Source organism: Sinobaca qinghaiensis (genome assembly GCF_003610495.1).
GTDB classification, from domain to species: Bacteria; Bacillota; Bacilli; order Bacillales; family Marinococcaceae; genus Sinobaca; species Sinobaca qinghaiensis.
The window spans coordinates 1-55,586 of sequence record NZ_RAPK01000014.1; the positions used below are offsets into that span (position 1 = coordinate 1).

The window sequence follows — 55,586 nt, forward strand, 5'->3', positions numbered from 1 at the left end:
GTGCGCCGATGATAATTGGGGGGCGACCCCCTGTGAAAGTAGGACGTTGCCGGGCTACTGCAAGCACTTTTCCCTTAAAGGGAAGGGTGCTTTTTTTATATGTTTTTTTATATTATACTTTCTTCTAAGCCGTGCTTTCATGGTTTTGTTTATGCAAAACGAAGAACGGAGGGGTGAGGATGGAATCTATGTTTGAACATGATCTGGCTGTTATATTTATACGTCTTTTAGCAGCTGCCTTTTTAGCAGGTGCTATTGGAATAGAACGGGAAGTTAAGCGGCATCCTGCTGGTTTTCGTACCCATATGCTTGTTGGGACTGGGGCCTGTCTGGTTATGATTATGGCGTTATTTGGATTTCAGGATTATTTGCTTTCAAATAATGACATTGTTGCATACGATCCATCCAGGCTGGCTTCTTACGTTATCAGCGGGGTTGGTTTTCTTGGAGCCGGAACTATTATTGTTCAGGGAGCATCTATTAAGGGACTCACTACCGCTGCCTCTATTTGGGTAGTGGCTGCTATCGGGCTGGCTGCAGGAGCGGGTATGTATATTCCAGCGGCTTTTACTACTTTTATTGTACTGCTCAGCCTGATGCTGTTAAATAAGGTGGATCGTTTGTTTCGTCCGTTTTCAGCGCCTACTTCCATTACTGTAACTATGCATAAATATGCAGGTACTTTAAGCGGTATTATTCAGGCCCTGGAAAATCATAAAGTTCTGGTGTCTAAAATAAAAGAACAAAAAACGGAAGAGGGAAAAGATACAAGGATATTTACCCTTCAGGTTGAGGTGCCTCAATCCGTGGAACAGGCTGACTTGTATGACGCTCTATATTCTCAGAGCGGGACCATAGAAGTTGAGGTTACAATGACTATAACTTGAAATAGATTTGCATTTGTATTATATTAAAGTCAAAGATAGTCAAGGTCAATACCTTGTTATTGTTACGCGTTAGACCCTATAACGGCAGCGGACAGGAGGGTAAACCAATGAAGAATATATCAGATATTATTGAGCACTACCTTAAACAAACGTTAACACAAAGCGAAAAAGATTTAATTGAAATAAAAAGAAGTGAGCTGGCTAAACAGTTTGAATGCGTACCTTCACAAATTAATTATGTTATTAGTACCCGATTTACAATTGAAAAAGGTTATGTGGTGGAGAGTAAACGAGGCGGCGGCGGGTATATACGTATTATCCGTATTAAAGTAGACGATCATGTAGAATTGGTGGACCAGATTGTTGAATTGATTGGAAATAAGGTAGACCAGGTGTCTGCTGAAAGTATTTTAATGAGGCTGTTCGAAGAAGAAGCTGTTTCTAAGAGAGAGGCTAATATTATGCTTTCCGCTATAGATCGTACGGTACTGGCTTTAAAAGATCCGGAAGAAAGAGATTTTCTCAGGGCTCGTTTATTAAAAGCTATGCTTCAAAGTCTTCGATACCGATAAGCTAATTATAGAAAGGAGGGCTCAGCCATGCTTTGTCAAGAATGCCAGCAGAGGCAAGCTAGCCTTCATTTTACTAAAATAGTAAATGGTCAAAAAACGGAAGTTCATTTATGTGAAGAGTGTGCAAGGGAAAAAGGGGAGACTATTCAAGGTACGAATAGTTACTCCATTCACGATTTGCTTTCCGGTATATTAAAATTTGATAAGCCATTAAAAGACGAAGCCTCCACTTCGTACACTAAAGCACCAAAACCATTGGTATGTGATAACTGCGGTCTGTCCTATGAACGGTTTGTAAAAACCGGGCGTTTTGGATGTACACACTGCTATGAGGCTTTTGAAACAAAATTAGATCCCATTTTCAAAAAAGTACACAGCGGCAACCTTCGTCACTATGGGAAAATACCCAAGCGGTCCGGAGCGCAGATGCAGGTACAGCGTGAGATTGATGAAGAGCGTCTAAAACTTAAAGAATCAGTGGCAAAAGAAGAGTTTGAAAAAGCTGCGTCTATTAGGGACTATATTAAAGAGCTTGAGCAGCAAATGAAACCGAAAGGAGAGGAAGGCTGATGTCTCTGGAACGGTTTATATCAAATGCTCTAAGCCCGTGGATGAAAGAAGAAAGCGGAGCAGAAAAAGATATCGTATTAAGCACAAGAATCCGTTTTGCCAGAAATCTTAATGATTACCCATTTCCTATCATTTCTTCAGAACACTCTGCAGAAACGCTGAGAAGTTTTGTTTCTAAAGAATTAACAGAAAGCAGCGAAAGTTTCGCAGGCAGCCTGGAGCTGCTGAATATGGAAGACCTTTCTAAAAATGAAAAAACGATGCTGGTCGAAAAGCATTTAATCAGTCCTCATCTTGCAGAGCGCAGTACAGCCGGGGCGGTACTTTTAAACGAAAAAGAATCTGTCAGCCTAATGGTCAATGAAGAAGACCATTTAAGAATTCAGTGTTTATTTCCTGGATTTCAGCCGGAAGAGGGTCTTCGTTTTGCCAATGAGCTGGACGATTGGGTGGAAAGCAAAGTAACATATGCTTTTGATGAAAAACGAGGTTTTTTGACGAGCTGTCCGACCAATGTCGGCACAGGCATGAGAGCCTCTGTCATGATGCATCTGCCTGCACTTGTTATGACAAAGGCTTTAAACCGGTTTCTGCCGGCGATTAACCAGCTCGGTTTTGTCGTACGTGGTATTTACGGCGAAGGAAGTGAAGCGCTCGGCAATCTTTTTCAAATTTCCAACCAGACCACTCTCGGAAAATCGGAAGAAGATATCGTCGAAGATCTGCAGGGAATCGTGCTTCAGATTATTGAACAGGAACATGAAGCCAGACGCTCGGTGCTTAAAACTTCCCGCATTCAAATAGAAGATCGTATTTTCCGGTCGTATGGAATACTATCAAACAGCCGAATTATTGAAACAAAAGAAGCGGCAAAACGCTTATCAGATGTTAAATTGGGAATTGACCTTGATTTAATAAACGATATAAAGGGTAATATTCTAAATGAGCTGATGATTCTTATGCAGCCGGGTTTTTTACAGCAGTACGCAGATCAACCGCTGGAGGCAAAAGAACGCGATGTGAGGCGGGCTGCTTTGATTCGGGAACGAATGAAAATAGAACCTCGCTGACCATATTCGGTTATTCTTCTACGCTTTTCATTTAAAATAGAGGAATTATTTATATATATTAGGTACAATCAACTAAAGGACTTAACTAACCTACGGAGGTGCATGGATATATGATGTTCGGACGATTTACAGAAAGGGCACAGAAAGTATTAGCCCTCGCGCAAGAAGAAGCCATTCGCCTTGGCCATAATAATATTGGTACAGAGCATATTTTACTTGGTTTGATTCGGGAAGGCGAAGGTATCGCTGCGAAAGCTCTTCAGGCTCTTAATCTGGGAACAGATCAAATACAAAAAGAAGTAGAAGCTTTAATTGGTGCCAGCCAGGAAGGCTCCAAAACGATTCATTATACACCGCGTGCAAAGAAAGTAATTGAGCTTTCTATGGATGAGGCAAGAAAACTTGGTCATTCCTATGTGGGAACAGAGCATATTCTGCTTGGATTAATCCGGGAAGGCGAAGGTGTAGCGGCGAGAGTCTTAAATAATCTCGGTGTAAGCCTTAATAAAGCACGCCAGCAGGTTCTTCAGCTTCTTGGAAGCAACGACGGCTCAGGCAGCCATCAGCAGCAGCCATCCGGCACAGGTGCATCCAATGCAAGCACGCCGACGCTTGACAGCCTGGCTCGTGACCTTACAGCTGTAGCAAAAGAAGAAGGGCTCGATCCGGTAATAGGAAGAGCTAAAGAGATAGAGCGTGTTATTCAGGTGCTGAGCCGGCGCACGAAAAACAATCCAGTACTTATCGGGGAACCGGGTGTTGGTAAAACGGCTATTGCAGAAGGTCTCGCTCAGTCTATTATAGCCAACGAAGTGCCGGAAATTCTCCGCAATAAGCGCGTAATGACTCTAGATATGGGGACAGTAGTAGCTGGAACCAAATATAGAGGGGAATTTGAAGACAGGCTTAAAAAAGTAATGGAAGAAATCCGCCAATCACAGAACGTCATTTTGTTTATTGACGAACTGCACACTTTAATCGGTGCCGGCGGAGCTGAAGGCGCTATTGACGCATCCAATATTTTAAAGCCGTCCCTTGCCCGCGGCGAACTGCAGTGTATTGGTGCAACAACGCTGGACGAATATAGAAAGTATATTGAAAAAGATGCGGCACTTGAGCGTCGCTTCCAGCCTATTCAAGTAAATGAGCCGACAACGGATGAATCCGTTCAGATTCTGGCTGGACTTCGTGACCGCTATGAAGCACATCACCGCGTAAAAATTACGGATGATGCTATTGCAGAAGCAGTAAAGCTGTCAGACCGTTATATTCCAGACCGCTTCCTTCCGGACAAAGCTATTGACCTGATTGATGAAGCGGCTTCCAGAGTTAGGCTGCGTTCGTATACAGCTCCTCCAAACCTAAAAGAGCTGGAGCAGAATTTGGAAGAAACAAGAAAAGAAAAAGATGCAGCTGTTCAAAGCCAGGAATTCGAAAAGGCAGCTTCTCTGCGCGACAGCGAACAGCGCCTGCGTGAAGAAGTAGAAGAGATGAAAAACAAATGGAAAGAAAAACAAGGTCAGGAAAACACGGAAGTAACGACGGAGGATATTGCAGAAATTGTTGCAAGCTGGACCGGTATTCCTGTTTCTAAAGTAGCTGAAGAGGAAACAGACCGCCTCTTAAGAATGGAAGAGATTCTTCACGGCCGTGTCATTGGACAGGATGAAGCAGTAAAGGCTGTTTCTAAAGCTGTCAGAAGAGCAAGAGCAGGACTGAAAGATCCAAAGCGTCCAATTGGTTCCTTTATTTTCCTTGGTCCAACTGGTGTTGGTAAAACAGAGCTGGCACGTGCTGTGTCCGAGACGTTGTTCGGAGATGAAGAGTCCGTTATCCGGATAGACATGTCCGAGTATATGGAACGTCATTCCACTTCACGTTTAGTTGGTTCTCCTCCAGGATATGTAGGGTATGAAGATGGCGGACAGCTTACCGAAAAAGTACGCCGCAATCCGTATTCTGTTATCCTTTTGGATGAAATTGAAAAAGCTCACCCTGAAGTATTTAATATCCTGCTTCAGGTGCTAGAAGATGGTTTCCTAACGGATTCCAAAGGTCGCAGGGTCGACTTTAGAAATACGGCTATCATCATGACATCCAACGTTGGTGCGAGCATGCTGAAGAAAAATAAATATGTTGGTTTTGCTACGCATACCGATGAAAATAAAGATTATAACAATATGAGAGATAAGGTAATGGGAGAATTGAAAAATACATTCCGCCCGGAATTCTTAAACCGTATTGATGAAATTATTGTGTTCCACAGCCTGGAAAAAGAGCACATTGAAAAAATCATTGTTCTTATGGCTGAAGAATTGAAAAAACGTGTTGCCGAGCAGGGTATTATTTTCGACCTTACCCAAAGCGCCCAGCAGAAAATCGCCGACGAAGGCTACGATCCGGAATACGGAGCAAGACCGCTTCGCCGCTCACTTCAAAAGAACGTAGAAGATCGGCTTTCAGAGGAGCTTCTGCGTGGAACGATTGAAAAAGGAAGCACCGTTGTGATTGACGTAAAAGACGGAGAATTTATCGTGGATACAAAATCAGGAGCGAAAGCATAAAACGGTTTTCCTGGAAAAGCTGTCCGGAAGTGCGTGTTCGCACTACGGACAGTTTTTTTCATCATAAAGCATGCTTATGGTTATAAACTGAGGTATCGAAGAGAACGGGAGAGTATATATGGCCAAAACAAAAACAAAATTCGTCTGTCAGGAATGTGGATATGAAACAACTAAATGGATGGGACGCTGCCCTTCCTGCAACCAATGGAATACGCTGGTGGAAGAAATGGAGACTCCGGCTGCCGGGAAAGGCGAACGCCGCTCTTTTAATGAAAACAATAACCAGCAGCCCCAATCCATCACAAAAATAGCAGGAGATCAGGAACCCAGAATTAAAACGTCCATGGAAGAGCTGAACCGGGTGCTTGGAGGCGGCATTGTGCCGGGCTCTCTTGTTCTGGTCGGTGGTGATCCGGGTATTGGTAAATCGACCCTGCTGCTGCAGGTTTCTGCTATTTTGGCAGCCAGGCAGAAAAAAGTATTATATATTTCAGGAGAAGAGTCGATTAAGCAGACGAAACTAAGAGCCGACAGGCTTCACGTCACGTCGGATACGCTGTATGTATATGCGGAAACGGACATGGATTTTATCGAAAAAGCAATTGATAATATCAAACCGGATCTGGTTATTATTGATTCCATTCAAACCGTACACCAGCCGGCCGTTACTTCTGCTCCTGGAAGCGTTGCACAGGTTAGAGAATCGACCTCTGCCTTTATGAGAATTGCCAAAAGCCGTAATATTGCTATATTCATAGTAGGCCATGTCACAAAACAGGGTTCGATTGCCGGGCCGAAACTGCTCGAACACATGGTGGACTCTGTTCTATATTTTGAAGGAGAAAGGCACCATACTTTCCGTATTCTCCGTGCTGTTAAAAATAGATTTGGCTCGACAAATGAAATTGGTATTTTCGAAATGAAAGAAGCCGGCTTGGAGGAAGTGAAAAATCCGTCGGAGATTTTCCTGGAGGAACGTACGAACGGGATGGCTGGCTCCGTGGTTGTTGCTTCATTGGAAGGAACCCGTCCTATTCTAGTAGAGATGCAGGCATTAATCGCCCCTTCGAGCTTTGCTTATCCAAGACGGACGGCCACAGGTGTAGATCAGAACCGGATCGCTCTTTTGATGGCAGTGCTTGAAAAAAGGCTTGGCATGCTGCTTCAAAACCAGGATGCCTACATCAATGTCGCAGGCGGTGTGAAGCTGGATGAGCCGGCCGTAGACCTCGGAATTGCGGTCAGCATTGCATCAAGTTTTCGCAATCATGCCACTTATCCGGGAGATATCGTTATCGGCGAAATCGGCCTTACAGGTGAAATCCGTCGGGTATCAAGAATTGAAGAAAGAGTGCGGGAAGCCGCCAAACTGGGCTTTACGAGAGCTATTATTCCTAAAAAAAATATGGACGGCTGGACGCCTCCTGCTAAAATAAAGGTCATAGGTGTAACAACACTGGAAGAAGCACTGGATACAGCCATATCCCGCTAATATCTGCAGAAAAAGAAGAAATAGATCATGGAGGTCATAGAAATGGAAGAAAGCCGTCATACGTTTATGAGAGAGGTGCTGCGCTATATTGCTCCGGGAACGGAGCTGAGGCGCGGTATAGACAATGTGCTGAGGGCCAACACGGGAGGGCTTATTGTTTTAGGATATACGGATCAGCTGAAAGAAATGGTAGACGGCGGCTTTTATATCAATTGCGCGTTTTCTCCGGCCTATTTATACGAGCTGTCTAAAATGGACGGAGCGATTATTTTAACAGCGGACGGATCCAAAATCCTATATGCCAACACTCAGCTGGTTCCAAACAATGATATTCCTTCAAGTGAAACAGGTATACGCCACCGCACTGCCCAGCGGGTGGCAAAGCAGACCGGAAGCCTGGTCGTTTCTGTATCGCAGAGACGAAGAGTCATCACGCTCTATAAAGGAGAACACCGTTACTCCCTGCGTGAAATGGAAATGATTTTAACAAAAGCCAACCAGGGGATTCAGACTCTTGATAAATACAAGTCGGCTTTAGATCAAAGCATTATTAACCTGGGAGCTTTAGAGTTTGAAGAAACAGTTTCTTTTCAGGACATTGCCCAGGTGCTGCACCGTACAGAACTCGTGCTTCGTATTAAGGAAGAAATTCTTAATTATGTGCTTGAGCTTGGTACGGAAGGACGGCTGATCACCATGCAGCTTGATGAACTGCTGGCCGGCATGGAACAGGAAACAAATGACCTCATCAAAGATTACGTAAAAGACCCTAACACCAGCGCTGAGGCGGTGCTGAAGGGGCTTTCTAAATTGAACCGAAACGAACTGCTTAATGATAACGTAATAATGAGAGTGCTTGGTCATCCTGAAGCCGCTACTATACAGGACCAGTCTATTTCGCCGCGCGGATACCGGATTTTAAATAAGATTAAGCGGCTGCCGCCATATATTATTGAAAACGTCGTGCAGGGATACGGTGGTCTTTCGCTTATTACGGAAGCGACTATTGAAGAACTGGACGAAATTGAAGGAATTGGAAGCGCGAGGGCGAAGAAGATTAAAGAAGGTCTTCAGCAGATTCAGGAACAATTGTTTTTGGAAAGACATGTGTAAACCAGCAGTAAAATAATGAAATTAGGGTATTGATTTAATAAGGAGGTGGATGGCACGGTGTTACGATTTATTGTACAGCTGTTTTTGATTTTGGCTGGAGCTACGCTGGGATTCATTTTTATTCCTGACATTATATTTTTATTTAATCTTACATCGATTCCTGCATGGCTGGCCAGTCCATATATTGGTGGGATAGTAGGGGCAGTTATCTTCTTCGGCGCTACTTTTTGGCTCGCAGATTACATTGTGAAATGGATGAAGCGTTTAGAAGATGCTATTTTAAGAGCGCCTATTACAGATGTTTTATTTGGAACGCTGGGCCTGGTCTTCGGTCTGTTTATTGCGTTTCTTGTTACGATCCAGCTGAATACCCTGCAGATTCCTGTTGTTAATTCGGTACTGCCCGGGTTCATAAGCTTCTTTCTCGGTTATTTCGGCTTTCAGCTCGGATTCAAAAAGAAAGAAGAGCTGATGGGGCTTTTTACGTCCACCCGTAATGCCGAAAGGGACAAAGAGAAACAGGAAGCTCCTCCCGTCTGGAGCAGTAAAGATAAAATTCTTGATACAAGCGTTATTATTGATGGACGCATTGCTGATATCTGCCAGACTGGATTTATTGAAGGCAAAATGGTTATCCCGGAATTTGTACTGGAAGAGCTTCAGCATATTGCGGATTCTTCGGACGTGTTAAAGCGTAATCGGGGAAGGCGCGGTCTTGATATTTTAAACCGCATTCAAAAAGAGCTGGATAATGAAGTGGAGATTTTCGAAGGAGATTTTGAAGACATACAGGAAGTGGACAGCAAGCTCGTTAAGCTGGCTAAAGTAAGAGAAGGCATCGTAGTAACTAATGATTTTAACTTAAACAAAGTCTGCGACCTGCAGGGCGTACCGGTGCTGAATATTAATGATTTAGCCAACGCCGTGAAGCCGGTGCTTCTGCCGGGCGAGGAATTAGCTGTACAGGTGATAAAAGATGGAAAAGAACATAATCAAGGCGTGGCTTATTTAGATGACGGAACAATGATTGTCGTTGAAGGCGGGCGCGATCATATTGGTAAGACGCTGCAGGTACTGGTCACCAGCGTTCTTCAGACGAGTGCGGGCCGTATGATTTTTGCAAAACCTAAATTAATAGAAAAAGCGTTATAATGCCCTTTCCTGCCCGGAAGCCTTTGCGGCTGCGAGGCAGGATTTTTTGCGCAGGCAGGTAAACATCATTCGGGACAGGGCGGCAGAAGAAGATATACCATTGCTTTCCTGCCGCTAACAAGTGTATTATAATATGGGACTTTACGTAATGATAAAAGCATGTAATTGGAGAGGTTTTATGAAGTATGCGGTAGTAATTCCGGCAGCGGGACAGGGAAAAAGAATGGGGGCAGGTCACAATAAGCAGTTTTTGATGCTGGAGGACCGTCCGCTTATCATTCACACGGTTTCTGTTTTTGAAAAAGATCCGAACTGTGCCAAAATCATTGTAGTAGCCAATCCATCAGAAATCACCGATATGCGGGTGTTATTTGAAAAATGGAATATAAAAAAAGTTACCAATGTGCTGGCAGGGGGAAAAGAAAGACAGGACAGCGTGTATGAAGGGTTAAAGGTTTTAACTGAAGACGAAATTGTACTGGTCCATGATGGAGCCCGACCGTTTATTGAAGCCTCCCGTCTAAAAGACCTTGTCCAAAAAGCTTCCGAGACAGGTGCTGCCGTACTGGGTGTGCGTATGAAAGATACCGTAAAGCGCGCAGCAGGTGGTTTAGTTATTGAAACAATTGACCGGAGCAGTCTCTGGGCCGTCCAGACTCCCCAGGCTTTCCGTCTTCCCATCGTATTGGAAGCATACCGGAGGGCAGAAGAGCAGAAGATTGTCGGAACCGACGACACCAGCCTTGTGGAAAAGATGGGGCACCCGGTTCATATTGTGGAGGGGGGCTATGATAATATCAAGCTCACGACACCAGAAGACATGATCACGGCGATCGGCATTTTACAAAAAAGACGAGGGGAATAATACATGAGAATTGGACACGGATTTGATGTACACCAGCTCGATGCGTCCCGTCCGCTGATTATAGGGGGCATTACCGTTCCGCACAGTAAAGGTCTGATTGGACACTCTGATGCGGATGTGCTCCTTCATGCGGTTACAGACGCCATATTAGGTGCAATCGGCGAAGGGGATATAGGAAAGCATTTTCCCGACACCGATCAGGCATTTAAAGATGCTGATTCAGCTGTACTGCTGGAAAAAGTAATGGAAACCGTTGCAGAGCGCGGGTACCAAATTGGAAATATAGATGGCACCATTCTGGCGGAAAAGCCTAAAATGGCACCTCATATCCAGAGTATGAGAGAGCGGATTGCCGAGATTACAAAAGCAGACGTATCTCAGGTGAATGTAAAAGCAACGACAACGGAAAAACTTGGGTTTACAGGCCGTGAAGAAGGCATTGCAGCCCATGCAGTAGTGTTGTTAATAGAAAAATCGTAATAAGAAAGGGGAGTACAGTATGAGCAGGGAAGTAAGAGTAAGATTTGCACCAAGTCCTACAGGACATCTTCATATTGGCGGAGCACGCTCTGCTTTATTTAATTATCTTTATGCGAAAAGCCAGGGCGGGAAATTTGTTATCCGGATTGAGGATACGGACCAGGCACGAAATGTAGAAGATGCTACAGAAAAGTTAATGGAGAGCATGAAGTGGCTTGGCATTGAATGGGATGAGAGCATGGATATCGGAGGGCCGCATGAGCCTTACCGTTCCATGGAACGTCTGGATACGTATGAAAAGCATCTGCAGCAGCTGCTTGATGAAGGAAAAGCTTACTACGACTATATGACAGAAGCCGACCTGGAAAAAGAAAGAGAAGCTCAGCTGGCAAAAGGAGAAGCTCCTAAATACAGCGGGCGTGACCGGGATTTAACGCCGGAGCAGCAGAAAGCCTATGAAGACGAGGGATTAAAGCCCGTTGTCCGTTTCAAAGTGCCGCAGGGCCGACATGTTGTCGTGGAAGATGCTGTACGGGGCAACGTTACATTTGAAACCGACGGCATCGGAGATTTTGTTATTGCAAGAAGAGACAGAATCCCTACCTATAACTTCGCCGTCGTGATTGATGACTATTTGATGGAAATCAGCCACGTGATCCGGGGGGAAGAGCATTTGTCCAATGCTCCGCGCCAGGCGTTATTATTTGAAGCCTTTGGATGGGAAAAACCGACTTTTGCCCACGCGTCCCTGATTTTAAATCCGGACCGTCAGAAAATGAGCAAACGCGATGAGTCAATCATTCAGTTCGTTGAACAGTACAAAGATTTGGGCTATCTTCCCGAAGCGTTAGTGAACTTCCTTGCTCTTCTCGGCTGGTCCCCAGTGGGAGAAGAAGAATTATTTGACCTGAAGGAACTGGAAAAGCAGTTTACGCTCGACCGCGTTTCAAAGGCACCTGCCGTTTTTGATAAGGATAAGCTGGCGTGGATGAACAACCAGTACGTGAAAAAAGCCGACGTAGACCGTCTGACCGTTCTGGCACTGCCTCATCTGCAGAAAGCAGGCAGAGTAGCAGAGAATCCTTCAAAAGAAGAATACGAGTGGATTACGCAGCTCGTCGCTCTGTATCAGGAACAAATGCATTACGCAGCGGAGCTTGTTGAGCTGACGGACTTGTTTTTTAAAGAGGAAATTTCGTATAATGAAGAAGCACAGGCGGTACTTAGCGGAGAAACAGTGCCGGAAGTGCTGAAACAGTTCTCTAAAGAACTGGATGAACTGGATACGTTTGAGCCGCAGGAAATCAAGTCTGCTATCAAAGCAACGCAGAAAGCTACAGGACAGAAAGGCAAAAATTTATTTATGCCAATACGTATAGCTGTTACAGGTCAGGCCCATGGTCCGGACCTGCCGAATACTATTGCCCTGCTCGGTAAAGAAACCGTGCAGAAACGTTTGGAGCAGGCTGTCCACGTATCATAATTTTATAAGTAGAGCATAGATGGGAAAAAGTATGAAACGCTTTTCTATACAGAGAAAACCGCACAGGCTGAGAGTGGTTTTGAAAAAGGTTTCTGAACATGCCTCCCGGAGCCTTCTGTTGAATGAAGTAGGCAGAAGCGGCAGTGATGCCGTTATGACATCATGAAGAAGAGCCGGAAATAGTGCTCTTAAAACAGAGTGGAACCACGCGGAAGCGTCTCTGTGCCCCAGGGCACAGAGACGCTTTTTTTCATTAATGGCGCAGCTCAAGAGGAAGGAAGGGAGACAAATGAGTATGTGGAGAACGTTTAAAAATGATATTGATGTTGTATTCGATCAGGACCCGGCCGCAAGAGGAAGAGTCGAAGTGGTCATGACTTATTCAGGCGTCCACGCTATTTGGTTTCACCGGATTGCCCACTGGATGTGGAAGCGTAAGCTGTATTTTCTTGCCCGGCTGCTTTCCCAGTTCAGCCGTTTTATTACTGGAATAGAAATCCACCCGGGAGCCGTTATCGGACAGCGTCTGTTTATCGACCATGGAATGGGTGTAGTAATAGGAGAAACATGCGAAATCGGGGATAATGTGACGATTTACCAGGGAGTTACGCTGGGAGGAACAGGAAAAGAAAAAGGCAAACGGCATCCTACCATCGAAGATCATGTGCTCATTGCCACCGGTGCGAAAATTCTCGGCTCTATGACGATCGGCCAGCATTCCCGTATCGGCGCCGGATCCGTTGTTTTAAAAGAAGTACCGGCTAATTCTACTGTAGTAGGAATACCGGGACGTGTCGTAGTACAAAACGGTATTAAAGTAGAGCAGGATGGACTCGATCATCATAATCTTCCGGATCCGGTAGCCGATCGATTTAAAGAACTGGAACAGGAGCTAACTCAGCTGAAAAAAGAACTGGAAGCATATACACAAACGGAAACGGTCCGTTCATCGCAAGGGAGAGAAAGGTAATGGCGATCCATTTATACAATACGCTGTCACGAAAGAAAGAAAAATTTATTCCGCTTGAGGGCAATACAGTCAAAATGTACGTGTGCGGACCTACGGTATACAACTATATTCATATAGGTAACGCCCGCCCGGCTATTGTGTTTGATATGATCCGGCAGTATTTAACGTATTCCGGATACGACGTTCAATATATGTCTAATTTTACAGACGTAGATGACAAAATTATCCGGGCGGCTAAAGAACTGGGAGAAGAAGTTCCTGCGCTTGCGGAGAAATTCATTTCAGCCTATCACGAAGATACAGCGGCATTAGGAGTAAAAAAAGCGGATCTTCATCCGAGGGTAATGGATACGATGCCGGAAATCATTACATTTATCGAACTGTTGATTGAAAAAGGTTATGCCTATGAATCACAGGGGGATGTCTATTTTCACACCCGCTCTTTCGAGAACTACGGCCAGCTCTCGACCCAGTCGATTGAGGATCTGCAGGCAGGTGCCCGTATTGAAACAGGTGATAAAAAAAGGGATCCGCTTGATTTTGCACTCTGGAAAGCGGCGAAACCCGATGAAATTTCCTGGGAGAGTCCATGGGGAGATGGCCGTCCAGGCTGGCATATTGAATGTTCCGCTATGGTGAAAAAATACCTGGGGGATACGATTGATATCCATGCAGGTGGACAGGACCTTTCTTTTCCCCATCATGAGAACGAATTAGCTCAGTCGGAAGCGCTGAATGAGACGAAGATGGCTAATTACTGGATGCATAATGGCTATATTCAGATTGATAACGAAAAAATGTCCAAATCCCTTGGTAATTTTATTCTCGTTCATGACTTAATTAAGCACCACAAACCGGAAGTAATCCGCTTTTTTATTCTTCAGTCCCACTACCGAAGCCCGCTTAATTTTAGTGAATCCCTGCTGGAAAGTGCAAAAAGCGGACTGGATCGTATTCAGACGACAGTACGCAACTTAAAGCACCGGATGAAAGAGAGCGCAGATCTGGGAGAAGCAAAACCGTGGATTGCGCTCGCTGCCGAAAAAAAGCAGGCCTTTCTAAATGAAATGGACGATGATTTTAACACCGCTAACGCAGTAAGTGTGTTGTTTGATTTAACGAAAGCTGCCAACCAGTATCTGCAGGAATCCCATTCATCCAAGCTTGCCCTGGAGACGTTTATTTCCACTATTGTCGAATTAGGAGATATTTTAAGCGTGCCGATGGAACCGGAGGAGCGGCTGCTGGATGAAGATATTGAACAGTTGATAGAAGAAAGAACAGCGGCCCGGAAATCTAAAGACTTTGCCAGAGCGGATGAGATAAGGGACCAGCTTAAAGACATGGGGATTATTCTGGAAGATACACCCCAGGGCATCCGCTGGAAAAGGGAGTAGACAGATGCTGGAAACGCTGAGGAAACAAATAGACGCAAAGCAGCTTAACGCCCTGGCGCTCGCTTATATGGGTGATGCTGTACTGGATTTATATATCCGCCAGTATTTAATTGCAGAAGGAAAAGTACGGCCGCACCGCCTTCATTCCCAGGCGGTCTCCTACGTGTCGGCCAATGCCCAGGCAAAAGTTATACAGGAACTCTGGGACAGCGGCCAGCTGAGCGAAGAAGAAGACCGTATTTCCAAAAGAGGGAGAAATGCAAAGTCCGGAAGTGTGCCTAAAAATGTGGACGTATCTATATACAAAAAGAGTACGGCCTTTGAGGCGCTTCTCGGCTATTTATATTTTCAGAATCAAATAGAACGTATGGAAGAAATAATTGCATTTGCTATTGAGATGTCAACGGCAGATGGAGAGGCGGATAAATAATGGAAGAATGGATTTCCGGAAAAAATGCAGTGCTGGAAGCCCTGAAGGCCGGCCGGGATATTAATAAAATATGGCTGGCGGAAGGAACGGGAAAAGCCCAGACTCTTGCGGTACAGGAAGCAGCTAAAGAAAAAGGAGTACTGGTGCAGAGTGCGCCAAGAAAAAAACTGGATGATCTAAGCGGAAATCAAAAACACCAGGGAATAGTAGCTTCCGTAGCTGCCTACAGCTATGCGGAAATGGAGGATTTGTTTGCGAAAGCAGAACGTGCGGGAGAAGATCCGTTTTTTCTTATTCTCGATGAGATAGAAGATCCGCATAACTTAGGCTCTATTTTGAGAACGGCCGATGCAGCTGGTGTTCATGGAGTGATTATTCCAAAAAGACGATCAGTCAGCCTGACGCAGACAGTAGCAAAAACGTCGACCGGAGCAATTGAGCACATTCCCGTAGCCCGGGTGACCAATTTAGTTAGAACCATGAAGGAATTAAAAGACAGAGGGGTATGGATAGCAGGGACTGATGCGTCAGCAAAAGAGGATTACCGGCAGATGCAGGCAGATATGCCTCTTGCGCTGGTTATCGGCAGCGAAGGAAAAGGCATCAGCAGGCTCGTAAAAGAAACGTGTGATTTCTTAGTGGAAATCCCGATGAAAGGGCATGTTACTTCGCTGAATGCCTCCGTAGCAGCAAGCCTCCTGATCTATGAAGTATACAGGAGCCGCCATCCTAAAGGCAGTTCTGCCCGATGAAAGACATTTTGCTGGTAGACGGCTATAACGTTATCGGAGACTGGCCGGAACTCAAAGAGCTGAAAGAGTATGACCTGGCCGGGGCCAGAGACAAACTGATTCAGGATATGGCCGAATATCAAGCGTTTAAAGGCTGGACGGTTAAAGTGATATTTGACGCGCATATGGTACCGGGACTGGGAAAAAAATATCATGACTTTCTTCTTGATGTTATTTATACCAAAGAAAAGGAAACGGCTGACGAACGCATTGAACGTCTTGTCAGCGAATTAAAAAATGTAGAAACAAGAGTTCATGTAGCAACCTCTGATTACGCGGAGCAGTCCCATATATTTGGAAGCGGGGCCCTCCGTAAATCATCCCGGGAACTGCGTCTGGAAATGCAGGTCGTTAAAGACGGAATAGCCAGGCGGGTAAGGGAGCAGAGGGAAGAAAACAAACGGTCGGAACTGCCCTTGTCAGATGAGTTAACAAAAATTTTCGATAAATGGCGTCGGGGAGACAGATGAAGTATTGACGCTTTTGTGAACAGTACTATATACTTGACCTATATTAAATTTTTGATAAGTGCAATTATTTAGAGAATTCCAGTTGTCTTTTATGCTGTAAGTTACAAGCTTGAAAAAAGGTAATTTTTCCTTTTTTTAAGCTCCTTTTGTATCACTTCGCTAAACACCAAGTATTAGAAACAAAGGCTTTGCTCTGCAGGGCCGGCTTTTTCTACACATATTTGATTTATGAAGGGCGGAGGGATTGTATTGGGTGCAGACCTCAAGGAACTAAAACATCGGTATTTTGAGACAAATGCAGACGAAACGCTGGTAGCTAAAGCAAAAATTGGTGACGTTGTATCCCAGGAATTACTTATTAATAAATACAAAGGTTTTGTACGGGCCAAGTCAAAATCCTATTTTCTTATCGGTGGAGATCATGATGATATCGTTCAGGAGGGGATGATTGGCTTATACAAAGCAATCCGGGATTTCAACAGCGAAAAGCTGTCTTCATTCAGGGCGTTTGCAGAGCTTTGTGTGACAAGGCAGATCATTACCGCTATTAAGACAGCCACCAGGCAGAAACACGGCCCTCTGAACTCGTATATTTCACTTGATAAACCATTATACGATGAAGAATCCGAGCGGACGTTGTTAGACGTCGTTTGCGTGTCCAAATTCAGTAACCCGGAAGAACTTCTCATTAATCAGGAAGCCTTCTCTGATATTGAAGAAAAAATCAACGAAATCTTAAGCGATTTTGAGCAGCGTGTACTTGCACTTTACCTGGATGGAAAATCCTATCAGGAAATATCCATGGAACTTAACCGCCATATCAAGTCAATTGATAATGCGCTGCAGCGGGTAAAGCGGAAAATGGAAAAGTATGTTGAAATGAAAAGCCTCATTTGTTGAAAATGGGCTGTTATTATTATTTCCATTGACAGCGCTTTCCTGCGTTGTTATGATATACCTACAAGTTAAACAGCGGATGGAGTCTATGATAACCGTACATTTCCTACTTTAGAGGAGTGTGCGGTTTTTTACTCTATCTGATTTCCAAATTATAGAAACAAAAGGCGGAAATGGATGTACCACAAAAGAGGAGGCTAATTATGTTTGAATTCGTAGCCGAAGCATTTGGCACGATGATTTTAATTATTTTTGGAGGTGGTGTAGTAGCCAACGTAAACTTAAACAAATCTAAAGCAAAAGACGGTGGCTGGATAGTAGTAGCTATCGGCTGGGGACTTGGGGTTATGCTGGGTGTTTACGCTATAGGCCAGTTTACAGGGGCCCACTTAAACCCGGCTGTGACGTTAAGTTTTGCCCTTATTGGTGAATTTCCATGGGGAATGGCAGCTACTTATATTGCCGGTCAGCTTTTAGGAGCCTTTTTAGGAGCTGTTATCGTTTATTTTCATTTTCTGCAGCATTTCAAAGCAACAGATGATCCCGATGTAAAACTGGGTGTTTTCTCCACGGATCCGGCTATTCCGCACCCGTTCTCCAACGTACTTAGTGAATTTATTGGAACCGCTGTCTTAATCGCTGGACTGCTGACGATTGGTGCTAATGAATTCAGCGAAGGTTTAAACCCTTTAATTGTCGGTCTTCTGATCGTAGCTATTGGTATTTCACTTGGAGGTCCGACGGGGTATGCGATTAATCCAGCGCGTGACCTTGGGCCGAGAATTGCCCACTTTGTTCTTCCTATAGAGGGCAAACGTGATTCCAACTGGCAGTATGCGTGGATCCCGATTGTAGGGCCAATAACAGGAGGCATGTTTGGAGCCTGCCTGTATCAGGTAATATTTACAGAGGCCGGTACGGCTTTGTTTATAGGTTATTCTATTTTCACCATCATCTTTCTTGCAGCTGTATACTTTATCGGGGCACGTGCTCAGCGTTCCCAGCATAGCAATACGAAAACACAAAACTAAATTGAGGGGGACATAGAAATGGCAGACAAGTATATTATGGCAATTGACCAGGGCACTACAAGTTCGAGAGCTATTTTATTTAATAAGAAGGGGTTAATTGTAGGAACATCCCAGCGTGAATTTAAGCAGTATTTCCCAAAATCCGGGTGGGTGGAGCATAACGCCCAGGAAATCTGGAGTTCGGTTCTTGCCTGCGTTGCACAGGTTCTTTCTGAAAATGATATTTCCGCGGAGCAGGTAGCCGGTATCGGTATTACCAACCAGCGGGAAACAACAGTTGTCTGGGATAAACATACCGGCAAGCCTGTTTACCACGCTATCGTATGGCAGTCCAGGCAGACCATGGATATATGCAATGAACTTAAGGAACAGGGTCATAACGATACTTTCCGTAACAAAACCGGCCTGTTAATTGATGCTTATTTCTCCGGCACAAAAATTAAATGGATTTTAGATAACGTAGAAGGAGCAAGAGAAAAAGCGGAAAATGGCGACCTTCTCTTCGGTACGATGGATACATGGCTCATTTGGAAGCTGACAGGCGGAAAAGAGCATGTAACAGACTATACCAACGCTTCAAGAACCTTAATCTATAACATTTATGACCTGCAGTGGGACGATGAACTGTTGGAAATTCTGGATATTCCTAAGAAAATGCTGCCGGAAGTAAAACCATCCTCCGAAGTATACGGCAAAACAATTGATTATCATTTCTTCGGACAGGAAATTCCGATCGCCGGGGTAGCCGGCGACCAGCAGGCTGCATTATTCGGCCAGGCCTGCTTCGAGGAAGGCATGGCGAAAAATACGTACGGCACCGGGTGCTTTATGCTCATGAACACCGGAGAAAAAGCCGTATCCTCCGATCACGGCCTGCTGACTACAATTGCCTGGGGTATTGATGGCAAAGTCGAGTATGCTTTGGAAGGCAGTATTTTCGTCGCCGGCTCAGCTATTCAGTGGCTCCGTGACGGACTTCGTATGTTTAGTGACGCTGCCGCCAGTGAGCGCTATGCAGAGCGGGTGGATTCGACAGAAGGCGTCTACGTTGTACCTGCTTTTGTCGGTCTTGGTACTCCATATTGGGACAGCGAAATGCGCGGGGCAGTCTTTGGTTTAACGAGAGGAACGGAAAAAGAACACTTCGTACGTGCTACGCTTGAATCACTTGCCTATCAGACGAAGGATGTTCTTGCTGCTATGGAGGCAGATTCCGGTATTGAAGTAAAAACACTCCGCGTGGATGGAGGAGCCGTAGCAAATGAATTTTTGATGCAGTTCCAAAGTGATATCCTCAATGTGCCGGTAGAGCGTCCGGGCGTAAATGAAACAACCGCGCTTGGAGCAGCCTACCTGGCCGGACTTGCTATTGGGTTCTGGAAGGATAAAAGCGAAATTGCAGAACAGTGGAATCAGGATAAACTCTTTAAACCTGCAATGACCACAGAAAATAGAGACAGCCTTTATAAAGGCTGGAAGAAAGCGGTAGAAGCCGCCCAGGTATTCAAACCTTAATTTCCGTATTATCAAAATAAACAGAACCGGTGCAGAATTATCTGTGCCGGTTCTGTTTATTTTCTGCTTGTAATATGAGCAGAGGCTGCATTGACAATGCCTCTCCTATATGGTAAATTAACTGAGCGTATGCAAACCACGTGAAGAGATTCAAGGAGGCACTTAATGCGGGAGAAGGTAGGCTTAGCGTGTACGACTTGTTTATCTAGAAACCACATAACAGAAAAGAACAAACAAACGCAGACACACCGCATTGAGATGAAGAAGTTTTGCAAACACTGCAATGCGCATACCCTTCATCGAGAGACGAAATAAGCGGTTGTTTTTTTATTGGCAAAAAACAGACAAAAACGTAAATGTTATGGAAATTATCATATACAAGCAGGATACTTTATATGCTGGTTGAATATATAGGGAGGTGCCACTATGGCAGAAAGTACAAAGAACCCAGTGAAATTTCTAAAAGAAGTCGGCGGTGAGATGAAGCGGGTGACATGGCCGACGCGCAAAGAGCTGACAAAGTATACCATCGTCGTAATTATTACGATTATTTTCTTTGTTATCTTTTTTGCAATCGTAGATCTCGGACTGTCTGAATTGGTGCGTATTTTCCTATAATCGTCTGTTGCAAAAGGTAGAATGAATTGTTAGAAAAGGAGGTCGTCCGCGACCACATGGAAAAAAGCTGGTTTGTTGTTCATACTTATTCCGGATACGAGAATAAAGTAAAAACCAACCTGGAAAAGCGCGTAGAATCAATGGAGATGACAGATAAAATCTTTAGGGTTCTCGTGCCGGTTGAAGAAGAAACAGAAATAAAAGATGGTAAAAGCAAATCCGTTACAAGAAAAGTATTTCCTGGATATGTTATCGTGGAAATGATTATGACCGATGATTCCTGGTATGTTGTACGAAACACGCCGGGCGTGACCGGATTTGTTGGATCTTCCGGAGCGGGCTCCAAGCCGACGCCGCTTCTGCCGGATGAAGTAGACCGTATCCTAAAGCAGATGGGTGTAGCCGAGCCGAAGTCCGAAATCGACCTTGTACTCAAAGAAACGGTAAAAGTAAAAGAAGGTCCGTTTGCCGACTTTACTGGAAGCATCGAAGACATCAACATGGAAAAACGCAAAGTAAAAGTATTTGTAAACATGTTTGGAAGAGAGACTCCTGTAGAGCTTGAGTTTAACCAGGTGGAAAAGATTTAAAATCATCCCTTGCAGTTATGGACTACAGGTGGTAAGATTTTAATGTTTGGTAAGTATTTAAATTAAAATCAGCTGTAAAACAGTTGTTTTTTAAATGAGTGGGAGGACTTAAATGTCCGATGAACCACATCACGGACTAAGGAGGTGTGTCGCGTGGCTAAAAGAGTCGACAGAGTAGTTAAATTGCAAATTCCAGCTGGTAAAGCAAACCCAGCTCCGCCGGTAGGTCCAGCATTGGGTCAAGCAGGTGTGAATATTATGGGATTCTGTAAAGAGTTCAATGCTCGTACTCAGGATGAAGCTGGAATGATTATTCCGGTAGAAATCACTGTATATGAGGATCGTTCCTTTACATTTATTACGAAAACGCCGCCGGCTGCTATTTTGCTTAAAAAAGCAGCAGGAATCGAAAGTGGTTCTGGTGAACCGAATCGCAATAAAGTAGCAACGGTTAAACGTGATCAAGTACGTGAAATCGCAGAAACGAAAATGCCCGATCTTAATGCTTCTGACGTAGATTCAGCGATGCTCATGATTGAGGGTACAGCTCGCAGCATGGGTATTACTGTAGAAGACTAAGAACTGACGATAGGCCTTGCGAAGGTTGCGACACTGTTGCCAGTATGGGACGGATAATGTTGCAACCTTTCATAGTGGGAGGTATAACCGCTAAAACCACAATCGAGGAGGAAAAATAAATTGGCTAAAAAAGGTAAAAAGTATCAAGACGCCATCAAGCTCGTTGACCGCGATCAGCAGTACAGCGCGGAGGAAGCAATCGAGCTTGTGAAAAAGACGTCTATTGCAAAATTCGATGAGACAGTAGAATTAGCTACTCGTCTTGGTGTAGACCCTCGTAAAAACGATCAGCAGATCCGCGGAGCAGTAGTCCTTCCACACGGAACGGGCAAGACGCAGCGCGTGCTTGTTTTTGCAAAAGGCGAAAAAGCTCAGGAAGCTGAAGCAGCTGGAGCAGATTTCGTTGGAGAAGAAGATCTTGTTAACAAGATCCAGCAGGGATGGTTTGAATTCGACGTAGTTGTTGCTACTCCTGACATGATGGCTCAGGTTGGTAAACTAGGACGTACGCTTGGACCAAAAGGTCTTATGCCAAACCCTAAAACCGGCACTGTGACAATGGATGTAACAAAAGCTATTGAAGAAATCAAAGCTGGTAAAGTAGAATACCGCGTAGATAAATCCGGTAACATTCACGCACCAATCGGCAAAGTATCATTTGGTACAGAGCAGTTGGTCGAGAACCTTACGACGATTATCGACACGTTGGTAAAAGCAAAGCCGGCAGCATCTAAAGGTACGTACGTAAAGAACGTAGCTGTTGCTTCGACAATGGGACCTGGCGTGAAAATCAGCAGGAGCACATTGAAGAATATCAGATAATGATTGACTTTCGTCGTTATTGCCGCTATGCTAAGTAGCGTTATAAATATAATTGTATATGCCGCAGACAGCAGGAGCGATTTTATCGCTTAATACTTCCTGCCGAGGTGTTTTCTTCAATTTCAGCTGAAATTGAAATATAGAGAACAAAGCCCTCCAGTCTGTGTTATGACGAAGGGGCTTTTTCTTATGGGTCTCCCATAGGAAGTCTGTCTGTCATACATGTACGAAGATGAAAAAGCAGGAGGTGTAGCAGATGAGTAAAGTGATTGAAAGAAAAGAAACGGTCGTTAATGAAATTGCTGAAAAGCTTGAAAGCAGTGTTTCTACTATCGTAGTTGATTATCGTGGGCTGAACGTTACGGAGGTTACTGAACTTCGTCAAAAGCTTCGTGAAGCAGGAGTAGATTTCAAAGTCTACAAAAACACGATGACTCGCCGTGCGACTGAAAAAACGAACCTTACTGACCTTGATGAGCATTTGGTGGGACCTACAGCCATTGCAACAAGTAAAGAAGACGTAATTGCGCCGGCTAAAGTCTTAAACAACTTCGCTAAAGATCATAATGCACTCGAAATCAAAACAGGAATTATTGAAGGCCGTGTTGTTTCTCTCGAAGAAATTACGCAATTGGCTTCTCTTCCTTCCTACGATGGAATGGTATCTATGCTTCTTAGCGTACTTCAGGCTCCAATCCGGAACCTTGCTCTTGCAACGAAAGCAGTGGCAGAGCAGAAGGAAGAAAATGCATCATAATCACCGAAAGGTGTCGTAACAAAAATACAAATTATATTGAAGGAGGATTAACAATGAGTAAAGAAACAATCATTGAAGAAGTAAAGGAAATGTCCGTTCTAGAACTAAACGACCTTGTAAAAGCAATTGAAGAAGAGTTTGGTGTAACAGCAGCAGCGCCAGTAGCAGCAGGTGCTGGAGCAGCTGAAGTAGAAGAAGAGCAGACTGAATTCGATGTTATTCTTGAATCTGCAGGCGCTTCTAAGATTAACGTAATCAAAGTTGTTCGCGGAATCACTGGCCTTGGCTTGAAAGAAGCTAAAGCACTAGTTGATGGCGCTCCAGAAACAATCAAAGAAGGCGTAAGCAAAGAAGACGCTGACGAAGTTAAATCTCAGCTTGAAGAAGCTGGCGCATCTGTAGAAGTTAAGTAATACCCAGAGACAAAAACAAAAGGAGTTTTCTCTGCTTAGCGCAGGGGAGGCTCCTTTTTTTAGCTTTCTGCTGAAACGGGCAATTGTTTGCCCAAACTCATATAATTGATTATGATAAAATATACGATCTATCATAAAAGATAGAACAAACGACAAAAATGGGGTGCAGCAGTGAGTGATCATTACTTTAATAATCAGCCGCAGGTGAAAAGCGAAGAAATTACTATTACGAGTTACCTTCGAGGAGAAGAAAAGAAGTGGATCAGCGATCGCGGCGTTTTTTCCCGAAAAGAAGTGGATTTTGGCACAAAAACAATGCTTGATGTTTTTGAATGGCCTTCCATAGAAGGAAACCTGCTTGATATTGGCTGTGGTTACGGCGTTGTAGGGATAACCCTGGCCGGAGAAACGGATCAGGAAGTGTACCTGACCGACGTAAACGAACGAGCGCTTCAGCTTGCCCAAAAAAATGCGGATAAGCATAGAGTAAACAATGTTCATGTTATTCAAAGTGATTTGTATCAAGGCCTCGGCACGCAGACGTTTGCTGCTATCCTGAGTAATCCTCCTGTCCGTGCAGGAAAGAAGGTAGTGCATGCTATTATAGAAGATGCTTACAGTCGTTTGAAAACGGGCGGGGAACTTTGGGTTGTGCTTCAGAAAAAGCAAGGGGCGCCTTCGGCGAAAGAGAAAATGGAAGCTGTGTACGATGAAGTGGAACTAGTGAAGAAAAATAAAGGCTACTACATTCTCAAAGGAAAAAAACATTGACCTCTGTTGCCATTTGTGATATTATCATTTAATGCGTACATCTATATACTATGCTATAATGATCTAACGTAGATCAACTTCAATTTACTTCCACACCAGCCCTAAAAGAATAAAAACGTCAAGCATTCTTCGTTTCCTAATTAATATAGTGGTTTTTCCAAAAGAAACCATTATTTTTTGATGCGTGGAAATAGACATGGGCGCTTTCCATCCATCAAATACTACCAAATATTACTTAAACGAGTGATACCATATAAGACCTCTTGCCTTGGAATAGGGAACGGGTCTTCTATGTTTCTATAATATTTATCGCTAACCGACATGGGTCCATCATCTGGGCAACCAGATGAACATTATGTGAGATTTGAGGGGTGAAGCAGTTGGCAGGTCAATTAATTCAATTTGGACGTCACCGCCAGAGAAGAAGCTACGCAAGAATCAATGAGGTATTGGAGCTTCCAAACCTTATCGAGATTCAGACTTCTTCCTATCAGTGGTTCCTTGATGTAGGAATCAGAGAGATGTTTCAGGATATCTCTCCAATTGAGGATTTCACTGGAAATCTGATTCTGGAATTCATCGATTACAGCTTAGGAGAACCTAAATATTCAATAGACGAGTCGAAAGAACGCGATGTAACTTACAACGCGCCGCTTCGTGTAAAGGTTCGCTTAATGAATAAAGAAACAGGCGAAGTGAAAGAACAAGAAGTATTTATGGGTGATTTCCCACTCATGACAGATACAGGCACGTTTATTATAAATGGTGCAGAGCGCGTTATTGTATCGCAGCTCGTTCGTTCGCCAAGCGTATATTATAACGAAAAAGTAGATAAAAACGGAAAACGCGGCTATACTGCTACGGTTATTCCTAACCGTGGAGCATGGCTCGAATTGGAAACAGACGCTAAGGATATTGTCTATGTCCGCATCGACCGGACAAGAAAAATTCCGGTTACGGTTCTTCTTCGTGCGATTGGTTTTGGCTCTGACCAGGAGATTATAGATCTCCTGGGAGAAGATGAATACCTGCGCAACACGCTTGAAAAAGATAATACAGACGGCATCGATAAAGCCCTTCTGGAAATTTATGAGCGCCTCCGTCCCGGAGAGCCGCCTACTGTCGACAGTGCAAAAAGCCTTCTTAACACTCGTTTCTTCGATCCGAAGCGTTATGATCTGGCAAATGTAGGCCGCTATAAAATGAATAAGAAGCTTCACATTCAAAATAGATTATTTAACCAGAAGCTGGCAGAAACGCTGGCAGATCCAGAAACCGGCGAAATCATCGCTGAAGAAGGCGTAGTAATGGACCGCCGTACACTTGACCGTATTCTTCCTTACCTTGAGAACGGCCTTGGCTTCAAGAAATTTTCTGTTGCCGGAGGAGTGATCGAGGAATCGGAATTAGACGTTCAGTCTATTAAAATTTATTCTCCAAGCGACCAGGATCAGGAGCAGGTAATTAACGTTATCAGCAATGGTAATATCGATACTGGTATCAAGAATATTACTCCTGAGGATATTGTTGCTTCCATTAACCACTTCTTCAATCTGCTTCATAGAGTAGGAAGAACAGACGATATTGACCATCTGGGCAACAGACGCCTTCGTTCTGTAGGGGAGCTTCTTCAAAACCAATTTAGAATTGGTCTTTCCCGTATGGAAAGAGTGGTACGGGAGCGTATGTCAATCCAGGACCCAAGTGCGATTACGCCGCAGGCGCTTATTAATATCCGCCCTGTTATCGCATCTATTAAAGAGTTCTTTGGAAGCTCTCAGCTTTCCCAGTTTATGGACCAGACCAACCCTCTGGCAGAACTAACGCATAAGCGTCGTTTGTCTGCATTGGGACCCGGTGGTTTAACACGGGAACGTGCCGGTTTTGAAGTTCGTGACGTACACTATTCCCACTATGGAAGAATGTGTCCGATTGAAACCCCGGAAGGGCCGAACATTGGATTAATCAACTCCTTGTCCAGCTATGCCCGTGTAAACGAATTTGGGTTTATCGAAACGGCTTACCGCCGCGTCGACCCGGAAACGGGTATTGTGACAGAGCAGTGTGATTATCTGACGGCAGATGAAGAGGATAATTATGTTGTAGCACAGGCAAACGCAAAGCTTGCCGACGACGGCCAGTTTGCCGATGATAATATCATTGCCCGTTTCCGTGGAGAAAACACCATTGTTCCTAAAGCGAAAATCGACTACATGGACGTTTCACCAAAGCAGGTAGTATCTGCTGCAACGGCATGTATTCCTTTCCTGGAAAATGATGACTCCAACCGTGCTCTTATGGGAGCAAACATGCAGAGACAGGCAGTGCCGCTTCTTGAACCGGAAGCACCTATCGTCGGAACGGGTATGGAATATGTTTCCGCCCGTGACTCCGGAGCTGCAATCGTTGCCCGTACCAATGGTGTAGTTGAAAGAGTAACTGCCCGTGAAGTACAGCTCCGCAGAGTGGAGACGGTAGATGGAAAAGAAGTAAAAACGGACGTTGACCGTTATAAATTATCCAAATATATTCGTTCCAACCAAGGAACAAGCTATAACCAGCGCCCAATCGTCAGCGAAGGCGATCAGATTGAAAAAGGCGAAGTGCTTGCTGACGGCCCATCCATGGATAAAGGCGAAATGGCCCTTGGCCGTAACGTATTAGTAGGCTTTATGACATGGGACGGTTACAACTACGAGGATGCGATCATTTTAAGTGAGCGTCTCGTAAAAGATGACGTTTATACTTCTGTCCACATTGAGGAGTATGAATCAGAAGCACGGGATACGAAGCTTGGACCTGAAGAAATCACAAGAGATATTCCAAACGTAAGTGAAGATGCTCTTAAGAATCTTGACGACCGTGGTATTATCCGCGTTGGTGCAGAAGTGAAAGATGGAGATATTCTTGTAGGGAAAGTTACACCTAAAGGGGTAACAGAGCTTACGGCAGAAGAAAGACTTCTTCATGCAATCTTCGGCGAAAAAGCCCGCGAAGTTAGAGATACTTCTCTTCGGGTGCCTCACGGTGCAGACGGTATCGTACTTGATGTGAAAATATTTAACCGTGAAGACGGAGACGAACTGCCACCCGGCGTGAATCAGCTTGTACGTGCTTATATCGTACAGAAGCGGAAGATTCATGAAGGGGATAAAATGGCCGGACGTCACGGAAATAAAGGTGTTATTTCCCGTATTCTTCCAGAAGAAGATATGCCTTACCTTCCGGATGGAACGCCGATCGACATTATGCTTAACCCGCTTGGTGTACCTTCCCGTATGAACATTGGACAGGTGCTTGAGCTTCACTTGGGAATGGCAGCCCGTGCTTTAAATATGCACGTGGCAACACCGGTATTTGATGGTGCTAACGAGGATGATGTATGGGATACGATTGAAGAAGCCGGTATGGCAAGAGACGGAAAGACCGTTCTCTACGACGGCCGAACAGGCGAACCGTTTGATAATCGTGTCTCCGTCGGAGTCAGTTACATGATCAAGCTTGCCCACATGGTAGATGACAAGCTTCACGCTCGTTCTACTGGTCCATATTCTCTCGTAACGCAGCAGCCACTGGGTGGTAAAGCTCAGTTCGGCGGCCAGCGTTTCGGTGAAATGGAAGTATGGGCACTGGAAGCATATGGTGCAGCGTACACGCTTCAGGAAATTCTGACCGTTAAATCAGATGACGTAGTAGGACGTGTAAAAACGTATGAAGCTATCGTCAAAGGGGAAAACGTGCCGGAACCAGGCGTGCCTGAATCCTTTAAAGTATTAATTAAAGAACTTCAAAGTCTGGGAATGGACGTAAAAATGCTTTCCAGTAATGAAGAAGAGATTGAAATGAGAGATCTCGACGACGAAGATGAACAATCTGGAGATAAGCTGAACTTGAAAATGGAATCCAGTGAAAATGCTTAAAGACGGTTTCAGTCAAAAGAGCGGAAAAGAGCAAGGGTCTGTCCCGGCTCTTTTTCCTGCCTTTTTGTTTGCACCGCCATCCCATAGTTCGAAAGGGAGGTCTACCTCTTGATAGATGTGAATAATTTCGAGTACATGAAAATTGGTCTCGCCTCACCAAGTAAGATCCGTTCCTGGTCACGCGGTGAAGTAAAGAAGCCGGAGACTATTAACTATAGAACGTTAAAACCAGAAAAAGACGGCTTGTTTTGTGAGCGTATTTTTGGTCCTCAAAAAGACTGGGAATGCCACTGTGGAAAATATAAGCGTGTCCGTTATAAAGGTGTTGTCTGCGACCGCTGTGGAGTAGAAGTAACACGTTCAAAAGTCCGCCGCGAGCGTATGGGACACATTGAACTGGCAGCGCCTGTTTCCCATATCTGGTATTTCAAAGGTATTCCGAGCCGTATGGGCCTTGTGCTTGATATGTCTCCGCGTTCCCTTGAAGAAGTTATCTATTTTGCTTCCTATATTGTGACAGAGCCTGGAGAAACATCGCTTGAATACAAGCAGCTTCTCTCTGAAAAAGAATACCGTGCCTACTACGATAAGTACGGCCGCGGCTTCTCTGCGCAAATGGGTGCAGAAGCGATCCGCAAGCTGTTGATGGATATCGATATGGATAAAGAAGTAAAGCTTTTAAAAGAAGAGCTGGAAACAGCTCAGGGACAGCGTCGTACTCGTGCCATTAAACGCCTAGAGGTGCTTGAAGCGTTCCGTCACTCCGGTAACGATCCTTTCTGGATGATCCTGGATGTACTTCCGGTTATTCCACCGGAACTTCGCCCAATGGTTCAATTAGACGGTGGACGTTTTGCGACATCTGACTTGAATGACTTGTACCGCCGGGTTATTAACAGAAATAACCGTTTGAAGCGCCTGCTTGATTTAGGGGCTCCAAATATTATCGTTCAAAACGAAAAGAGAATGCTGCAGGAAGCTGTAGATGCTCTTATCGATAATGGACGCCGTGGACGTCCGGTTACCGGTCCTGGTAACCGTCCATTAAAATCCCTTTCCCACATGCTTAAAGGTAAACAGGGACGTTTCCGTCAGAATCTACTTGGTAAACGTGTCGACTATTCCGGTCGTTCTGTTATCGTGGTAGGGCCTGCCTTGAAGATGTATCAGTGCGGACTTCCTAAAGAAATGGCGCTGGAGCTTTTCAAGCCATTTGTTATGAAAGAATTAGTAGGCCGCGGCCTTGCTCACAATATTAAGAGTGCTAAGCGTAAAGTGGAAAGAGTTCATCCGGAAGTATGGGATGTTCTTGAAGAAGTTATCCGCGAGCACCCTGTATTGTTAAACCGTGCACCAACGCTTCACCGTCTTGGTATTCAGGCATTTGAACCGATCCTTGTAGAGGGTCGTGCTATCAAGCTGCACCCGCTTGTATGTACAGCATATAATGCTGACTTCGACGGGGACCAGATGGCAGTACACGTGCCTCTCTCAGCAGAAGCACAGGCAGAAGCAAGAATTCTTATGCTTGCTGCCCAGAACATCCTGAATCCAAAGGACGGTAAGCCGGTTGTTACTCCTTCCCAGGACATGGTTTTAGGTAACTACTACCTGACGCTGGAAAGAAAAGGAGCAATTGGAGAAGGGTCTATCTTTAACGATACGGATGAAGCTATTACGGCGTATCAGAATGGATATGTCCATCTCCATACAAGAGTAGCGCTTCCTGTTTCTTCATTAACAAAAACGAATTTTGCAGAAGATCAGAGAAACAAACTTTTGTTAACAACAGTAGGTAAGCTGATTTTTAACGAAATTCTGCCGCTGTCATTCCCTTATATTAATGAGCCGACTGCTTCTAACCTTGAAGTAGCGACGCCAAATAAATATATTGTTTCAAAAACGACAGATATCAAAAAGGCTTTCGAAGAGCTTGATTTAGTTCTTCCATTTAAAAAAGGATTCCTTGGAGATATCATTGCGGAAGTGTTTAAGAGATTCCAGATTATTGAAACATCCAAAATGCTCGACCGTATGAAAGATCTTGGTTTTGCATATTCTACAAAAGCAGGTATCACTGTTGGTATTTCTGATATCGTGGTTCTTCCGGAAAAGCAGGTTATTCTGGACGAGGCAGACAGCAAGGTTGCCCGCGTTATGCAGCAGTTCCGCCGTGGTCTGATTACGGAAGAAGAGCGTTATGCAAAAGTTATTGCGGTATGGAGTGAAGCAAAAGATATTATTCAGAATAAGCTTATGGGTACACTCGACCGTTCGAACCCTATCTTTATGATGAGTGACTCCGGTGCCCGTGGTAACGCATCAAACTTTACGCAGCTTGCTGGTATGCGTGGCTTGATGGCTAACCCATCCGGACGTATTATTGAGCTTCCAATCAAGTCCAGTTTCCGTGAAGGTCTGACGGTACTTGAGTACTTTATTTCAACACACGGTGCCCGTAAAGGTCTTGCCGATACAGCTCTTAAAACAGCTGACTCAGGTTATCTTACGCGCCGTCTGGTGGATGTGGCTCAGGACGTTATCGTACGTGAAGATGACTGCGGTACAGATAAAGGTCTGGACGTATTCGCCCTTCGCGAAGGAAATGAATTGATTGAAAACCTTCACGACAGAGTACTTGGACGTGTAGCGTTTAAGACAGTACGCCATCCGGAAACACAGGAAGTCATTGTGAAAAAAGGTGAGCAGATTGACGAAGAGCTTACTAAAGCGATCGATGAATCAGGTGTTGAAACGGTAACCATCCGTTCTGCCTTTACGTGTGATACTAGACACGGCGTATGTAAGAAGTGTTACGGCAAAAACCTTGCAACTGGTGCAGACGTAGAAGTAGGAGAAGCAGTCGGCATTATTGCCGCTCAATCCATTGGTGAGCCGGGTACCCAGCTTACTATGCGTACGTTCCACACAGGTGGTGTAGCCGGAGACGATATTACGCAGGGTCTTCCGCGTATCCAGGAACTGTTTGAAGCAAGAAACCCTAAAGGTCAGGCGCTTATCTCCGAACTGATTGGAGAAGTAGTCGACATTAAAGACCTTCAGGATAAAAAAGAAGTTACAATCAAAGGTGAAAAAGAAACCAGAACGTATACAACGGCGTACGGCGCCCGTCTAAAAGTGGTGCTTGGCGACAAAGTAACAGCCGGCTTCCCGCTGACTGAAGGTTCGATTGACCCTAAAGAACTTCTAAAAGTAACCGGCCTGCAGGAAGTACAGGAGTACCTTCTAAAAGAAGTACAGAAAGTATACCGTATGCAGGGTGTGGAAATTGGAGATAAACACGTAGAAGTAATGGTACGCCAGATGCTTCGTAAAGTGCGCGTCGTTGATTCCGGTGACACAACGGTTCTTCCAGGAAGCCTTGTAGAAATTCACGCATTTGATCATGCAAATGAGCAGGTGCTTGAAGATAGTAAAATGCCTGCAGTAGGTAATCCTGTTATTCTCGGTATTACGAAAGCATCTCTTGAAACAGAATCCTTCCTTTCAGCGGCTTCTTTCCAGGAAACTACAAGAGTCCTGACAGATGCAGCCATCAAAGGAAAAAGAGATGAACTACTCGGCCTGAAGGAAAATGTTATTATAGGTAAACTTGTTCCGGCTGGTACCGGAATGCACCGTTACCGCAATTTGAAGAGTGTCTACCCAGGGGCTTCAGCACCTGCTGAAACACCGAAAGAACAGGTTTTAACTAAAGAATAATAGGTGTTGACATCTCATTTTAGCGGTGATATGCTATCAAAGTGTGCTTGGCAACCTGTGCTTTGGAGGATAAAATGTCTTATGAAAAAGTAAAGCAGGCGGAAGATGTTCTTATAGGAACAAAACAGACGCTTAAAGCTCTTGAATCGAACATTGCTTTGGAAATTATTTTGGCAGAAGATGCTGATCCGGCGATCAAAAGCCGTATTCTGCAGCATGCTGAAAGCAAAGAGGTATCGGTTCAAATAGTAGAGTCAATGAAGCAGCTTGGAAAAGCCTGCGGCATTGATGTCGGAGCAGCCGTAGTAACATTAAAAAAGTAATAGGGTTTTTGCTGGAAGGCTTGGTCTTCCGGCAAAAACTTTCCTTTTGCTTTAAAATGAACCACCTGGAACGGTGGTCTTAAAAAAGCTATGGAAAGGAGGAAAAACATTGCCTACTATTAATCAATTAGTACGTAAAGGACGTCAAGTTAAAGGAAGAAAGTCTGACTCTCCTGCATTGAACAAAGGCTTTAACAGCTATAAAAAGTTCCAGACAGACCAGTCTTCTCCCCAAAAACGTGGAGTTTGTACTCGTGTAGGAACAATGACACCAAAGAAGCCGAACTCAGCACTTCGTAAATATGCTCGTGTGCGTTTGACCAACCAGATTGAGGTAACTGCCTACATCCCTGGTATCGGACACAATCTTCAGGAGCACAGTGTGGTTCTTATTCGCGGAGGCCGTGTAAAAGACCTTCCGGGTGTACGTTATCACATTGTTCGTGGAGCGCTTGATACAGCAGGAGTTCAAAACAGAAAGCAAAGCCGTTCTAAATACGGTACGAAACGTTCAAAGTAATACAAACAAAAATATGATTTCTTTTGAAAGGAGGAATTCACATGCCTCGTAAAGGACCAGTCCCACGCAGGGATGTACTGCCAGACCCAATTTACAAATCCAAGCTAATCACGCGTCTTATTAACCGTATTATGCTTGAAGGTAAAAAAGGAAAAGCTCAAAACATTTTGTATAATGCTTTTGACCTTATCCGTGAGCGTTCTGGACAGGATCCAATGGAAGTATTTGATCAAGCAATGAAAAATGTTATGCCGGTATTGGAAGTTAAAGCTCGCCGCGTTGGGGGAGCAAACTATCAGGTACCAATCGAAGTAAAGCCTGAGCGCCGCACTACTCTTGCTCTACGTTGGGTCGTAAGCTATGCTAGACTCCGTGGAGAAAAGACAATGGAAGAGCGTCTTGCTAATGAAATTCTTGATGCTTCAAACAACACTGGATCAGCAGTGAAGAAGCGTGAAGATGTACACCGTATGGCTGAAGCGAACAAAGCTTTCGCTCACTATCGCTGGTAGAATATCCCGCTGCCTTTTTTCACCGGCAGCAGCGGATTACCGCTGAATGACAAACCCTTTTATAAATAAGGAAAGAAGAAAGGAGAAAGAGAGTCCATGCCAAGAGAGTTCTCCTTAGATAAAACTCGTAATATCGGTATCATGGCTCACATTGACGCTGGTAAGACTACGGCAACAGAACGTATTCTTTATTATACCGGACGTATCCACAAAATTGGCGAAACGCACGAAGGTGCATCGCAAATGGACTGGATGGCCCAGGAGCAGGAGCGTGGAATTACAATCACATCTGCTGCAACAACGGCCCAGTGGAAAGACCATAGAATTAATATCATTGATACACCAGGTCACGTGGATTTTACCGTGGAAGTGGAACGTTCCCTTCGTGTACTTGATGGAGCAGTAGCCGTACTTGACGCACAGTCAGGTGTGGAGCCGCAGACAGAAACTGTATGGCGCCAGGCTACAACTTATCACGTACCACGTATCGTGTTCATAAACAAAATGGATAAAATTGGTGCTGACTTTGTTTACTCCCTAGGAACGTTGAAAGAGCGTCTTGGTGCTAACGCCCACGCTATTCAGCTTCCAATTGGTGCAGAAGATGATTTTGAAGGCATTATTGATCTAATCAATATGGAAGCTTTCTATTATCTTGATGACCTTGGTACTCGTACAGAAGCAAGAGAAATTCCTGAAGAGTACAAAGCACAGGCTGAGGAATATCACGAAAAACTAGTTGAAGCTGTATCAGAACTTGATGAAGACCTTACAATGAAGTACCTTGAAGGGGAAGCATTAACTACAGCTGAACTAAAAGAGGGTATCCGTAAGGGTACGCTTAACGTTGAATTCTATCCAGTTCTCTGCGGATCTGCTTTCAAAAACAAAGGGGTACAGCTCATGATTGATGCTGTATTGGATTACCTTCCGTCCCCGCTTGACGTTCCTCCAATCAAAGGTATCCTTCCAGATACTGAAGAAGAAGTAGAACGTCCAGCTGACGACAAAGGACCGTTTGCTGCACTTGCCTTTAAAGTAGCAACAGACCCTTATGTTGGTAAGCTTACTTTCTTCCGCGTATATTCCGGTACACTTGATTCTGGTTCTTATGTTCGTAATACAACAAAAGAAAAGCGTGAGCGCGTTGGACGTATCCTTCAAATGCACGCTAACTCCAGAGAAGAGATTGCAACCGTTTATGCAGGAGACATTGCTGCGGGTGTTGGTTTAAAAGATACGTCAACAGGGGATACGCTTTGTGATGACAAGAGCCGCGTGATTCTTGAATCCATGGACTTCCCTGAGCCGGTTATCTCTCTTTCTGTAGAGCCGAAGTCAAAAGCAGACCATGATAAAATGGGTATTGCTCTTGCCAAGCTTGCTGAAGAAGACCCAACATTCCAAACAGAAACAGACGAAGAAACTGGACAGACAATCATTAAAGGTATGGGTGAACTTCACCTTGATATCATCGTTGACCGGATGAAGCGCGAATTTAAGGTAGAGGCCACTGTTGGTGCGCCGCAGGTATCTTATCGTGAAACAATCCGTGTAGATGCTAAATGTGAAGGTAAATTCGTACGTCAGTCCGGTGGACGCGGTCAGTACGGCCACGTTTGGGTTGAGTTTGGTCCAAACGAAGAAGGCGCTGGATTTGAATTTACAAATGCTATCGTTGGTGGATCTGTTCCCCGCGAATACATCGCATCCGTTGAGCAGGGAATCAAAGAATCTCTTCAAAACGGACTTTTAGCAGGCTATCCTGTTATCGATGTAAAAGCAAGGCTATATGATGGTTCTTACCATGATGTTGACTCTAACGAGATGGCATTTAAGGTAGCTGCATCTATGGCATTCAAGAAAGCTAAGGAAAAATGTTCACCAGTACTCCTTGAGCCTCTAATGAAGGTTGAAGTTGTTGTTCCAGAAGAATATATGGGCGACGTAATGGGTGACATCACTTCCCGCCGTGGACGTGTAGACGGCATGGAAGCACGTGCTAATACGCAGGCTATTAAAGCTTATGTACCACTTGCTGAAATGTTCGGCTATGCTACAAATCTTCGTTCAAACACTCAGGGACGTGGAAACTACAGCATGTTCTTCGATCATTACGAAGAAGTTCCTAAGAGTGTGTCCGAAGAAATCATTAAGAAAAACGTTGGCTAAAATACGTTTCTAATGATTGTTTGATAGAATGTTTTACTGTAAGCTAAAAGGTGATGACAGCACTATGCACATTGCCTTTTATAATAAATTAAATGACCTGATTTAAGGAGGAAATTCATAATGGGAAAAGAAAAATTCGACCGTTCCAAGTCGCATGCCAATATCGGTACTATCGGGCACGTCGACCACGGTAAAACAACATTAACTGCAGCAATCACAACAGTTCTTCACAAGAAATCCGGTAAAGGTACAGCTATGGCTTATGACGCTATCGACGGTGCTCCAGAAGAGCGCGAGCGCGGTATCACAATTTCCACAGCACACGTAGAGTACGAAACAGATACTCGTCACTACGCTCACGTGGATTGCCCAGGACACGCCGACTATGTTAAAAACATGATCACTGGTGCAGCACAAATGGACGGAGCTATTCTAGTTGTATCAGCAGCTGATGGCCCAATGCCACAGACTCGCGAGCACATCCTTCTTTCCCGTCAAGTAGGTGTACCAACTATGGTTGTTTTCCTAAACAAAGTAGATATGGTAGACGACGAGGAGCTTCTTGAGCTTGTTGAGATGGAAGTCCGCGATCTTCTTACAGAGTATGACTTCCCAGGTGACGAAATTCCAATCATCAGCGGTTCTGCTCTTAGAGCTCTTGAAGGCAACGAAGAGTATGAAAACAAAATCGTTGAGCTTATGCAAGCTGTAGACGACTATATCCCAACTCCAGAGCGTGACAAAGACAAGCCATTCATGATGCCTGTCGAGGACGTATTCTCTATCACTGGACGTGGAACAGTTGCTACTGGCCGTGTTGAGCGTGGAGTTCTTAACGTAGGAGACGAAGTTGAAATCATCGGTATCGATGAGACAGCTAGAAAAACTACAGTAACTGGTGTTGAAATGTTCCGTAAGCTTCTTGACTATGCAGAAGCCGGCGACAACATTGGCGCACTTCTTCGTGGTGTAAGCCGCGACGACATCAAGCGTGGACAAGTACTTGCTAAGCCAGGTACAATTACTCCGCACACTAACTTCAAAGCTGAAGTTTATGTTCTATCTAAAGAAGAAGGTGGACGTCACACTCCATTCTTCACAAACTATCGTCCACAGTTCTATTTCCGTACTACGGACGTTACTGGTATCTGCCAACTTCCAGAAGGCGTAGAAATGGTTATGCCTGGCGATAACGTTGAAATGACTGTAGAGCTTATTTCTCCAATCGCTATCGAAGAAGGTACAAAGTTCTCTATCCGTGAGGGTGGACGTACTGTTGGTGCCGGTGTTGTAGCAACAATCCAGAAGTAATATCCTATTAACTTCCCAGCTGTCACAGCTGGGAAGTTTTTTTATTTTACATAAAACTGCATATTTTTGACAAAAGCGGGAAGAGAAAAAGTGACAAAAAAAGGAGTGAATGAAAATGGAAGAGAAAGTGTTTATTAGTCCCGGCAAATATGTGCAGGGGATGAACGTCCTGGACAAAACAGGAAGCTACATTAAAGCCATGGGGAAAAAGGCAATTATTCTTGCAGATGATTTCGTCTGGGATTTAACGGGAGAGCGAATAACTACAAGCTTGAAAAATGACGAAGTGGAGTCTTTCTACTTTAAGTTTAATGGTGAAGCTTCCAAAAAAGAAATTGAACGAATTGCTGAAAAAGCAAAAGAGGAGCAGGCTGATATAGTGATAGGTGTCGGCGGGGGTAAAACCCTGGATACCGCAAAAGGAGTAAGAGAACATTTGGATAATGCAGTATGCGTTATTATTCCAACGACAGCATCCACCGACGCTCCGACGAGTGCTTTGTCCGTTATTTATTCCGATGAAGGAGTGTTTGAATCCTACCGGTTCTATTCTAAAAACCCCGACTTGATATTAATGGATTCCAAAATTATTGCAGAAGCCCCGCCCCGTTTTCTGGCTTCCGGTATTGCCGATGCAATGGCAACTTGGGTAGAAGCTAAAGCGGCGATCCGTTCAAATTCCAAAGCCATGTCCGGCGGTCTTACGACTATAGCAGGTGCTGCTATAGCGGAAAAATGTGAAGAAACGCTGTTTGAATACGGTGAACTTGCTTACGAATCCAATAAACGTCAAGTTGTATCCTACGCACTGGAGCAGATCGTGGAGGCCAATACACTTTTGAGCGGACTGGGATTTGAAAGCGGCGGACTGGCTTTAGCTCATGCTATTCATAATGGATTTACCGTTCTAAGCGGCGATATTCATCATATGACGCATGGAGAAAAAGTAGCATTTGGAACATTGAGTCAGCTTGTACTCGAGCGCCGTCCAAAAGAAGAAATTGAAAAATATATTTCTTTTTATTCCGTTTTAGGCCTTCCGGTAACCCTTGCGGATCTTCATTTAGACAAAGCTTCCGATGAAGACCTCCATAAGGTGGCAGAAACGGCATTAACAGAAGGGGAGAGCAGTCACAACTTCCCTGGCTCTCTTACTCCTTTTCAGGTGGTCGATGCAATGAAAGCCGCCGATCAGTATGCATCAATGTATCAGAAGAACCGTTAATTAACGGAAAACAGCAGAGGCCGAAGGCTTTTGCTGTTTTTTTTATTTTATCCGTTACTTTTTTCTTCTATAGTATAGCTGCAGGACAGTGGATTAAAATTTTATTGAAAAACCCCTTGCAATAAGAAGAACAAGTCCTTATAATAGATAAAGTGTGACCGCGGCCTGTAGAGAGTACATGAGTATTCTTATGCGGCGGTTAAGGCGATGATGTGAAAGGTTACCGACACGCCAGGCCCCTTTGCCATGGTTGGCGGTTGGAAAATTTTCATGGAGTATGTCTGTACAAATTCGGGCGAAAAGGAGGGCTCAGCATGGCAAAAGAAAAGATTCGTATTCGTTTAAAGGCTTATGACCACCGTGTTTTAGATCAATCAGCAGAAAAGATCGTTGATACAGCGAAAAGATCAGGTGCAGGAATTTCCGGACCTATCCCGCTTCCTACTGAAAAATCTATTTATACAGTACTTCGTGCAACGCACAAGTATAAGGATGCACGTGAGCAGTTTGAAATGCGCACACATAAGCGTTTAATTGATATTGTAAGTCCAACACCACAAACGGTAGATGCGCTTATGCGTCTTGATTTACCATCCGGTGTCGACATTGAAATCAAATTATAATCACAAATAAAAAATATAAACTAATTATAGGAGGTGTGACTGATGGCCAAAGGAATCTTGGGAAGAAAAGTAGGAATGACACAATTGTTCAGTGAAAATGGAGAACTTGTACCGGTCACAGTTATCGAAGCAGCGCCGAACGTAGTGCTTCAAACAAAAACATCTGAATCAGATGGTTATGAAGCAGTTCAGCTGGGCTTTTTTGACAAAAAAGAATCACGCTCAAACAAACCGGAAAAAGGGAATGCCGCTAAAGCTGATACAAAGCCCAAGCGCTACGTTAAAGAGATCCTTGATGTTACATTAGAGGATTACACTGTTGGTCAGGAAGTCAAAGTTGACTCATTCGCTGACGGAGATATCGTAGACGTGACAGGAACTTCAAAAGGTAAAGGATTCCAGGGTGCTATCAAGCGCCACAACCAATCCCGCGGACCTATGTCCCACGGTTCTCGTTATCACCGTCGTCCAGGTTCAATGGGTCCAACTGACCCGAACCACGTATTGAAAGGTAAAAAGCTTCCAGGACGTATGGGTGGCAAAAAAGTAACTGTTCAAAACCTTGAAATCGTAAAAGTGGATGCAGAACGCAACTTAATCCTCGTGAAGGGCAATGTGCCTGGACCAAACAAAAACCTTGTTACCATCAAATCTGCTGTTAAAGCAGTGAAATAATAAGTCACCAAGGAAGGAGGCCCTACTATGCCTAAAGTAGACGTATTGAATCAATCCGGATCTAAAGTCGGAGATGTAGAACTAGCTGAAGGAATTTTCGGCATTGAACCAAATCAGCATGTTCTTCATGAAGCAGTTGTGATGCAGCAAGCATCCATGCGCCAGGGAACACATGCTGTAAAGAACCGTTCCGACAGACGAGGCGGCGGTCGTAAGCCGTGGCGTCAAAAAGGAACAGGACGCGCACGTCAAGGTACTATCCGTGCACCACAATGGGTAGGCGGCGGTGTCGTTTTTGGACCAACACCTAGAAGCTATGCTTATAAGCTTCCAAAGAAAGTCCGCAGACTTGCTATTAAATCTGCTCTTTCTACTAGAGCGAAGGACGGGGACATCGTTGTTCTTGATAACCTTTCTTTAGAAGCACCAAAGACAAAAGAAATGATAACTGTACTATCAAGCCTTTCTGTTGATCGGAAAGCGTTAGTAGTAACAGCTGATTATAATGAGCAAGTAGCATTATCCATTGGAAACATTCCTGGAATCACCTTTGCAACTGTTAATGACGTGAACGTACTTGAAGTGCTTAAGCATGACAAGCTCGTAATCACGAAAGAAGCGGTAGAAAAGGTAGAGGAGGTGCTCGCATAATGGAAGCACGCGACGTTATTAAAAACCCCGTAATCACTGAACGCACTGCTGAATTAATGGAATTAAGACAGTACACGTTTGAAGTGAACGTAAAAGCTAACAAGATACAGATTAAAAAAGCTATCGAAGAAATTTTCGGAGTGAAGGTATCTAGAGTTAATACAATGAATTATAAAGGAAAATTCCGCCGTTTTGGCCGTTATACAGGATTTAAGCCTAGCCGTAAAAAGGCGATAATCACGTTAACTGAAGACAGCCAGGAAATAGAGTTTTTCGAAGGAGCATAATCGCTAAGTAAAGGAGGGAAATAAGCATGGCTATTAAAAAGTTTAAGCCGATTACTAACGGTCGCCGTCATATGACCGTAAGTGATTTTCATGAAGTAACAACAGATAAGCCGGAAAAGTCTCTTACTGCACCACTTTATAAGAAAGCCGGCAGAAACAACCATGGCCGCATTACGATGCGTCACCAGGGTGGCGGACACAAGCGCCAATACCGCATTATCGATTTCAAGCGTGAAAAGGACGGAGTACCGGGTAAAGTCGCTACTGTAGAGTACGACCCAAACCGTTCCGCAAACATCGCTCTTATCCATTACGTAGATGGAGAAAAGCGTTATATCCTTGCACCTAAAGGAATCAAAGTTGGACAAATGATCGAATCTGGTTCTGAAGCAGATATCAAAGTTGGGAACGCACTTCCATTGGTAAACATTCCAGTTGGTACAATCATTCACAACATTGAGCTGAAGCCAGGACGCGGAGGACAGCTTGTCCGTTCAGCTGGAGCTGAAGCACAGATTCTTGGTAAAGAAGGAAAGTACGTTCTAGTACGTCTAAGATCAGGCGAAACGCGTCTTATCCTTGCTACCTGCCGTGCAACGGTAGGACAAGTAGGAAACGTTGAGCATGAACTTATCAGCATCGGTAAAGCAGGACGCTCCCGTTGGTTGAACAGACGCCCAACTGTACGTGGTTCCGCAATGAACCCAAGTGATCACCCACACGGTGGTGGTGAAGGACGCGCTCCAATCGGACGTGTTGCACCAGTATCTCCATGGGGTACACCTGCACTTGGTTACAAGACACGCAAGAAAAACAAAGACACTGATAAATATATCGTTCGTCGTCGCCGTAATAAAAAATAATCGTGTTGTCCTGCGGTTCATTAGAATCGCAGCGCAATTGCGAAGGGAGGTACTCTCATGAGCAGAAGTTTGAAAAAAGGACCTTTCATTGATGACCATTTGATGAAAAAAGTTGAAGCACTCAATGAAACAGATGAGAAGAAAGTAATCAGAACCTGGTCCAGACGCTCTACTATCTTTCCAAATTTCGTAGGCCATACTATTGCAGTCTATGACGGACGCAAGCACGTTCCGGTTTACGTTCAGGAAGATATGGTCGGTCATAAGCTTGGTGAGTTCGCACCAACAAGAACGTTTAAAGGTCACAGACAAGATGATAAGAAGACAAGACGCTAATAAGAGGGGAGGTTCTTTAAATGCAAGCTAAAGCAGTTGCTAAACAAATTCGCATTGCCCCTCGTAAGGCACGGTTAGTCATTGACCTCATTCGGGGCAAAAAGGCTGGAGAGGCCATTGGTATCCTTAAAAATACTACTAAAGGCGCTTCGCCAATTGTCGAAAAAGTACTAAATTCTGCCATCGCAAACGCAGAACACAACTACGAGCTCGAGCCGGAAGATCTTTACATCACAGAAGCATTCGTTGATGAAGGCGTAACGATGAAAAGATTTCGTCCACGTGCTCAGGGTCGTGCAACTAGAATCAACAAAAGAACAAGCCACATTACAATCGTGGTAGCAGAAAAGAAGGAGGGATAACACGTGGGTCAAAAAGTTAATCCTATAGGACTTCGCGTTGGTGTCATTCGTGACTGGGATTCTAAATGGTACGCCGAAAAAGAATATGCAACCCTTTTGCACGAAGACATTAAAGTACGCGAATACATTGAAAACAGACTAAAAGAAGCTTCTGTTTCTAAGATTGAAATTGAACGCGCAGCAAAGCGTGTAAACATTACGATTCACACTGCTAAGCCAGGTATGGTTATTGGTAAGGGTGGTTCTGAAGTGGAATCCCTTCGTAAAAACCTTAACAATCTAACTGGTAAGAGAGTTCATATCAACATTGCAGAAATCAAGCAGGCAGATATGGATGCTCGTCTAGTAGCAGAAAATATCGCTCGTCAATTGGAAAACCGTGTTTCTTTCCGTCGTGCAATGAAGCAGACAATTCAACGCACAATGCGCGCAGGCGCAAAAGGTATCAAAACACAGGTATCCGGACGTCTTGGCGGCGCTGATATCGCTCGTGACGAAAGCTATAACGAAGGAACGGTTCCTCTTCACACATTGCGTGCCGATATTGATTACGGTACAGCGGAAGCAGATACAACCTACGGCAAGCTCGGAGTTAAGATCTGGATCTACCGTGGAGAAGTCCTTCCAACGAAAGGTACGAAAAAACAGGAAGGGGGCAATTAATAATGTTGTTACCAAAACGTGTTAAATATCGTCGCGAACACCGCGGCAAAATGAGAGGCCGTGCAAAAGGCGGCACAGAAGTAACATTCGGCGAATACGGTCTTCAGGCTATTGAAGCTTCGTGGATCACAAACCGTCAGATCGAATCAGCTCGTATTGCGATGACTCGTTATATGAAGCGTGGCGGTAAAGTTTGGATTAAAATCTTTCCAGATAAGCCGTACACAGCTAAGCCTCTAGAAGTTCGGATGGGTTCCGGTAAAGGTGCACCTGAAGGATGGGTAGCTGTTGTAAAACCAGGAAAAATTATGTTTGAAATTGCAGGTGTTTCTGAAGAGGTAGCTCGTGAAGCACTTAGACTTGCGTCTCATAAACTTCCTATCAAAACGAAGTTTGTTAAGCGCGAAGAATTGGGTGGTGAGGCAAATGAAAGTTAATGAATTCAGAAACTTAACCACAGCAGAAGTGGAAGCACAGACTGTTTCGTTAAAAGAAGAGTTGTTTAATCTTCGTTTCCAACTGGCGACTGGTCAGCTTGAAAATCCAGGTCGCATTCGCAATGTTCGTAAAGACATCGCTCGTGCCAAAACCGTTCTACGTGAACGTGAACTCGGTATAAATAAAGGTTAATAACGATCGAGAGGAGGCCCATTTATATGGCTGAACGCAATCAGCGCAAAGTATATACTGGACGTGTTGTTTCTGACAAAATGGATAAAACCATTACAGTTGTTGTTGAAACGTACAAGACAGATTCTCTATACGGCAAGCGCGTAAGATATTCCAAAAAATTAAAAGCACATGATGAAAATAATCAAGCCAAAAAAGGCGATGTTGTTAGTATTATGGAAACCCGTCCACTTTCTAAAGACAAGAGATTCCGTCTGTTGGAAGTAGTAGAGGAAGCCGTAATTATCTAACATCTTTTCTGAGGAAGGGAGGTTACGTAACCTATGATACAACAAGAGAGTAGATTAAAAGTTGCTGATAACTCAGGTGCGCGTCAAGTTCAGTGCATTAAAGTTCTAGGCGGATCCGGACGTAAGACAGCTAATATCGGTGATATGATCGTTTGTTCTGTTAAACAAGCAACACCAGGTGGCGTTGTCAAAAAAGGTGAAGTAGTAAGAGCAGTAATCGTTCGTTCTAAAAGTGGAGCTCGTCGTAAAGACGGTTCTTATATCAGCTTTGACGAGAACGCAGCAGTAATCGTTCGTCCAGACAAAAGCCCAAGAGGGACTCGTATTTTCGGACCGGTTGCAAGAGAACTACGTGAAGCGCAGTACATGAAAATTGTATCGCTTGCTCCAGAAGTACTTTAATAATAGAAAACGAATAGATAGGCCTTGTTAAGGAGGTGCGATTATGTCTCAGAAAAGTCTTAATGTAAAAAAAGGCGACAAAGTGAAAGTGATTTCCGGTAAAGATAAAGGCAAAGAGGGTGTTATTTTACAAGCCTTCCCTAAAAAAGAACGCGTTCTTGTTGAGGGAATTAACGTTGTAAAAAAGCATGCTAAACCTTCACAGGATAACCCACAAGGTGGAATCCTTAACCAGGAAGCTGCAATCCACGTTTCCAATGTAATGCCTCTTGACCCGAAAACTGGAGAACCTACCCGTGTAGGATCCAAAGTGGTGGACGGCAAAAAAGTACGCATCGCTAAAAAATCCGGCGAAGCACTTGATAAATAAGTCATCTGACGAAAGGAGGCTAACAGTATGAATGCCTTGAAAGAGAAGTACAAAGGAACGATTGTTCCTCACATGCATGAAAAATTCGCTTATTCTTCCGTAATGGGAGTTCCTAAGCTAGATAAAATTGTTATCAACATGGGTGTCGGCGAAGCAGTTCAAAATCCTAAAGCATTGGATAAAGCAGTAGAAGAGCTTGGTACCATCAGTGGTCAAAAGCCTCTTGTAACAAAAGCTAAAAAATCCATTGCCGGTTTTAAACTCCGCGAAGGTATGCCAATCGGTACAAAAGTTACTCTTAGAGGAGAGCGCATGTATGACTTCCTCGAGAAGCTGATCAACGTATCTCTTCCACGTGTACGTGACTTCCGTGGTGTATCAAGCAAATCCTTTGACGGCCGTGGAAACTACACTCTTGGAGTAAGAGAGCAGTTAATTTTCCCGGAAGTTGATTATGATAAAGTGGATAAAGTCCGTGGAATGGACATTGTCATCGTTACAACAGCTAATTCCGACGAGGAATCTAGAGAGCTGCTTACACAGATGGGAATGCCTTTCAGAAAATAGTATAAATAATAATTTGAAGAGGAGGCATGGACCTTGGCAAAGAAATCGATGATAGCCAAACAGCAGCGTACTCCCAAGTACAATGTGCAAGCATATACAAGATGTGAACGTTGCGGACGTCCTCATTCCGTAATCCGTAAATTTAAGTTGTGCAGAATTTGTTTCCGCGAACTCGCGTATAAAGGACAAATTCCAGGCGTTAGAAAAGCAAGCTGGTAAGCCCGAGATAAGGGAAGGAGGTAAAACATTATGGTCATGACAGATCCAATTGCAGATATGCTGACTCGCATTCGTAACTCGAACATCGTTCGTCACGAAAAGCTTGAGATGCCTGCATCTAACATTAAAAAAGAAATCGCTGAAATTCTAAAGAACGAAGGTTTTGTTCGCGACGTAGAATTTGTTGATGATAAAAAGCAAGGTCTTATCCGTATCTTCCTTAAGTACGGTGCAGAGAACCAACGCGTAATCACTGGATTGAAAAGAATCAGCAAGCCCGGACTTCGTGTATACGCAAAGTCTGATGAAGTTCCTCGTGTACTCGGCGGTCTTGGAATCGCAGTTATCTCTACATCACACGGTGTGATGAGTGATAAGCAGGCACGTAAAATGGAAATCGGCGGCGAAGTACTCGCTTACGTTTGGTAAAAATAATAGATAAGAACGGAGGTGGAAATATATGTCTCGTATTGGTCTAAAGCCTATAGAAATTCCTGAAGGAGTTACAGTCAGCTTGAACGGTCATCACGTTACGGTAAAAGGTCCTAAGGGCGAATTGAGCCGTGAGCTTCACCAGGACATTAAAGTAAATGTTGGTGATTCTGAAGTTACCTTCGAGCGTCCTTCCGATCATAAAGAGCATCGCTCTTTGCACGGCACCACTAGAAGTGTTGTGAACAATATGGTAGAAGGTGTAACAAAAGGTTATGAGAAAGGCTTGGAGCTTGTTGGTGTTGGTTATCGTGCCAGCAAACAAGGTACAAAACTTATCCTTAACGTTGGTTACTCCCACCCTGTAGAGATCGTACCAGAAGATGGTATTGAGATTGATGTTCCATCAAACACAAAGGTAATTGTAAAAGGTATTGATAAAGAGCGCGTTGGAGCAATTGCTTCAAACATCCGTGCCACTAGAAAACCAGAACCTTACAAAGGCAAAGGCGTTCGTTATGAGGGCGAATTTGTTAGACGTAAAGAAGGTAAAACTGGTAAATAACGCTTAATGTAAGGTTAAGAGAGGAGGAGCGTTTCATGATTACTAAATCTACGAAATACGCCAAGCGTAAGAAGCGCCACATGAGCATTCGCAGAAAAATCAAAGGCACTTCTGAACGTCCGCGTCTGAACGTATTCCGTTCTTCCAAGCATATTTATGTACAGCTTATCGATGATGTAAAAGGAGCTACACTAGTGGCTGCCTCTACAACTGAGAAAGAATTAAATATCGAGAACGGTGGAAATATTGAAGCTGCAAAAACGATCGGCGAACTTGTAGCAAAACGTGCGAAAGACAAAGGCTACGAAAATGTAGTATTTGACCGCGGCGGATTTATCTATCACGGACGTGTTCAGGCATTAGCTGACTCGGCACGTGAAAATGGACTGACATTTTAATAGTAAGGAGGGGACAGTATGCAAATTGATGCTAGCAAGCTTGAATTAGAAGAAAGAGTAGTTACAATCAACCGTGTGGCTAAAGTTGTTAAAGGTGGACGCCGCTTTCGTTTCGCAGCGCTTGTAGTTGTTGGGGATCGTAACGGACACGTAGGTTTTGGCATGGGAAAAGCACTTGAAGTTCCTGAAGCTATCCGCAAAGCGGTAGAAGCTGCCAAGAAAAATCTTGTGGAAGTGCCAATCGTAAGAACAACTATTCCTCACGTGATCGTAGGACATTTCGGAGCTGGTAACGTACTATTGAAGCCTGCTTCTGAAGGTACTGGAGTTATCGCGGGCGGACCTGTACGTGCTGTACTTGAGCTTTCCGGCGTTCAGGATATTCTCTCTAAATCATTGGGTTCCAATAACCCAATCAACATGGTACGCGCAACCATCCAAGGGCTAACTGAGCTGAAGACAGCTGAAGAAGTTGCCAAATTACGTGGAAAAAGCGTGCAAGAATTGTTAGGATAAGGAGGGAAACAACATGGCAAAAAAAGTGGAAATTACCCTCAGCCGTAGTTTAATTGGTCGTCCCAAGGATCAGCGTGTGACGGTTAATACTCTGGGTCTTCGCCAAATGCACCACACCGTGGTACAGGAAGACAACGCTGCTATTCGTGGAATGATTAACAAAGTATCTCATCTACTAACTGTAAAAGAACTAGACGCATAATACGATTTCTAAAGGACAGGGAGGTGTCAACATGAAACTTCATGAGTTGAAGCCTGCAAAAGGATCCACAAAAACACGCAATCGCGTGGGACGTGGAGTCGCAACCGGTAATGGAAAAACTTCCGGTCGCGGTCAAAAAGGGCAGAATTCTCGTTCTGGCGGCGGTGTACGTCTTGGATTTGAGGGTGGTCAAAACCCAATTTTCAAACGCCTTCCAAAACGTGGATTCACTAACTATACAAGAAAAGAGTACGCGATCGTTAATATTGAAACGTTAAACCGTTTTGATTCCGGTACAGAAGTTACTCCAGAACTTCTTGTAAAAGAAGGCATTGTGAGTAAAACAAAAAATGGTGTTAAAATCCTTGGGGATGGAAACGTCATTAAAGATCTAACGGTGAAAGCGAACAAGTTCTCAGCTTCTGCTAAAAGTGCAATTGAAGCGGCTGGTGGAAAAACAGAGGTGATCTAATGTTTCGCGCGCTCTCCAACATTTTTCGTGTGAGTGATTTAAGAAATAAGATTTTCTTTACTCTTCTCATGCTAGTAGTATTTCGAATAGGAAGCTTTATACCAGTTCCTGGATCTAATCAAGATGTCTTGAATTTCCAGGACCAAGCAAATGCTTTCGGGTTCCTTAACACTTTTGGTGGTGGAGCCCTTTCGAATTACTCTATCTTTGCGATGGGCGTAATGCCTTATATTACTGCATCTATTGTAGTTCAGCTTTTAAGAATGGATGTTGTGCCAAAGTTTACAGAGTGGGCGAAAGAAGGGGAAGCAGGAAGAAGGAAACTAGCGCAGTTTACGCGTTACTTCACCGTTATTCTTGCCTTTATTCAAGGGCTTGGAATGTCTATTGGATTTAATAACTTATTTCCAGGACTTATTCCGAATCCAAGTGTTCCCCAATACATTTTTATAGCACTAATTATGACCACTGGAACAGCATTTTTGATGTGGCTTGGTGAGCAGATTACGGCAAAAGGAGTAGGGAATGGTATATCCATCCTTATTTTTGCTGGAATTGCGGCCGGAATTCCCGGCGGGTTAAACCAAATCTATGCTACACAAATCGAAGATGCCGGCCAGCAGTTGTTTATGGGAATTGTTACGCTTGCGCTATTAGCATTAGCGGTACTGATTATTATCGTTGGTGTTATCTTCGTACAGCAGGCAATTCGCAAGGTGGCGATTCAGTACGCTAAACGTTTATCAGGACGAAGCCAGGTAGGCGGACAATCAACGCATATTCCGTTGAAGGTTAACTCTGCCGGTGTTATTCCCGTTATTTTTGCGTTATCGCTCTTCATTTTCCCACCTACGGTTGCCGGGTTAATAGGAGAAGACAACGCCGTGGCGAACTGGATTGTTCAAAACTTTGATTATACGCAGCCATTTGGCATGATTATATATGCAGCTTTAATTATCGGGTTCACGTATTTCTATACATTTGTCCAGGTTAATCCTGAGCAGATGGCAGAGAACCTGAAAAAGCAGGGCGGTTATGTCCCGGGTATTAGACCGGGTAAAACAACAGAAACGTTTATCCGGCGTATTTTGTATCGTTTGACGTTAGTAGGAGCATTGTTTCTTACTGCGGTTTCTCTCATTCCTGTGTTTTTCACAGCACAGATGGGGCTTCCACAGACGATCCAAATCGGCGGAACTGGTCTTCTCATCGTTGTTGGTGTGGCATTAGATACAATGAAACAGATCGAGAGCCAGCTTATTAAGAGAAGTTATAAAGGGTTTATCAAATAGATAAACCGCACATTAGGGGATGAGGAAGAAAGCCGCCTTGCCCCTCACGAAATCGTAAAGATGGAGGAGATATCGTGAATTTGATATTAATGGGGCTTCCAGGTGCCGGTAAAGGTACACAAGCCGAAAAGATTGTAGCAAAGTACAACATTCCTCATATATCAACAGGTGACATGTTTCGTGCAGCCATTAAAGAAGGTACCGAACTCGGTAAAGAAGCAAAGTCTTATATGGATGCAGGGAACCTTGTCCCAGATGAGGTAACGATCGGTATTGTGCGGGAACGATTAAGCAAGAGCGACTGCGAAAGCGGCTTTCTTCTCGATGGTTTTCCCCGTACTGTGGCTCAGGCACAGGCCCTGGAAGATATACTAAGCTCTTTAGGCAAAAATCTCGATTATGTTCTTAACGTTGATGTTCCTAAGGAAAAGCTGGAAGAGCGCCTGACGGGACGCCGTGTATCACCAACTTCAGGCAAAACGTACCATGTTATGTACAACCCTCCTAAACAGGAAGGGATTTGTGATGTAGATGGAAGTGAGCTTGTACAACGCGATGACGATAAACCGGAAACGGTCAGAAAACGCCTTGAAGTGAATATCGAACAGCAGCAGCCCCTCATCGATTTCTATACAGACAAAGGCTACATTCGCAGTATCAGGGGCGACCAGGATATTAATGTAGTGTTTGATGAAATAGATGAGCTGTTGAAAGGGATTCATGCATGATCATTTGTAAAACAGAGCGAGAACTAGACATTATGCGTGAGGCTGGCAGGATCGTCGCGCTGACACACCAAGAGCTTCAAAAGCACATCAAACCGGGAGTTACTACCCAGGAACTTGATGACATTGCGGACAAAAAAATACGTCAGCACGACGCGATTCCTTCCTTTAAAGGGTATAATGGATTCTCCGGAAGTATCTGTGTATCAGTCAATGAAGAATTGGTGCACGGCATACCGGGTAAAAAAGTATTAAAAGATGGCGACATCATTTCTATAGATATCGGAGCCGAGTATAAGGGCTATCATGGTGATTCTGCCTGGACTTATCCGGTAGGGACGATCACGGACGCCGACCAGCAGCTGCTGGACGTAACAGAAAACTCTTTGTATGAGGGGTTGAAGGAAGCGAAACCGGGAGAACGTCTTACCAATATGTCACACGCTATTCAGGCATACGCAGAAAAGCACGGCTTTTCAGTAGTTCGTGAGTACGTAGGACATGGAGTCGGGCAGAATCTGCATGAAGACCCGCAGATCCCTCATTACGGTCCTGCAGGAAAAGGACCGCGCTTAAAGACTGGCATGGTGCTTGCCGTAGAACCAATGATCAACGCGGGAGAACGTTATGTCCATACTCTTTCTGACAACTGGACAGTTGTTACAACGGATGGGAAAAACTGTGCTCATTTTGAGCATACTATTGCCATTACCAATGAAGGATATGAGATACTAACTAAAGCCTGATTAACAATAAAGGTGATGATGAATGAAAGAATCAGAGTCGCTGCCCGGGATCGGCCAGATTGTCCGGATTCGCAAAGGGCGGGAAGCCGGTAATTTTGCTGTAGTCATTGGTTTAGTAGATGATCGTTTTATTCTAGTAGCAGATGGAGAAAAGCGGAAGTCCGACCGTGGGAAAAAGAAAAACAAAAACCACGTTGAGTTTCTGCCGCACATTTCTGAAGAAGTAAAGCGAAGTTTAATGGAAACCGGACGTGTGACCAATGCTAAGTTGAGATATGCTCTGATTATATATAAAACAAAGCATAGCACAGAGTTACTGAAGGAAGGAGAGTACATGCATGGCCAAAGATGATGTTATTGAAATGGAAGGTACTGTTCTTGAACCTCTTCCAAACGCAATGTTTCGCGTAGAGCTTGAGAACGGACACAAAATTCTAGCGCATGTTTCTGGTAAGATTCGGATGCACTTTATCCGTATACTCCCAGGAGACAAGGTAACCGTTGAAATTTCCCCATATGATTTGTCACGCGGACGTATTACGTACCGCTATAAATAAAAACCGGCAGGATGAGTCGTAGCACGTTTACTCTCGCATGTACTCCAAGCGGTTAAGGAGGTAAATAAACATGAAGGTGAGACCGTCAGTCAAACCAATGTGTGAAAAATGTAAAGTAATCCGCCGTAAAGGTACGGTTATGGTTATTTGCTCCAATCCAAAGCACAAACAAAAGCAAGGCTAAATAAAAAGGAGGTGCTCAAATGGCACGTATTGCAGGTATAGATATTCCACGCGATAAGCGTATTGTAATTTCTTTAACGTATGTGTTTGGTATCGGCAAATCGGTAGCACAAGAGATTCTTAAAGAAGCCAATATTGATGAAAGCACGCGGACTCGCGATCTTACAGAAGATGAGCTTGCTAACATTCGTACGGCAGTTGAGAACTATACAGTAGAAGGTGACCTTCGTCGTGAAAAGTCACTAAACATCAAGCGTCTTATTGAAATCGGAAGCTATCGTGGCATTCGTCATCGCCGTGGTCTTCCTGTAAGAGGACAGAACACGAAGAACAATGCCCGTGGCCGTAAAGGTGCACGTCGCACAGTAGCAAACAAGAAAAAATAAACATTTACGAAAAGGAGGTTAACTTACCATGGCTAAGCCAAAAACAAACAACCGTAAACGCCGTCAGCGTAAGAATATAGAGACTGGAATCGCACACATCCGTTCTACATTTAACAATACGATCGTGACGATTACAGACACACAGGGAAATGCTTTATCTTGGGCAAGTGCTGGAGCATTAGGCTTTAGAGGATCACGTAAATCCACTCCTTTTGCTGCACAGATGGCTGCTGAAACAGCTACAAAAGCTGCAATGGAGCACGGCCTTAAGAGCGTAGAAGTAGCTGTTAAAGGACCAGGTTCCGGACGCGAAGCTGCTATTCGTTCTTTGCAGGCAACTGGACTTGAGGTAAACATGATCCGCGACGTAACGCCGGTTCCTCATAATGGATGCCGTCCGCCAAAACGCCGTAGAGTATAATTTTCAGAGGTTGGTGCAACGCCTAGCTTTATGATGGATACAGATTTCCTTGTAAAAGCTTATGCATTATAAAGAAACAGGTTCGTCGCTTAATCGGAAGCTGACTAAATGAAAATTCCTAAATCACTTACTGTTGTAAGCTGATGACAGGAAATTCGACGTTTTGAAGGAGGGTATATTGTTAAATGATAGAAATCGAGAAGCCTAATATCGAAACGGTTGAAGTAAGCGAGGATGCCAAATACGGCAAGTTTGTTGTAGAACCACTAGAGCGTGGGTATGGAACAACACTTGGAAACTCCTTACGCCGTATCCTTTTATCCTCTCTTCCAGGATCAGCTGTCACGACAGTTCAAATTGACAGTGTCCTACATGAGTTCTCCACTATTGAAGGTGTGGTAGAGGATGTCACAACCATCATATTAAACTTAAAAAAGCTGGCTCTGAAGATTTATTCAGATGATGAAAAAGTATTGGAAATTGAAGCAACTGGCGATGGCATTATCAAGGCGAAAGATATTACCCACGATAGTGACGTAGACATCTTAAACCCGGATCTTCATATTGCTACTCTTACTGAAGGAGCCAATCTTCATATGCGTTTAACTGCTAAACGTGGAAGAGGATATGTTCCAGCTGAAGGTAACAATGCGGATGATCTTCCTATTGGTGTTCTTCCTATTGACTCCATTTACACTCCAGTATCACGTGTGAACTACCAGGTAGAAAACACTCGTGTCGGGCAGATCACTAACTATGATAAGCTCACTATGGATGTATGGACAGATGGAAGTATCCGCCCTGAAGAAGCAGTATCGCTTGGAGCGAAAATTCTTAATGAGCATTTGAATATCTTCATCGGATTAACAGATCAGGCTCAAAATGCTGAAATTATGGTAGAAAAAGAAGAAGATCAGAAAGAAAAAGTACTTGAGATGACTATCGAAGAACTTGATCTATCTGTCCGTTCTTACAACTGCCTGAAGCGTGCCGGTATTAATACCGTGCAGGAGCTTACCCAGAAATCCGAAGATGACATGATGAAAGTTCGTAACCTCGGACGTAAATCATTGGAAGAAGTTCAAGAAAAGTTAGCGGAACTTGGTTTAGGTCTTCGTAAAGAAGAATAGAGCAGGACACGCAATATTTATGAAGGAGGGAATTAAATGTCTGCATATGCAAAGCTTGGACGTGACAGTTCAGCAAGAAAGGCACTATTTCGTGATTTAGCTACAGACTTGATCATCAATGAAAGAATTGAGACTACTGTATCTAAAGCAAAAGAACTGCGCCCTATTATTGAGAAAATGGTAACTCTTGGCAAGCGCGGAGATCTTCACGCACGCCGTCAGGTTGCTGCTTACATTCGTAAAGAGGTTGCTAACGAAGAAACAGGACAGGATGCTGTTCAGAAGTTATTCGATGAAATTGCTCCTCGTTTCGAAGACCGCCAAGGCGGATATACTCGTGTGCTTAAAGCAGGTCCCCGTCGCGGAGACGCTGCTGAACTAGCTATTATTGAGTTCGTATAAGTAATCCCACGGGTTGATTAAAAAAGGGCTGGACGGATCTTTAGAGGATTGCGTCTACGCCCTTTTTTAAAAAGCCAAAAGAAACCAAATCAAGAGACCAGGTTCTTTCTATGAGAAAGGCCTGGAGCCTCTCTTTTTCTAAAGAAGCAGGCTCCTTTGAAATCCTGGATACAGTTGTATTGAATGGTGAAAAGGAAAAGGTCTGTTAGAGAAAAGAGGAATACCAATGAAGGCAGTAACATTACAGAATGTTCATTTTCAATATGAAGAAGAGGGCCCTGCCGTATTATCCGGCGTGAGTGCTTCTATTCAACATGGAGAATGGATTGCTGTTATTGGCCCGAATGGTTCAGGAAAATCTACATTGTCACGGTTATTTAACGGATTGCTGCTTCCCCGTACAGGAGAGATTTATATCAATGGAAAGTCTATTTTTTCAGACGATGATCTGCCTGTGATTCGAAGAGAAGTGGGGATGGTTTTTCAAAATCCGGATCATCAATTTGTGGCACCTACTGTTAGGGATGATATCGCATTTGGAATGGAGAATGCTGGTGTACCTAGAGAAGACATGCTTCAACGTATTGAAACAGTAGCCCGTCAGACGGGAGTAGAAGATATTTTAGATAAAGAACCGCATCGGTTATCCGGTGGACAAAAACAGCGTGTTGCTATCGCTGGGGTATTAGCTCTTTATCCATCTATTATGGTATTGGATGAAGCGACCTCTATGCTGGATCCAAATGGAAAACAAGAAGTATTACATACGATTCGTTCTCTGCATGCCTCAAGTGATGTGACGATCTTATCTGTAACGCATCAGCTGCATGAAGCTTTAATGGCAGACCGCGTATGGTATATGGAAAACGGACGCATTATTCATGACGTTACAGCAGAAGAGCTGCTGCACAATCTAGATTGGCTGCAAGAGAAGAACATCCCATTGCCTTATGCTGCATCCTTGTATCAATCTTTAGCACACAAGGGGATTTCCTCCCGGTCATTAGAATCGTTTCTTTGGAGGGAAAAAAGCAGATGAAGGTTTTATTAAAAAACATAGAACATACTTATATGAAAAAGACGCCGTTTGAAAAAAAGGCATTAGCGAATGTTAATGTTAATTTCGAAAAGGGGTCTTTTACTGCTATCATCGGCCATACTGGTTCAGGCAAATCCACCCTCGTCCAGCACATAAACGGCCTATTAAAGCCCCACAGCGGCCAGGTGACGGTAGGAGGACATACGATCGATGCGAAGTCGAAACGAAAGCAGATCAAAGCGCTGCGCGAGCATACCGGCATGGTGTTCCAGTATCCGGAGCATCAGCTGTTTGAAGAGACGGTAGAGAAAGATTTATTGTTTGGTCCCCGCAATGCGGGAAAAGAGGAAGCCCGGACGAAAAAAAGGCTTCCGGAACTGCTGGAGCTGGTTGGGCTGGATAAGAGTTTTCTCGAGCGTTCCCCATTTGAACTGAGCGGCGGCCAGATGCGGCGTGTAGCGATAGCGGGGGTTCTTGCCGTAGAGCCGAAAGTGCTGATTCTGGATGAACCAACCGCTGGTCTGGATCCCCAGGGCCAGGAAGAAATTCTGTCATTGTTTAAAACGTGGCAGCAGCAATACCAGACGACAACGATTATGATCACACATCAGATGGAAGAGGCAGCCCGGCTGGCAGACCGGATTATTGTCATGAGCGAAGGGCAGATTATTATGGAGGGACCGCCTTCTGTTATTTATGAAAAACAGGCAGAACTGCAGACACTTCATTTAGATGTGCCGGAACAGGTCAAAGTATTAAAGCAGATTGAACAGGAGATGGGGGTAACCTTTTCCAGCTACCATCTAAAACCGGAAGAAGCGGCTGTAGAATTGGAAAAGAGACTTCAGCAGAAAAAAGGCGATACCGATGTTTGAACACGTAATTATAGGCCAGTATCTTCCGGGCCGCTCCATACTTCATCGAATGGATGCGAGAGCGAAACTTGCTTCTGTCTTTTTTTTGATTGCTGCTATTTTCCTGACAAATTCGTGGACCGGATATGCTGTATTAGGCGGAGCGGCAGCGGTAATATATCTTTCCTCGGGCGTCCCGTTTCGATACATACGAAAAGGGATGGCTCCGATTTTTCTGTTGGTGCTTTTCACCTTTTTTATTCATGCCCTGTTTACAAGAGAAGGGGATGTGCTGTTGTCCTTAGGAGCGTTTCAGTTCTATG

69 protein-coding genes and 2 other annotated features (1 of these 71 running past the window's edge) are annotated in these 55,586 nt (G+C 44.2%); all 69 genes read left to right on the plus strand.

Annotated features, from left to right (window positions below; genetic code table 11):
• Window positions 1-179: 179 nt before the first annotated feature.
• On the plus strand, window positions 180-887 hold the full coding sequence (locus ATL39_RS16860; protein ID WP_120194551.1) for an MgtC/SapB family protein: 708 nt from the start codon (window positions 180-182) through the stop codon (window positions 885-887).
• A 107-nt stretch (window positions 888-994) separates the two neighbouring features.
• Window positions 995-1,459: a CtsR family transcriptional regulator gene (locus ATL39_RS16865; RefSeq protein WP_120194552.1), complete on the plus strand. Its 465-nt coding sequence runs from the start codon at window positions 995-997 to the stop codon at window positions 1,457-1,459.
• Window positions 1,460-1,486: 27 nt separating this feature from the next.
• A complete protein-coding gene (gene mcsA, locus ATL39_RS16870) occupies window positions 1,487-2,029 on the plus strand; it encodes a protein-arginine kinase activator protein McsA (protein WP_120194553.1) in 543 nt (180 codons plus the stop codon).
• Complete coding sequence (gene mcsB / locus ATL39_RS16875) at window positions 2,029-3,099, plus strand: protein-arginine kinase McsB (protein WP_120194554.1); 1,071 nt, start codon at window positions 2,029-2,031, stop codon at window positions 3,097-3,099. Before mcsA ends, mcsB begins: the two co-directional genes overlap by 1 nt.
• A gap of 110 nt (window positions 3,100-3,209) precedes the next feature.
• Window positions 3,210-5,663: an ATP-dependent protease ATP-binding subunit ClpC gene (clpC, locus tag ATL39_RS16880; protein WP_120194555.1), complete on the plus strand. Its 2,454-nt coding sequence runs from the start codon at window positions 3,210-3,212 to the stop codon at window positions 5,661-5,663.
• 118 nt (window positions 5,664-5,781) lie between these two features.
• Complete coding sequence (radA, locus tag ATL39_RS16885) at window positions 5,782-7,155, plus strand: DNA repair protein RadA (protein WP_120194556.1); 1,374 nt, start codon at window positions 5,782-5,784, stop codon at window positions 7,153-7,155.
• A 42-nt stretch (window positions 7,156-7,197) separates the two neighbouring features.
• Window positions 7,198-8,268 carry a DNA integrity scanning diadenylate cyclase DisA gene (gene disA / locus ATL39_RS16890; RefSeq protein WP_120194557.1) on the plus strand — a complete coding sequence of 357 codons (1,071 nt, stop codon included), beginning with the start codon at window positions 7,198-7,200 and terminating at the stop codon, window positions 8,266-8,268.
• Between the two features lie 57 nt (window positions 8,269-8,325).
• A complete protein-coding gene (locus ATL39_RS16895) occupies window positions 8,326-9,420 on the plus strand; it encodes a PIN/TRAM domain-containing protein (protein WP_120194558.1) in 1,095 nt (364 codons plus the stop codon).
• Window positions 9,421-9,598: 178 nt separating this feature from the next.
• The gene (gene ispD / locus ATL39_RS16900; RefSeq protein ID WP_120194559.1) at window positions 9,599-10,285 is read left to right on the plus strand and encodes a 2-C-methyl-D-erythritol 4-phosphate cytidylyltransferase; all 687 of its coding nucleotides are present in this window, start codon (window positions 9,599-9,601) and stop codon (window positions 10,283-10,285) included.
• A gap of 3 nt (window positions 10,286-10,288) precedes the next feature.
• Complete coding sequence (gene ispF, locus ATL39_RS16905) at window positions 10,289-10,765, plus strand: 2-C-methyl-D-erythritol 2,4-cyclodiphosphate synthase (protein WP_120194560.1); 477 nt, start codon at window positions 10,289-10,291, stop codon at window positions 10,763-10,765.
• 19 nt (window positions 10,766-10,784) lie between these two features.
• Window positions 10,785-12,248 carry a glutamate--tRNA ligase gene (gene gltX / locus ATL39_RS16910; protein WP_120194561.1) on the plus strand — a complete coding sequence of 488 codons (1,464 nt, stop codon included), beginning with the start codon at window positions 10,785-10,787 and terminating at the stop codon, window positions 12,246-12,248.
• A gap of 7 nt (window positions 12,249-12,255) precedes the next feature.
• Window positions 12,256-12,473, plus strand: a binding site (T-box leader).
• Window positions 12,474-12,543: 70 nt separating this feature from the next.
• Window positions 12,544-13,218 carry a serine O-acetyltransferase gene (gene cysE / locus ATL39_RS16915; RefSeq protein ID WP_120194624.1) on the plus strand — a complete coding sequence of 225 codons (675 nt, stop codon included), beginning with the start codon at window positions 12,544-12,546 and terminating at the stop codon, window positions 13,216-13,218.
• The gene (gene cysS, locus ATL39_RS16920; protein WP_120194562.1) at window positions 13,218-14,615 is read left to right on the plus strand and encodes a cysteine--tRNA ligase; all 1,398 of its coding nucleotides are present in this window, start codon (window positions 13,218-13,220) and stop codon (window positions 14,613-14,615) included. The genes cysE and cysS overlap by 1 nt, the downstream gene beginning before the upstream one ends.
• Window positions 14,616-14,619: 4 nt before the next feature.
• On the plus strand, window positions 14,620-15,045 hold the full coding sequence (locus tag ATL39_RS16925) for a Mini-ribonuclease 3 (RefSeq protein ID WP_120194563.1): 426 nt from the start codon (window positions 14,620-14,622) through the stop codon (window positions 15,043-15,045).
• Window positions 15,045-15,797, plus strand: a complete 753-nt coding sequence (rlmB, locus tag ATL39_RS16930) for a 23S rRNA (guanosine(2251)-2'-O)-methyltransferase RlmB (RefSeq protein WP_120194564.1) — start codon at window positions 15,045-15,047, stop codon at window positions 15,795-15,797. The genes ATL39_RS16925 and rlmB overlap by 1 nt, the downstream gene beginning before the upstream one ends.
• On the plus strand, window positions 15,794-16,306 hold the full coding sequence (locus ATL39_RS16935) for an NYN domain-containing protein (RefSeq protein WP_120194565.1): 513 nt from the start codon (window positions 15,794-15,796) through the stop codon (window positions 16,304-16,306). Before rlmB ends, ATL39_RS16935 begins: the two co-directional genes overlap by 4 nt.
• A 249-nt stretch (window positions 16,307-16,555) precedes the next feature.
• The gene (gene sigH / locus ATL39_RS16940; protein WP_120194566.1) at window positions 16,556-17,206 is read left to right on the plus strand and encodes an RNA polymerase sporulation sigma factor SigH; all 651 of its coding nucleotides are present in this window, start codon (window positions 16,556-16,558) and stop codon (window positions 17,204-17,206) included.
• Between the two features lie 200 nt (window positions 17,207-17,406).
• Entirely contained in the window at window positions 17,407-18,234 is an 828-nt protein-coding gene (locus ATL39_RS16945) for an MIP/aquaporin family protein (RefSeq protein ID WP_120194567.1), read from the plus strand.
• An 18-nt stretch (window positions 18,235-18,252) separates the two neighbouring features.
• Entirely contained in the window at window positions 18,253-19,749 is a 1,497-nt protein-coding gene (gene glpK, locus ATL39_RS16950) for a glycerol kinase GlpK (RefSeq protein ID WP_120194568.1), read from the plus strand.
• Between the two features lie 165 nt (window positions 19,750-19,914).
• Complete coding sequence (rpmG, locus tag ATL39_RS16955) at window positions 19,915-20,064, plus strand: 50S ribosomal protein L33 (RefSeq protein ID WP_120194569.1); 150 nt, start codon at window positions 19,915-19,917, stop codon at window positions 20,062-20,064.
• A gap of 111 nt (window positions 20,065-20,175) precedes the next feature.
• On the plus strand, window positions 20,176-20,367 hold the full coding sequence (secE, locus tag ATL39_RS16960) for a preprotein translocase subunit SecE (protein WP_120194570.1): 192 nt from the start codon (window positions 20,176-20,178) through the stop codon (window positions 20,365-20,367).
• A gap of 56 nt (window positions 20,368-20,423) precedes the next feature.
• Window positions 20,424-20,957 (plus strand): transcription termination/antitermination protein NusG, encoded by a 534-nt coding sequence (gene nusG, locus ATL39_RS16965; protein ID WP_120194571.1) that lies wholly within the window; start codon window positions 20,424-20,426, stop codon window positions 20,955-20,957.
• A 153-nt stretch (window positions 20,958-21,110) separates the two neighbouring features.
• Complete coding sequence (gene rplK, locus ATL39_RS16970; protein WP_147419369.1) at window positions 21,111-21,536, plus strand: 50S ribosomal protein L11; 426 nt, start codon at window positions 21,111-21,113, stop codon at window positions 21,534-21,536.
• Window positions 21,537-21,656: 120 nt separating this feature from the next.
• A complete protein-coding gene (rplA, locus tag ATL39_RS16975) occupies window positions 21,657-22,358 on the plus strand; it encodes a 50S ribosomal protein L1 (protein ID WP_120194573.1) in 702 nt (233 codons plus the stop codon).
• Window positions 22,359-22,401: 43 nt separating this feature from the next.
• Window positions 22,402-22,555: a sequence feature (ribosomal protein L10 leader region), on the plus strand.
• Window positions 22,556-22,614: 59 nt separating this feature from the next.
• Window positions 22,615-23,115, plus strand: a complete 501-nt coding sequence (rplJ, locus tag ATL39_RS16980) for a 50S ribosomal protein L10 (RefSeq protein ID WP_120194574.1) — start codon at window positions 22,615-22,617, stop codon at window positions 23,113-23,115.
• 53 nt (window positions 23,116-23,168) lie between these two features.
• Entirely contained in the window at window positions 23,169-23,528 is a 360-nt protein-coding gene (gene rplL, locus ATL39_RS16985) for a 50S ribosomal protein L7/L12 (protein WP_120194575.1), read from the plus strand.
• A gap of 171 nt (window positions 23,529-23,699) precedes the next feature.
• A complete protein-coding gene (locus ATL39_RS16990; protein WP_120194576.1) occupies window positions 23,700-24,299 on the plus strand; it encodes a class I SAM-dependent methyltransferase in 600 nt (199 codons plus the stop codon).
• A 380-nt stretch (window positions 24,300-24,679) separates the two neighbouring features.
• A complete protein-coding gene (gene rpoB, locus ATL39_RS16995; RefSeq protein WP_120194577.1) occupies window positions 24,680-28,219 on the plus strand; it encodes a DNA-directed RNA polymerase subunit beta in 3,540 nt (1,179 codons plus the stop codon).
• 108 nt (window positions 28,220-28,327) lie between these two features.
• Window positions 28,328-31,942 carry a DNA-directed RNA polymerase subunit beta' gene (gene rpoC / locus ATL39_RS17000; RefSeq protein ID WP_120194578.1) on the plus strand — a complete coding sequence of 1,205 codons (3,615 nt, stop codon included), beginning with the start codon at window positions 28,328-28,330 and terminating at the stop codon, window positions 31,940-31,942.
• A 74-nt stretch (window positions 31,943-32,016) separates the two neighbouring features.
• Window positions 32,017-32,265, plus strand: a complete 249-nt coding sequence (locus ATL39_RS17005) for a 50S ribosomal protein L7ae-like protein (protein ID WP_120194579.1) — start codon at window positions 32,017-32,019, stop codon at window positions 32,263-32,265.
• Window positions 32,266-32,374: 109 nt separating this feature from the next.
• The gene (gene rpsL, locus ATL39_RS17010) at window positions 32,375-32,785 is read left to right on the plus strand and encodes a 30S ribosomal protein S12 (RefSeq protein WP_120194580.1); all 411 of its coding nucleotides are present in this window, start codon (window positions 32,375-32,377) and stop codon (window positions 32,783-32,785) included.
• A gap of 41 nt (window positions 32,786-32,826) precedes the next feature.
• A complete protein-coding gene (rpsG, locus tag ATL39_RS17015; protein WP_120194581.1) occupies window positions 32,827-33,297 on the plus strand; it encodes a 30S ribosomal protein S7 in 471 nt (156 codons plus the stop codon).
• Window positions 33,298-33,393: 96 nt separating this feature from the next.
• Window positions 33,394-35,469 carry an elongation factor G gene (gene fusA / locus ATL39_RS17020; RefSeq protein WP_120194582.1) on the plus strand — a complete coding sequence of 692 codons (2,076 nt, stop codon included), beginning with the start codon at window positions 33,394-33,396 and terminating at the stop codon, window positions 35,467-35,469.
• A 120-nt stretch (window positions 35,470-35,589) separates the two neighbouring features.
• Window positions 35,590-36,780: an elongation factor Tu gene (gene tuf / locus ATL39_RS17025; RefSeq protein ID WP_120194583.1), complete on the plus strand. Its 1,191-nt coding sequence runs from the start codon at window positions 35,590-35,592 to the stop codon at window positions 36,778-36,780.
• Between the two features lie 115 nt (window positions 36,781-36,895).
• Window positions 36,896-38,005, plus strand: coding sequence for a glycerol dehydrogenase (locus tag ATL39_RS17030; RefSeq protein WP_120194584.1), 1,110 nt, complete (start codon window positions 36,896-36,898; stop codon window positions 38,003-38,005).
• Window positions 38,006-38,319: 314 nt separating this feature from the next.
• Window positions 38,320-38,628 (plus strand): 30S ribosomal protein S10, encoded by a 309-nt coding sequence (rpsJ, locus tag ATL39_RS17035; protein ID WP_120194585.1) that lies wholly within the window; start codon window positions 38,320-38,322, stop codon window positions 38,626-38,628.
• Window positions 38,629-38,670: 42 nt separating this feature from the next.
• On the plus strand, window positions 38,671-39,303 hold the full coding sequence (rplC, locus tag ATL39_RS17040) for a 50S ribosomal protein L3 (RefSeq protein WP_120194586.1): 633 nt from the start codon (window positions 38,671-38,673) through the stop codon (window positions 39,301-39,303).
• Between the two features lie 27 nt (window positions 39,304-39,330).
• Window positions 39,331-39,954: a 50S ribosomal protein L4 gene (gene rplD / locus ATL39_RS17045; protein WP_120194587.1), complete on the plus strand. Its 624-nt coding sequence runs from the start codon at window positions 39,331-39,333 to the stop codon at window positions 39,952-39,954.
• Window positions 39,954-40,241, plus strand: a complete 288-nt coding sequence (gene rplW, locus ATL39_RS17050; protein WP_211327010.1) for a 50S ribosomal protein L23 — start codon at window positions 39,954-39,956, stop codon at window positions 40,239-40,241. The genes rplD and rplW overlap by 1 nt, the downstream gene beginning before the upstream one ends.
• Window positions 40,242-40,267: 26 nt before the next feature.
• Window positions 40,268-41,104 carry a 50S ribosomal protein L2 gene (gene rplB / locus ATL39_RS17055; RefSeq protein ID WP_120194589.1) on the plus strand — a complete coding sequence of 279 codons (837 nt, stop codon included), beginning with the start codon at window positions 40,268-40,270 and terminating at the stop codon, window positions 41,102-41,104.
• Window positions 41,105-41,161: 57 nt separating this feature from the next.
• The gene (gene rpsS, locus ATL39_RS17060; protein ID WP_120194590.1) at window positions 41,162-41,440 is read left to right on the plus strand and encodes a 30S ribosomal protein S19; all 279 of its coding nucleotides are present in this window, start codon (window positions 41,162-41,164) and stop codon (window positions 41,438-41,440) included.
• Between the two features lie 20 nt (window positions 41,441-41,460).
• Window positions 41,461-41,802: a 50S ribosomal protein L22 gene (gene rplV, locus ATL39_RS17065; protein ID WP_120194591.1), complete on the plus strand. Its 342-nt coding sequence runs from the start codon at window positions 41,461-41,463 to the stop codon at window positions 41,800-41,802.
• Window positions 41,803-41,805: 3 nt separating this feature from the next.
• Window positions 41,806-42,465, plus strand: a complete 660-nt coding sequence (gene rpsC / locus ATL39_RS17070) for a 30S ribosomal protein S3 (RefSeq protein ID WP_120194592.1) — start codon at window positions 41,806-41,808, stop codon at window positions 42,463-42,465.
• Window positions 42,466-42,467: 2 nt separating this feature from the next.
• Entirely contained in the window at window positions 42,468-42,902 is a 435-nt protein-coding gene (rplP, locus tag ATL39_RS17075) for a 50S ribosomal protein L16 (protein ID WP_120194593.1), read from the plus strand.
• Window positions 42,892-43,095 (plus strand): 50S ribosomal protein L29, encoded by a 204-nt coding sequence (gene rpmC, locus ATL39_RS17080; RefSeq protein ID WP_120194594.1) that lies wholly within the window; start codon window positions 42,892-42,894, stop codon window positions 43,093-43,095. Before rplP ends, rpmC begins: the two co-directional genes overlap by 11 nt.
• Before the next feature lie 26 nt (window positions 43,096-43,121).
• Complete coding sequence (gene rpsQ, locus ATL39_RS17085; protein WP_120194595.1) at window positions 43,122-43,385, plus strand: 30S ribosomal protein S17; 264 nt, start codon at window positions 43,122-43,124, stop codon at window positions 43,383-43,385.
• Between the two features lie 33 nt (window positions 43,386-43,418).
• Complete coding sequence (gene rplN, locus ATL39_RS17090) at window positions 43,419-43,787, plus strand: 50S ribosomal protein L14 (protein WP_120194596.1); 369 nt, start codon at window positions 43,419-43,421, stop codon at window positions 43,785-43,787.
• A 43-nt stretch (window positions 43,788-43,830) separates the two neighbouring features.
• The gene (gene rplX / locus ATL39_RS17095) at window positions 43,831-44,157 is read left to right on the plus strand and encodes a 50S ribosomal protein L24 (protein WP_120194597.1); all 327 of its coding nucleotides are present in this window, start codon (window positions 43,831-43,833) and stop codon (window positions 44,155-44,157) included.
• A 27-nt stretch (window positions 44,158-44,184) separates the two neighbouring features.
• Window positions 44,185-44,724 carry a 50S ribosomal protein L5 gene (rplE, locus tag ATL39_RS17100; protein WP_120194598.1) on the plus strand — a complete coding sequence of 180 codons (540 nt, stop codon included), beginning with the start codon at window positions 44,185-44,187 and terminating at the stop codon, window positions 44,722-44,724.
• Between the two features lie 33 nt (window positions 44,725-44,757).
• A complete protein-coding gene (locus tag ATL39_RS17105) occupies window positions 44,758-44,943 on the plus strand; it encodes a type Z 30S ribosomal protein S14 (protein WP_120194599.1) in 186 nt (61 codons plus the stop codon).
• Between the two features lie 30 nt (window positions 44,944-44,973).
• A complete protein-coding gene (rpsH, locus tag ATL39_RS17110; protein WP_120194600.1) occupies window positions 44,974-45,372 on the plus strand; it encodes a 30S ribosomal protein S8 in 399 nt (132 codons plus the stop codon).
• Window positions 45,373-45,403: 31 nt separating this feature from the next.
• On the plus strand, window positions 45,404-45,940 hold the full coding sequence (gene rplF, locus ATL39_RS17115; RefSeq protein WP_120194601.1) for a 50S ribosomal protein L6: 537 nt from the start codon (window positions 45,404-45,406) through the stop codon (window positions 45,938-45,940).
• Window positions 45,941-45,975: 35 nt separating this feature from the next.
• The gene (rplR, locus tag ATL39_RS17120) at window positions 45,976-46,338 is read left to right on the plus strand and encodes a 50S ribosomal protein L18 (protein ID WP_120194602.1); all 363 of its coding nucleotides are present in this window, start codon (window positions 45,976-45,978) and stop codon (window positions 46,336-46,338) included.
• An 18-nt stretch (window positions 46,339-46,356) separates the two neighbouring features.
• Window positions 46,357-46,854, plus strand: coding sequence for a 30S ribosomal protein S5 (gene rpsE / locus ATL39_RS17125; RefSeq protein WP_120194603.1), 498 nt, complete (start codon window positions 46,357-46,359; stop codon window positions 46,852-46,854).
• Window positions 46,855-46,867: 13 nt separating this feature from the next.
• Window positions 46,868-47,056: a 50S ribosomal protein L30 gene (gene rpmD / locus ATL39_RS17130; protein WP_120194604.1), complete on the plus strand. Its 189-nt coding sequence runs from the start codon at window positions 46,868-46,870 to the stop codon at window positions 47,054-47,056.
• A gap of 31 nt (window positions 47,057-47,087) precedes the next feature.
• Entirely contained in the window at window positions 47,088-47,528 is a 441-nt protein-coding gene (gene rplO / locus ATL39_RS17135) for a 50S ribosomal protein L15 (RefSeq protein WP_120194605.1), read from the plus strand.
• Window positions 47,528-48,820, plus strand: coding sequence for a preprotein translocase subunit SecY (secY, locus tag ATL39_RS17140; RefSeq protein ID WP_120194606.1), 1,293 nt, complete (start codon window positions 47,528-47,530; stop codon window positions 48,818-48,820). The genes rplO and secY overlap by 1 nt, the downstream gene beginning before the upstream one ends.
• Before the next feature lie 74 nt (window positions 48,821-48,894).
• Entirely contained in the window at window positions 48,895-49,548 is a 654-nt protein-coding gene (locus ATL39_RS17145) for an adenylate kinase (protein WP_120194607.1), read from the plus strand.
• Window positions 49,545-50,291 carry a type I methionyl aminopeptidase gene (gene map, locus ATL39_RS17150; protein WP_120194608.1) on the plus strand — a complete coding sequence of 249 codons (747 nt, stop codon included), beginning with the start codon at window positions 49,545-49,547 and terminating at the stop codon, window positions 50,289-50,291. The genes ATL39_RS17145 and map overlap by 4 nt, the downstream gene beginning before the upstream one ends.
• 22 nt (window positions 50,292-50,313) lie before the next feature.
• Window positions 50,314-50,643 carry a KOW domain-containing RNA-binding protein gene (locus ATL39_RS17155; protein ID WP_120194609.1) on the plus strand — a complete coding sequence of 110 codons (330 nt, stop codon included), beginning with the start codon at window positions 50,314-50,316 and terminating at the stop codon, window positions 50,641-50,643.
• Window positions 50,630-50,848: a translation initiation factor IF-1 gene (infA, locus tag ATL39_RS17160; RefSeq protein WP_091663629.1), complete on the plus strand. Its 219-nt coding sequence runs from the start codon at window positions 50,630-50,632 to the stop codon at window positions 50,846-50,848. Before ATL39_RS17155 ends, infA begins: the two co-directional genes overlap by 14 nt.
• Before the next feature lie 70 nt (window positions 50,849-50,918).
• Window positions 50,919-51,032, plus strand: coding sequence for a 50S ribosomal protein L36 (rpmJ, locus tag ATL39_RS17165; protein ID WP_120194610.1), 114 nt, complete (start codon window positions 50,919-50,921; stop codon window positions 51,030-51,032).
• Window positions 51,033-51,051: 19 nt separating this feature from the next.
• Window positions 51,052-51,417 carry a 30S ribosomal protein S13 gene (gene rpsM / locus ATL39_RS17170; protein ID WP_120194611.1) on the plus strand — a complete coding sequence of 122 codons (366 nt, stop codon included), beginning with the start codon at window positions 51,052-51,054 and terminating at the stop codon, window positions 51,415-51,417.
• 28 nt (window positions 51,418-51,445) lie between these two features.
• Window positions 51,446-51,838: a 30S ribosomal protein S11 gene (rpsK, locus tag ATL39_RS17175; protein ID WP_120194612.1), complete on the plus strand. Its 393-nt coding sequence runs from the start codon at window positions 51,446-51,448 to the stop codon at window positions 51,836-51,838.
• 185 nt (window positions 51,839-52,023) lie between these two features.
• Window positions 52,024-52,968 carry a DNA-directed RNA polymerase subunit alpha gene (locus ATL39_RS17180; RefSeq protein WP_120194613.1) on the plus strand — a complete coding sequence of 315 codons (945 nt, stop codon included), beginning with the start codon at window positions 52,024-52,026 and terminating at the stop codon, window positions 52,966-52,968.
• 36 nt (window positions 52,969-53,004) lie between these two features.
• On the plus strand, window positions 53,005-53,370 hold the full coding sequence (gene rplQ, locus ATL39_RS17185; RefSeq protein WP_120194614.1) for a 50S ribosomal protein L17: 366 nt from the start codon (window positions 53,005-53,007) through the stop codon (window positions 53,368-53,370).
• A gap of 226 nt (window positions 53,371-53,596) precedes the next feature.
• Window positions 53,597-54,409 carry an energy-coupling factor transporter ATPase gene (locus ATL39_RS17190; protein ID WP_120194615.1) on the plus strand — a complete coding sequence of 271 codons (813 nt, stop codon included), beginning with the start codon at window positions 53,597-53,599 and terminating at the stop codon, window positions 54,407-54,409.
• Complete coding sequence (locus tag ATL39_RS17195) at window positions 54,406-55,284, plus strand: energy-coupling factor transporter ATPase (protein ID WP_120194616.1); 879 nt, start codon at window positions 54,406-54,408, stop codon at window positions 55,282-55,284. The genes ATL39_RS17190 and ATL39_RS17195 overlap by 4 nt, the downstream gene beginning before the upstream one ends.
• Window positions 55,277-55,586, plus strand: partial view of an energy-coupling factor transporter transmembrane component T family protein gene (locus tag ATL39_RS17200; protein ID WP_120194617.1) — the 5' portion only. 488 nt of this gene lie beyond the right edge of the window; only the first 310 of its 798 coding nucleotides appear in the window; the start codon lies at window positions 55,277-55,279; the stop codon falls past the right edge of the window. The genes ATL39_RS17195 and ATL39_RS17200 overlap by 8 nt, the downstream gene beginning before the upstream one ends.

What these genes read in the sequence shown, in the direction of transcription:
- ATL39_RS16860 (WP_120194551.1), top strand. Translation starts at nt 180, where the DNA reads ATGGAATCTATGTTTGAACATGATCTGGCTGTTATATTTATACGTCTT.
- ATL39_RS16865 (WP_120194552.1), top strand. Translation starts at nt 995, where the DNA reads ATGAAGAATATATCAGATATTATTGAGCACTACCTTAAACAAACGTTA.
- mcsA (WP_120194553.1), top strand. Translation starts at nt 1,487, where the DNA reads ATGCTTTGTCAAGAATGCCAGCAGAGGCAAGCTAGCCTTCATTTTACT.
- mcsB (WP_120194554.1), top strand. Translation starts at nt 2,029, where the DNA reads ATGTCTCTGGAACGGTTTATATCAAATGCTCTAAGCCCGTGGATGAAA.
- clpC (WP_120194555.1), top strand. Translation starts at nt 3,210, where the DNA reads ATGATGTTCGGACGATTTACAGAAAGGGCACAGAAAGTATTAGCCCTC.
- radA (WP_120194556.1), top strand. Translation starts at nt 5,782, where the DNA reads ATGGCCAAAACAAAAACAAAATTCGTCTGTCAGGAATGTGGATATGAA.
- disA (WP_120194557.1), top strand. Translation starts at nt 7,198, where the DNA reads ATGGAAGAAAGCCGTCATACGTTTATGAGAGAGGTGCTGCGCTATATT.
- ispD (WP_120194559.1), top strand. Translation starts at nt 9,599, where the DNA reads ATGAAGTATGCGGTAGTAATTCCGGCAGCGGGACAGGGAAAAAGAATG.
- ispF (WP_120194560.1), top strand. Translation starts at nt 10,289, where the DNA reads ATGAGAATTGGACACGGATTTGATGTACACCAGCTCGATGCGTCCCGT.
- gltX (WP_120194561.1), top strand. Translation starts at nt 10,785, where the DNA reads ATGAGCAGGGAAGTAAGAGTAAGATTTGCACCAAGTCCTACAGGACAT.
- cysE (WP_120194624.1), top strand. Translation starts at nt 12,544, where the DNA reads ATGTGGAGAACGTTTAAAAATGATATTGATGTTGTATTCGATCAGGAC.
- cysS (WP_120194562.1), top strand. Translation starts at nt 13,218, where the DNA reads ATGGCGATCCATTTATACAATACGCTGTCACGAAAGAAAGAAAAATTT.
- ATL39_RS16925 (WP_120194563.1), top strand. Translation starts at nt 14,620, where the DNA reads ATGCTGGAAACGCTGAGGAAACAAATAGACGCAAAGCAGCTTAACGCC.
- rlmB (WP_120194564.1), top strand. Translation starts at nt 15,045, where the DNA reads ATGGAAGAATGGATTTCCGGAAAAAATGCAGTGCTGGAAGCCCTGAAG.
- ATL39_RS16935 (WP_120194565.1), top strand. Translation starts at nt 15,794, where the DNA reads ATGAAAGACATTTTGCTGGTAGACGGCTATAACGTTATCGGAGACTGG.
- ATL39_RS16945 (WP_120194567.1), top strand. Translation starts at nt 17,407, where the DNA reads ATGTTTGAATTCGTAGCCGAAGCATTTGGCACGATGATTTTAATTATT.
- glpK (WP_120194568.1), top strand. Translation starts at nt 18,253, where the DNA reads ATGGCAGACAAGTATATTATGGCAATTGACCAGGGCACTACAAGTTCG.
- rpmG (WP_120194569.1), top strand. Translation starts at nt 19,915, where the DNA reads ATGCGGGAGAAGGTAGGCTTAGCGTGTACGACTTGTTTATCTAGAAAC.
- secE (WP_120194570.1), top strand. Translation starts at nt 20,176, where the DNA reads ATGGCAGAAAGTACAAAGAACCCAGTGAAATTTCTAAAAGAAGTCGGC.
- nusG (WP_120194571.1), top strand. Translation starts at nt 20,424, where the DNA reads ATGGAAAAAAGCTGGTTTGTTGTTCATACTTATTCCGGATACGAGAAT.
- rplJ (WP_120194574.1), top strand. Translation starts at nt 22,615, where the DNA reads ATGAGTAAAGTGATTGAAAGAAAAGAAACGGTCGTTAATGAAATTGCT.
- rplL (WP_120194575.1), top strand. Translation starts at nt 23,169, where the DNA reads ATGAGTAAAGAAACAATCATTGAAGAAGTAAAGGAAATGTCCGTTCTA.
- ATL39_RS17005 (WP_120194579.1), top strand. Translation starts at nt 32,017, where the DNA reads ATGTCTTATGAAAAAGTAAAGCAGGCGGAAGATGTTCTTATAGGAACA.
- rpsG (WP_120194581.1), top strand. Translation starts at nt 32,827, where the DNA reads ATGCCTCGTAAAGGACCAGTCCCACGCAGGGATGTACTGCCAGACCCA.
- fusA (WP_120194582.1), top strand. Translation starts at nt 33,394, where the DNA reads ATGCCAAGAGAGTTCTCCTTAGATAAAACTCGTAATATCGGTATCATG.
- tuf (WP_120194583.1), top strand. Translation starts at nt 35,590, where the DNA reads ATGGGAAAAGAAAAATTCGACCGTTCCAAGTCGCATGCCAATATCGGT.
- ATL39_RS17030 (WP_120194584.1), top strand. Translation starts at nt 36,896, where the DNA reads ATGGAAGAGAAAGTGTTTATTAGTCCCGGCAAATATGTGCAGGGGATG.
- rpsJ (WP_120194585.1), top strand. Translation starts at nt 38,320, where the DNA reads ATGGCAAAAGAAAAGATTCGTATTCGTTTAAAGGCTTATGACCACCGT.
- rplC (WP_120194586.1), top strand. Translation starts at nt 38,671, where the DNA reads ATGGCCAAAGGAATCTTGGGAAGAAAAGTAGGAATGACACAATTGTTC.
- rplD (WP_120194587.1), top strand. Translation starts at nt 39,331, where the DNA reads ATGCCTAAAGTAGACGTATTGAATCAATCCGGATCTAAAGTCGGAGAT.
- rplW (WP_211327010.1), top strand. Translation starts at nt 39,954, where the DNA reads ATGGAAGCACGCGACGTTATTAAAAACCCCGTAATCACTGAACGCACT.
- rplB (WP_120194589.1), top strand. Translation starts at nt 40,268, where the DNA reads ATGGCTATTAAAAAGTTTAAGCCGATTACTAACGGTCGCCGTCATATG.
- rpsS (WP_120194590.1), top strand. Translation starts at nt 41,162, where the DNA reads ATGAGCAGAAGTTTGAAAAAAGGACCTTTCATTGATGACCATTTGATG.
- rplV (WP_120194591.1), top strand. Translation starts at nt 41,461, where the DNA reads ATGCAAGCTAAAGCAGTTGCTAAACAAATTCGCATTGCCCCTCGTAAG.
- rplP (WP_120194593.1), top strand. Translation starts at nt 42,468, where the DNA reads ATGTTGTTACCAAAACGTGTTAAATATCGTCGCGAACACCGCGGCAAA.
- rpmC (WP_120194594.1), top strand. Translation starts at nt 42,892, where the DNA reads ATGAAAGTTAATGAATTCAGAAACTTAACCACAGCAGAAGTGGAAGCA.
- rpsQ (WP_120194595.1), top strand. Translation starts at nt 43,122, where the DNA reads ATGGCTGAACGCAATCAGCGCAAAGTATATACTGGACGTGTTGTTTCT.
- rplN (WP_120194596.1), top strand. Translation starts at nt 43,419, where the DNA reads ATGATACAACAAGAGAGTAGATTAAAAGTTGCTGATAACTCAGGTGCG.
- rplX (WP_120194597.1), top strand. Translation starts at nt 43,831, where the DNA reads ATGTCTCAGAAAAGTCTTAATGTAAAAAAAGGCGACAAAGTGAAAGTG.
- rplE (WP_120194598.1), top strand. Translation starts at nt 44,185, where the DNA reads ATGAATGCCTTGAAAGAGAAGTACAAAGGAACGATTGTTCCTCACATG.
- rpsH (WP_120194600.1), top strand. Translation starts at nt 44,974, where the DNA reads ATGGTCATGACAGATCCAATTGCAGATATGCTGACTCGCATTCGTAAC.
- rplF (WP_120194601.1), top strand. Translation starts at nt 45,404, where the DNA reads ATGTCTCGTATTGGTCTAAAGCCTATAGAAATTCCTGAAGGAGTTACA.
- rplR (WP_120194602.1), top strand. Translation starts at nt 45,976, where the DNA reads ATGATTACTAAATCTACGAAATACGCCAAGCGTAAGAAGCGCCACATG.
- rpsE (WP_120194603.1), top strand. Translation starts at nt 46,357, where the DNA reads ATGCAAATTGATGCTAGCAAGCTTGAATTAGAAGAAAGAGTAGTTACA.
- rpmD (WP_120194604.1), top strand. Translation starts at nt 46,868, where the DNA reads ATGGCAAAAAAAGTGGAAATTACCCTCAGCCGTAGTTTAATTGGTCGT.
- rplO (WP_120194605.1), top strand. Translation starts at nt 47,088, where the DNA reads ATGAAACTTCATGAGTTGAAGCCTGCAAAAGGATCCACAAAAACACGC.
- secY (WP_120194606.1), top strand. Translation starts at nt 47,528, where the DNA reads ATGTTTCGCGCGCTCTCCAACATTTTTCGTGTGAGTGATTTAAGAAAT.
- map (WP_120194608.1), top strand. Translation starts at nt 49,545, where the DNA reads ATGATCATTTGTAAAACAGAGCGAGAACTAGACATTATGCGTGAGGCT.
- ATL39_RS17155 (WP_120194609.1), top strand. Translation starts at nt 50,314, where the DNA reads ATGAAAGAATCAGAGTCGCTGCCCGGGATCGGCCAGATTGTCCGGATT.
- infA (WP_091663629.1), top strand. Translation starts at nt 50,630, where the DNA reads ATGGCCAAAGATGATGTTATTGAAATGGAAGGTACTGTTCTTGAACCT.
- rpmJ (WP_120194610.1), top strand. Translation starts at nt 50,919, where the DNA reads ATGAAGGTGAGACCGTCAGTCAAACCAATGTGTGAAAAATGTAAAGTA.
- rpsM (WP_120194611.1), top strand. Translation starts at nt 51,052, where the DNA reads ATGGCACGTATTGCAGGTATAGATATTCCACGCGATAAGCGTATTGTA.
- rpsK (WP_120194612.1), top strand. Translation starts at nt 51,446, where the DNA reads ATGGCTAAGCCAAAAACAAACAACCGTAAACGCCGTCAGCGTAAGAAT.
- ATL39_RS17180 (WP_120194613.1), top strand. Translation starts at nt 52,024, where the DNA reads ATGATAGAAATCGAGAAGCCTAATATCGAAACGGTTGAAGTAAGCGAG.
- rplQ (WP_120194614.1), top strand. Translation starts at nt 53,005, where the DNA reads ATGTCTGCATATGCAAAGCTTGGACGTGACAGTTCAGCAAGAAAGGCA.
- ATL39_RS17190 (WP_120194615.1), top strand. Translation starts at nt 53,597, where the DNA reads ATGAAGGCAGTAACATTACAGAATGTTCATTTTCAATATGAAGAAGAG.
- ATL39_RS17195 (WP_120194616.1), top strand. Translation starts at nt 54,406, where the DNA reads ATGAAGGTTTTATTAAAAAACATAGAACATACTTATATGAAAAAGACG.